Genomic DNA, 57,671 nt, shown 5'->3' with positions numbered 1-57,671 from the left:
CATACTGATTCAGCAATGGCTGCCATTTAGGGTCAGCCGCAGCAATCGCGATGTCTTCCTGACGTGAGCCCGGGAACAGCATCGCCCAGGGTACATCTGTGGTCACACGCCCCCACAGTTCGCCATTGATGAAGTTACCCAAACGACCTGCGCCAAGTCCAAACGGGATCAGCGGAGCGATAAAGTCGGAAACCTGGAAGAAGTTGCGTTTGGTACGACGGGCAAAAATCAGCATGACCACGATCACGCCAATCAGGCCGCCGTGGAAAGACATGCCGCCATCCCAGACTTTGAAAAGATAAAGCGGATTATCGAGGAATAAAGGCAGGTTATAGAAGAAAACGTACCCGATACGGCCACCGAGGAATACCCCCAGGAAACCGGCGTACAGCAAGTTTTCGACTTCATCTTTTGTCCAGCCGCTGCCTGGCTTATTGGCACGGCGTACCGCCAGCCACATCGCGAAGACAAAACCGACCAGGTACATCAGTCCGTACCAGTGCAGAGATACCGGTCCGATTGAGAAAATTACCGGATCAAACTGGGGAAACGCCAGATAGCTGTTGCTCATCTATCACCACAAATTGTTTATCATTATTGCCCGTTCAGGGGCCAGCAGGGAGCGAATAGTAGCATAGCCGGAAGGTTTTCCGGGGCTAAGCTGCTGGAAAAGTTCTGTAAAAAATCATCTCATCCAGCGCCGTGAGGCGAGCAGGATGAGGGTAACCTGGGGCAAAGCGCGGTATCCGGCGCTTATTTACCCCCGCGGATCAGGCCGCCCAAACCGCGTCTTTCCATAAAAGCAGCCGTCATATGACGCACGTCCGTCGTGAAATGCGCCTGTAACACCCGGCTGGCCAGTTCCTGGGCATCATGGAGTTCAATACGGCGAAGCAGATATTTTACACGGGCAACGCTGCGTCCGTTCATGCTGAGATTGCGAAAACCCATACCGGTAAGCAGTAATGCGCCCATCGGGTCACCCGCCATCTCGCCACATAAGCTGACATCCAGCCCGGCAGCCTCAGCGGTGGTAACAATTTGTTTGAGCACCCGCAGCATCGCCGGATGCAGGCTGTCATAAAGCCCTGCAACACGGGTATTGTTACGATCAACAGCCAGCAGATATTGCGTCAGGTCGTTGGTGCCGACGGAAATAAACTCCACTCTCCCGGCCAGTGCAGGCAGCATAAAGACCATCGACGGCACTTCTATCATCACGCCCAAACGCGCGCGCGGCAGTTCATAACCCAGTTGTTCTTCCACTTCACGTCCGGCGCGATCGATTAAGCGACGGGCCTCATCAATTTCTTCCAGGCTGGTGACCATTGGCAGAAGAATGCCAAGATTTCCGGTTGCGGCATTCGCACGCAACATCGCACGGACCTGGATCAGGAAAATTTCAGGCTGATCGAGGGTAATTCGAATCCCGCGCCAACCCAGACAAGGATTTTCCTCGCTGATCGGCATATAAGGCAATTGCTTATCAGAGCCGATATCCAGCGTTCGCAGGGTCACGGGTTTTTGCGGAAACAGCTGTAACATGCCCTGATATTGCGCGACCTGCTCTTCCTCAGAAGGAAAACCGCTTTGCAACATGAACGGAATTTCGGTGCGATAAAGCCCAACGCCGTCAACGCGACTGCCAAACAATTTTTCATGATCTGCGCTCAGACCGGCATTCAGCATCACTTTCACCCGTTCGCCGCTTTTCAGCGCTGCGGGTTGCTCAACGTCATCTTCAGCCTTCTGACTCAGCTCCATTTCTTCGCTAATCAGACGCTTGTATTCTGTGACCAGTACGGCTTCCGGATCAATGAGCAACTCACCACGGTAGCCGTCAACGATCAGTTGTCTCTGGCTGAGCAGTGCAGGCTGTATATCAGCGCCCATAATGGTCGGCACGCCCATTGCGCGAACCAAAATCGCCGCATGTGAGTTAGCTGCACCATCGCGAACCACAACGCCTGCCAGACGGTCTTGCGGCATTTCAGCCAGCAAAGTGGCTGTCAGTTCATCTGCAACCAGAATAAAACGTTCTGGCCACTGCGTGTTGCCCTGGATCGTATCATCAAGATGAAACACCAGCCGCTGCCCCAGCGCCCGTAAGTCACTGCCACGCTCACGCAGATAGGTATCCTGCAAGCTGGAAAACTGCGCCGCAAATTCTTCGACAACCTTTTTGACGGCCCACTCCGCCACTGCACCCTGATCTATCTGGGCGAACAGTTCGCGTTTGAGACGGGCATCATTAAGAAGGTGAGAATAGAGGTCAAAAATCGCTGCGCTTTCTTTCTGCGCACTCGCCGCGAAACGTTTACTGAAGCGACGGAACTCTGCACCGGCATCTTCCAGAGCGCGGGTCAGGCGCTCGCGTTCACGCACAGTATCAAGCGTAGACGCCATATAAACGTGGTCGAGCGAAGGCTGAGAGCTGTCCTGCCAGCCAACACCGATGGCCACGCCTGGAGATGCGGCAAGCGCACGAACGCGCGTCTGGCGAAAGCGTCCATAAAGCACATTAAGCTGTGCCTGAGAAAGGATCGCCGCCAGTTGGGTGGCAAGCGTGACCATAAACGACTCTTCACTTTCGTCGAACTGCCGGTGTTCACGTTGCTGGATAACCAGCACACCCAGCAACTGACGACGATGAATGATCGGCACACCCAGGAAGGATCGGAAAAGATCTTCTTTTACGGCAGGAATATATTTGAAGCTTGGATGGCTCTGCGCATCGGCAAGGTTGATGGGCTCGGCCAGACGCCCTACCAGACCGACAATACCCTGATCAAAAGCCAGCGTAATAGTCCGACCACGAGGTTTTTTCAAACCTCGCGTCGCCATCAGATAATAACAACGACGGTCATTGTCAGCGAGATAGACGGAACACACTTCCGTGTCCATCGCCAGGCAGGTTTCGTTGACCAGTACGTCCAGCGCATCATTGAGGCTGGACGCCATTGCTACCTTTTCAACAATTTCTCGCAAACGCGTGAGCATCTCTTCGTGACTTAGCCTCTTTTACGACGATAAGCGGGCGATATCCTGGGAAGGGAGACTTCCTGCATCGGCATAATAGTAGTGGAAAACTCTTTCATTACGCGACGATAAACATCGCGTTTAAATGACACCACCTGACGAACCGGATACCAGAAACTGACCCAACGCCAGCCATCAAATTCAGGCGTACTGCTGCGCTGCATATTGATATCAGCATCGTTACACATCAGTTGCAGCAAGAACCATTTTTGCTTTTGGCCGATACAAACCGGCTTTGTGTCCCAACGCACCAAACGTTTCGGCAATTTATAACGTAACCAGTTACGGGTTGAAGCCAGAATACGTACATCTTTACGGCCAAGCCCCACTTCCTCAAACAGCTCGCGGTACATGGCCTGCTCAGCGGTTTCACCAGGGTTTATCCCCCCTTGTGGAAACTGCCAGGAGTGCTGGCCGTATCGTCTGGCCCACAATACCTGACCCTGCTTGTCACAAATTACAATACCAACATTCGGGCGGTAGCCATCATCATCGATCACCGGACTACCTCAATCGCTTAAACTCATAGATGTTCTGATTGTTTCATACTACCAACAGGCGGTAAACCACTGGTTAATGCCGATCCGCATGAATAAAAATGGGATAACTCACAGTTATACGCAAAGTTATAAACAGATTTTTGGAATCACCCGCGATTTTATGCACTTTTTCTGTGGATAGGTATGTGAAGAACTTCAGAGTAAGCGGGGTAAAACTCTTCTTAACTTATTTTTAGCGGGAAAATATATCCTTATTAAATCATTTTAAAACAGCATATTACCAATAATAAATGGAGTTATCCCATGCTTAAAAATGAGAGTTATCTCACACCTGAAAGTGATTTGGTGAAAGATCCACCAATGTCGTTTTTATCCACAGCGATCGTCTAAAAGTTGACGCTATCCCGCCAAAAAATGGATAAAACCCAGGCCGTCAAGCCTGTAAATCGAACCAGTGCTCTCATTCAGACAGGGTTATCCAAGAAATCTGTGGATAAGTAGGTGGAAGATCCTGTTCATTGTCGCCTTCAACAGGTGATCAACCTCAGCGGCGATGCACTCAATACGCCAGAAACCTCAAAAAAAACTAAGGCAAATCATGCTATTATTTCATTGATCCACAGGAACAACTTTTTATTCACTGTGCATGACAAAAGCAGTACGAAATTTAATCTATCGAGTGAGCATTGTTTTTTATGTCTATTCCTTTCCCTGCCGCCCGGCCCCCGCTCAATGAACAGGAACTGTTGTTGCGCGCGCAATCGCTGGCGGGTCATACATTGGGTGAACTCGCCGCCCGGGCCGGACTGCCCATCCCTGAGAATCTTAAACGGGAGAAAGGCTGGGTTGGTATGTTGGTTGAGGTGTATCTCGGTGCGGTAGCAGGAAGCAAAGCCGAGCAGGATTTTGCTGACATTGGCATTGAGCTCAAAACAATCCCGGTTGATTCCCGGGGCAGGCCGCTGGAAACCACCTTTGTGTGCGTTGCCCCGTTAACCGGCAACAGCGGCGTGACCTGGGAAAACAGCCACGTGCGCCATAAACTGGCCCGGGTTTTGTGGATACCGGTCGAAGGTGAGCGCCAGATCCCCCTGGCCGGGCGCCACATCGGAGCACCTTTATTATGGCAACCCTCTGAGGAAGAAGATGAGCAACTGCGTCAGGACTGGGAGGAACTGATGGATTTGATCGTGCTGGGTAAAGTCGAAAGCATCACAGCACGCCATGGCGAATATCTGCAAATTCGCCCCAAAGCCGCCAACAGCAAAGCGCTGACGGAAGCGATCGGGGAATTAGGGCAACCCATTTTGACACTGCCGCGCGGCTTCTATTTGAAAAAGCGTTTTACCGCAGCGCTTCTGGCCCGTCATTTTCAGCTTTAACCGATACCATTCCACGCGGTCTGCGGGATAGTTTGCTACGCTAAATATCACTATCTTCGGTACAACAAAAAGGAACGTTAACGATGATGAAAAAAACTTTAATGGCAGCCGGTGCTGCGCTTGTGGTGCTGAGCCTCGCAGGTTGTGCCAGCGACTATGTGATCTCAACCAAAGACGGCAATATGATCCTCACTGATGGTAAACCTAAGCTGGATAAATCTACCGGACTGCTGAGTTACACCGATGAACAAGGTAACGATCGCCAGATCAATAATGACAACGTCAGCCAGGTGATGAAGCGTTAAGCAAAACGCCTCTTAACCCGTTAAAGAGCCAGTTATCAGGACTGGCTCTTTGTTATTTTATCCACCGCCCGCATCGTTCTTCCCGCACACACTGCCACTTCCCCCATCTGCCAGCCTTGTATATAGTCAGTTAAGGCGCTTTTTCTAACAGGCTGACATTCTCAGATATAAAGGAAGACCGGCAATGCAATATCACCGTATACCCCACAGTTCTTTAGAAGTGAGCTTACTGGGACTTGGCACCATGACTTTTGGTGAACAAAACAGCGAAGCCGACGCCCACCAGCAACTCGATTACGCCGTTGCGGCGGGTATCAACCTGATTGATACCGCAGAGATGTATCCCGTTCCGCCGCGTCCTGAAACTCAGGGGCTGACGGAAACCTATATCGGTAGCTGGCTGAAAGCCCGTGGCAATCGTGAAAAGATCGTTCTGGCGAGTAAAGTCTCCGGCCCTTCCCGGGGTAGTGACAACGCCATTCGCCCGGATCAGATGCTGGATCGCAAAAATATCCGCGCGGCACTGGATGCCAGTCTGAAACGTCTGAACACCGATTATCTCGATCTTTATCAAATTCACTGGCCTCAGCGCCAGACCAATTTCTTTGGCAAACTGAGCTATCAGTACACCGAAGAACAGTCTCCGGTGACTTTGCTGGAAACGCTGGAAGCGCTGAATGAACAGGTTCGCGCCGGTAAAATCCGCTATATCGGTGTTTCTAACGAAACGCCGTGGGGCGTGATGCGTTACCTGCAACTGGCTGAGAAACACGATCTGCCGCGTATTGTGTCGATTCAAAACCCGTACAGTTTGCTGAACCGCAGCTTTGAAATCGGTTTATCCGAAATCAGTCAGCACGAAGGGGTTGAACTGCTGGCCTACTCCAGCCTGGCGTTTGGCACACTGAGTGGCAAATACCTTAACGGTGCGAAACCGGCCGGGGCACGTAATACGCTGTTCAGCCGTTTCACCCGTTACTCTTCACCGCAGGCTGAAGCGGCGATTGCCGAATATGTCGCGCTGGCGAAGAAACGTAACCTGGATCCTTCGCAGATGGCGCTGGCCTTTGTGCGCCAGCAACCGTTTGTGGCCAGCACACTGCTGGGCGCAACCACGCTCGAACAGCTGAAGATCAACATCGACAGTCAGGATCTGACGCTCGATGAGGAGATCCTTGCTGATCTGGAAAATATCCACAAACGCTTCACTATTCCTGCGCCGTAAACCCTGGTCGCAGGCAGTAAAAAAGGGCGCTCAGCGCCCTTTTCTTTTTTCACCTGCCCGGTCACGCCAGGCGGCGTTTCTGCATATTCTTCCAGATCCACAACCCGGCTATCGCCAGTGCGAATACCACACCGAATCCGATGCCAATCGCCACCACTGGCGCGCCAACCATCACCACCAGCGAATACAAACCGAGCATCAGCAGCATGGCGGTGTTTTCACCCAGGTTCTGCACTGCAATCGCATTACCGGCACCAACGGAAATTTTACCGCGATGCTGCAAGAGTGCATTCAGCGGCACCACAAAGAAGCCGCCCAGAATCCCCACCACCACCAGCACAATGTAAGCACTCAGCATGCTGGTTTGCAGTGCGAAGACCACCACGGCGATACCGATAGCGACGCCTGCAGGCAGGCAGCGTTTCACGGTATCCAGACGGATTAATTTCGCCGCCGCGCCCGCACCCAACACAATCCCGACCGCCACCATCGCATTCAGCAACGTAGGGGTTTTGTTATCGGTGATGCCCAGCGCCACTGGCACCCACAGCACCAGCAGGAAACGCAGCGTCACGCCCGCGCCCCAGAACAGGCTGGTACCGACCAGCGAGAAGCGGGTTTCGCCATCCTGCCATAATGTTTTGCAGGCAGAGAAAAAAGTCCGGCTCATTTTTGCCGGATTCCATGACTGTCCCGGACGCGCAGGACTCAGCTTCGGAATAAACCAGTTTGCGACCACCGCCGCACCATACGCCAGCACGCAGATACCCAACGCCGCCAGAATGCTCCAGTCAGCCAGCGCGCCACCGGCCACAGAACCCAGCAGAATCGCTGCAATGGTAGAGGCTTCCATCAGGCCATTGGCTTTCACCAACTGTTCACCACTGGCGATCTCGCCCAGAATACCGTATTTGGCTGGCGAATACGCCGCTGCGCCAATACCGACCAATGTATAACCGAGGAACGGATTCAGTCCGGCGCAAATCACCGCCGCGCCTGCCAGTTTGAGCAGGTTGGCGACCATCATCACGCGGCCTTTGGAGAAACTGTCGGCAAACTGCCCGACAAACGGCGCGAGGATAATATAGGTCGCCACAAACGCCATTTGTAAAACAGGCTGACTCCAGTCGGGGTAAAGTTGCTGTTTGATCAGCGCCAGCGCGGCGAACAGCAGCGCATTGTCACCGAAAGCCGACAGGAACTGCGCCACGATCACCGCAATCATACTTTTTGACATCAGCGGCGATGCCGCCTTTACTGGCTGGATCATGCCTCAGTCTCCGGGTTTTCTGCCATCTGACGCAGGGTGACAAAATCGGGTTTACCGCTGCCGAGCAACGGTAACGCTTTAACGACACGAATATCACGCGGCACCGCCAGTTCCGGCAGCCCGAGTTCACGGGCGGCCTTGCTCAGTGCATCACGACGTAATTCAGGATCGGTGGTAAACAGCACCAGGGCCTCGCCTTTGCTGGCATCGCTGCGGGACGTCGCCGCATGCTGTTTATCCGGTGAAGCGCTGATCGCCAGTTGTTCGACGCTTTCCAGCGAGACCATTTCCCCCGCCAGTTTGGCAAAACGTTTCACGCGGCCCCGGATGGTGCAGAAACCTTTTTCATCCAGCGTGACGATATCGCCGGTGTCATACCAGCCCGCCTGCATTTCACCTGCGGCATTTTCAGCCTGCGGTGTTTCCAGCACACCCGGATTTTCAACGCGCAGGTAACCCTTCATGATGTTAGGCCCGCGCAGTTGCAGACGACCGCCCTCTTCAATGCCCGGCACGGTAATCAGACGTGACTCCATGCCCGGCAAAATCTTACCGACGGTATTCACTTTGGTCGCCATCGGTACGTTGATTGCCACTACCGGTGCGCTCTCGGTCACGCCGTAGCCTTCCAGAATGCGGATACCGAATTTGTTCTGCCAGATTTCTTTGGTGCCTTCCGCCAGTTTCTCCGCTCCGGCGACCACATACCGCAACCGTGCAAAATCATACGGATGCGCAAAGCGGGCGTAATTGCCGAGGAACGTTGAGGTGCCAAACAATACGGTACAGTTCTGGTCATACACCAGTTCCGGCACAATGCGGTAATGCAGCGGGCTCGGATACAGGAAAACCCGCGCGCCGGTGATCAGCGGCGTCAGCAATCCGACCGTCAGGCCAAAGGCGTGGAACAGCGGCAGCGACGACATAAACCGGTCGCGCGGCGTGAAGTCAGCAACAGTGCGGATTTGCTCGACGTTAGCCAGCAGGCTGGCGTGCGAATGCACCACACCTTTCGGGTTACCTTCAGAACCGGAGGTGAACAGTACCAGTGCTGCGTCATCGGGCTTTTGCGGCAACATCGCGCGGCGAGGAAAGATCAGATGGAACAGGATCCACAGCTTATCCTGCGTGGTCACCGTGTCTTTCAAATCTTCCAGATAAACCCAGTTCGCCTCAGGTACATTCTCCGGCAGATGCGTCAGCTTGCCTTTTTCAAGGAACTGGCGGGAGGTAATAATGGTGTTGATCTGCGCCGCTTTCATGGCGCTTTGCAACCCTTTTGCACCCGCTGTGTAGTTGAGCAGCGCCGGAATACGGTTACGCATTGACGCGCCAAACAGCGCAGCCGCCATGATCGTCGCATTGGGTAACAGCATCCCCACATGTTCACCTTCGCGGGTAAAACGTTGCAAAATGCGACTCACACCCAGGCATTTTTTCAGCAGGCCCTGATAAGTATCTTCTTTGAATGCGATATCAGCGATGCAGGGTTTGCGACGGCCATAACGGGTTTGTGCGGATAATAATGCCTGATACAAGGTTTCCGGCTTGCGGGTATCCATACGCGACTGCATCATAATTTTATGCAGTTGCTCACCGGCGAGAACACGGCGGTCGCGCGAGCGCGGCGCGTCCGGCATCGCAATGGTGGTCGGCGGTAAGAGGCTGATGGTAATTTTCGGGAACCAGCGGATTTTAAAGCTGCCGAACAAGCGGCCAAACGGCGTGTATTCCGCGCCATCAATGCGCACCGGCATGACGGTCGCCTGTGACTTCGCCGCCACAAAGGCCGCACCGTCGTAAATCTTCATTAAAGAACCGGTAACCGTAATACGCCCTTCCGGAAATACAACCACCGGACGCCCTTTTTCCACTTCGCGGATCAGATGCTTAATCGCCATCGGTTTGGTCGGATCCAGCGGCATAAAATCCACGTACGGTTTCAGCCAGCGCATAAACCAGCTGTCGGTGATGTCGGAATACACCGCAAAGACCGGTTTTATCGGCAGGAAAAGCGCCAGCAGCATGCCATCAATAAACGAGACATGATTCGGCGTGAGGATTAAACGCGGGTAATCATATTTATTGTTCGCCGGGGTCACGCTGACCCTGAACATCAGGCGGAAAAGCCACCTGAAAGTAGCGAAAAGAAAGTGATACATGTTGGCCATCTCCTTATGTGTCATCCCTGATCTTGAAGAAAAGGTTGGGGAAACAGCATACTATAAGCCGCTGAAAAATGACGACAGTCAGAGAGAGTTTAGGAGGGAACTGATCGGCGTGCCGGAGCTGAGGCAAAAAAAAAACCTACGCATCCGCGTAGGTTGGTGCAAATTTAATCGGTATCAACATGCAGAGCACGTTGATGATTCACCAATCAATACCTCTGGGACGTTCAATTTAGCTGGTTTAGGAGAATCACCGCCAGCAGGCAATCGAAACATAATCCCGCAAAATGTAACCAGTGGTGAAAATAGGCCCGATTTATCATAAATCAGGCTAACTGTTTAAAAACCACCTTAAATACTTTGAACCTCGACTAAACAACTCATGGCATTTGGCCCCTGCGTCAGGCGCGACGTACCGATATCCAGCGTCAGCACATTCGGATTCCCCGCCAGCTCCGTTTCCTGCCACTGGCCGCCAAAGCCCGGATCAAACCAGGCGCCGGTGGACATCAGCACCACGCCACGCGTAATGCCGTCGTTAAGCGAAACACCCGCCAGACAACTGCCGCGCGCGTTGTGCACTTTCACCCGGTCGCCGTCCTTAAGCTGACGGCTGAGGGCATCTTCCGGATGCATGAACAGGGTTTCCTTACCGGCGGTTTTGTTCGACTGCGCCAGCGGCGACTGATCAAGCTGGCTGTGCAGACGATCTTTGGGCTGAATGGAAATCAGGTGCAATGGCCACTGTCTGGCACTTTCCGCGCCCAGCCATTCTACCGGCGGCTGCCATTCCGGATGCGGTGCGAAATCTTCATAGCCGTAACCGGCGATGGTTTCGGAGAACAGTTCGATTTTGCCACTGTGTGTCCCCAGCGGATTAGCGCGCGGACTTTTGCGGAATTCCTCGAAGAATACGTAATCTTTTTCCGGTACCGGCAGTTCAACAAAACCGCGCTCCCAGAAGGTTTCAAAATCAGGCCATTCCACACCCGTGCCTTTTTGCGCTTCGCCGCACTGACGGTAAATATGGCGCAGCCACTGATCCTCATTACGCCCCTGAGTGAACTGCTCGCGGTAACCGAGACGGTCGGCAATATCCGCGAAAATATCAAAATCATTGCGCGCCTGATGTTGCGGCGCAACGGCCTGATGCATCGCCAGCACGAAGCGGTCACGCGATGAACCGCCGATATCGTTACGTTCCAGCGATGTTGTCGCAGGCAGCACGATATCGGCCATCTGCGCGGCCGGCGTCCAGACGTTATCCTGCACAATCACGGTATCCGGCTTCTGCCAGCCTTCGACCAGACGGTTAAGCTGCTGATGATGGTGGAACGGATTACCCCCCGCCCAGTGCACCAGATGAATATCGGGATAATGCAGCGTCTCGCCCTGAAATTCATACGGCTGGCCCGGATTGAGCAACATATCGCTGATGCGCGCCACCGGGATCGACAAACCAGACGGATTCGGCCCGGCACTGACGGCAGGCCCCGGCGTGTCATAACGCGGATTACCCACGCTGTTCATCGAGCCGTGACCGAAGGAGAAACCACCGCCCGGCAAACCGACCTGCCCGAGCATGGCAGAGAGGGCGATCATCATCCAGTAAGGCTGCTCGCCACGGTGAGCACGCTGTACGGAGTACGAACAGGTAATAAAGCTGCGCACACCGATCAGGTCATCCGCCAGACGCGCAATACGTTCAGCCGGCACGCCGGTTATAGCGCTCGCCCAGTCAGGCGTTTTGGGTGTGCCGTCCGTGTCGCCGCGCAGATACGCGGCAAGTTGCGGATAACCCACGCAATGGCTGGCAAGGAACGCCTCATCCTGCGCTTCTTTACGCTGAATTTCATACGCAACGGCCATCATCAGCGCCGCATCGGTGTTCGGGCGGATCGGGATCCACTCGGCATTAACGAATTCCGGACAATCGTCGCGCATCGGGCTGATATTGATGACGCGGGTGCCTTTTTTCGCCAGCTGTTCCAGCGCCGGTTTCAGGGTATGTTCCACTGCACCGCCGGAAGCGACCTGCGCATTTTTCAGCGCCAGGCCGCCAAACGCGACCAGAATGTCAGCATGTTCGACCACACTTGGCCATGAAGTAACGCGTCCGGTCAGCGGCGTAAAAGTACCGATAACATACGGCAGGAAAAATTGCGCCGAGCCCCAGCTGTAATTGCCCTGCTGATCAACCCCGCCGCCGCCGGTGAAATAAAAACGACGCACCAGAGAACGGGCGTGGTGTAAACGCCCTGCGGATGACCAGCCATAAGAACCGTTAAAGATACCGGCAGCACCGTAACGGTCGCGCACGCGTTTATTCTCTTCGGCCACCAGATCCAGCGCCAGATCCCAGTCCACTTCGACAAAATCCTCACGGCCACGCAGCGAGCGATCGCTGTTTTCGCGGTGTTTCAGCCACGAACGGCGCACTGCCGGTTTACGGATACGCTTGTCGGAATAAACCAGCGGCGCAATGGAATCCAGCAAAGGGGAAGGATCGGCATCCGCCTGATAAGGTTCACAACGGATCAACCGGCCATCTTCTACCACGGCAGTATACGCGCCCCAGTGGGCCAGTTGCGGATAGCGTTTTATCGACATATTTTCTATTTTTCTCAGCGCAGATAAGTGACTTTAAAAATACCATTCACTGCGCTGATAACTCAAAGCACAAATGTGGATAAACAGAAAAGGGGATGTGCTCCCCATTATTCATCGTTTGAGACGGGATGACCGTTTCAGGCCTGTGGCTGAGCGATCACAGGCGGTAGCCAGCTGTTGTAGCCGAAAGCACGGCGACCGATGACGATCAACATCAATCCTAATATCAGTGCAAAAATCAGAATGATGGCGATAATTTGCAACGGCATAAAGCTGCCTGCCAACGCTGTCACCGCCAGACCGCTAACGGGTACCGAACACATATTCATCAGGCCAATAAGCCCCATGGTTTTCCCCAGATGTTTCTGCGGAATAATCTGGCTGCGTAAGGTGCGCAGGTAGACGCTGAATGCACCATCAAAAGCCATCAGTAATGCGTAACCGGCCAGATACATCGCATAATCGAGTGAAAGCGACATCAGGGCACCTGACAATATCATGCCGCAAAATGACAGGGTCCCCAGCGTGGAAAGCCCAAAACGTTTGGCAATTCGCGGCACAAAGAAAAACGTAATGATGGTGACCAGCGCTGCCGAGGTCTGTAATACCCCGAAGTAACTCTCAGGCAGATGAAACTCTTTGAGGATCACCGCAGCACTCACCACCAGCGCCGCACCGTATACCAGATTCACTACCCAGGTCAGCGCACATAGATGCAGCAGGATTTTATTCTGCTTAAGCACCTGAATCGCCGTAATGTTGGATTGCACAATGGACCGCAGACTCATCTTTTCTGCAATTTCCACGTCATGAGTTTCGAGGAACAGATAGTTAATAGCAGAGACAGCAAACAGCACGGCTGCACAGGCTAAAATCGCCCCGACGCCACCATAAACGGAAATTGCCACTGCCAGCGCCGGGCCGAGAACCTGCGTGGTCTGGTCGACACCCTGTAACATTGAATGGGCTTTCGGCAGAGCCTCTGCGGGGATATGGCGCGGTAACAGCGCCTCAGTGGCGACAAAGTTCAGCACATAGGCCACCGACAGCAGCGCCATCATGACCGCCAGCACCGGGAATGTGGCGCCGGGATGAAAGGTCAGGGTCAGGAAAGCGACCACCATTAACACACAGCGTCCGGCTTCCACGTTAAAGAAGATAAAGCGGGGCTTGATACGGTCAGCCAGAAAACCTGACAGCGGGAAAAACAGAATGCGCGGCAACCACTCAATCACGAATGCCAGCGAGGAAAAGGTGAGAGAACCGGTCGCTTTTAAAATCGCCAGCGGCACGGCAAACAGCAAAAACTGATCGCACAGTGACCCGGCAAAGCGGGAAAAGACGAAACGTTTTAATCCAAAACGATCACTGTTCATATCATTGCTTTCCTTAAAGGAGTTCAGGAGCCACCACAAATGAGGTGGCTCGGGGGATATCAGACCTGACGAAGGGTAAACAGCGATCGGGCGTATTGATCGGCAATCGTTAAGTGCTCGTCAAAACCCTGTTCTGCGGCACGCTGTGGCCAGAAATACTCGATAGAACCTTCACGGGTTTTCCACGACACCAGCTTTTTCGACAGATCCAGCGGCTTAGCGGTAACCTGCATATTCACCACATGCGCCGGCAGGCTGGCGGGCAATGTGATTTTCTCAATCACACCCACGTCGGCTTTAATAAAAGCAACGGCGCTCAGGCCGCGAGGTTTGAGAGTATCCGGCAGCGGTTTAAGTTTGTTCAGATGGCTGAGTACGTGCAGTTCATACGGGTTGATACCGTAGGTTCTTTCCACCAAATCCATTATGGTGTCGCCCCCTGTGCGCGCGCCCACTTCGATGATTTTGATTTCACCGGCAGGCGTAATACGTGCTTCAAAGTGCGCCACCCCGTAACGGATCCCCAGTGCATGACAGGCCCGTTCAGCTATGTCACGCAGTGATTGATTGTCACTGTGCAGCGACGGCATGCTGTGGCCGACTTCAACAAAATTCGGCTCTTCACCCAGATATTTGTCCGTAACTGCTATTGCCCGGTGATAGTCGCCCTGATTGATCACCTCAACGCTGACTTCCTGCCACGCCGGAATATATTCCTCGATCTGGAACAAGTCTTCCGGCGCAAAGGATTCACCATTGAGTGAAATCACATCGGTAACGCAACGGGCGAACACTTCTTCGATTTCCTGTTCGTGAGTGATTTTCAATACACCCAGACTCCCCGCCAGTTCACGCGGTTTAATCACCACTGGCAGACCGAACTCTGCAATCAATGTTTTCAGTTCGTTGAGCGTACGGAACGCAGCGAAGCGAGGCACCGGCAGGCCGGCGGCTTGCAGGATCTGCTTCATCACAAATTTGTCACGGCAGTGGGTGATCGTTTGGCAATCATTTCCGTAAAGCTGGTAATGCTCAGTCAGAAGGCTGGCGGCGCGCACGGTAAAATCATTCATCGGGATAACCGCCGCAGGAGTTTCACCGGTTTCCTGTTGATGGGCCTGTACGGCACGTAGCACAGCCTCTGCATCGGCCACATCTCCCGGTATAAAGCCGTCGAAAAATTTGATTGTCGGCGAGGTGCGATTTTTTGCCATCGTCAGTACCCGCATTCCGCCTGAAGCACGTAAAGCCCCCGCCAGCACACGCTCACGCAAAGCAAACTCACCGCCCAGAATCAAAATATAGGTGTTGTTCATAATAAAACTCCTGCAAGTCAGTAGTGGCCGTTATGCCGGCCATCGGATTAAAGGTCTTTACCAATCGTCCAGCCGCCATCAATAACCAGCGTGGAACCGGTCACAAATCGCGCATCGGAAGAAGTGAGATACATTGCCGCTTTTGCCACATCCTGCGTTTCGCCCAGCACAGGCAGGAACTGACCACGTTGGATCTTCTCCATCTGTGCCGGGTTGTCGTAGTAAGGTTCGGTAAGCGGTGTGCGGATAACGCCGGGCGCAATGGCATTCACCCGGATTCGATGCTTGCCGTATTCCAGCGCCAGCTGTTTCGTCAGGCCGATAACGGCGTGCTTTGATGAGACATAGGCGGTGCGATCAGGCTCGCCCATCAGGCCGGAGACCGAAGCGATATTGACGGCATTGCCCGGCAGGTTATGGCGAACCAGCTGCTGACAGAATGCACGTCCGGCAACAAAACTGGCGGTCACGTTAACGGCAAAAACACGTTCCCACAGTGACAGTGATAATTCATCGATCCGGCAGATTTCACGCGTACCGGCGCAATTTATTAAGACATTGTTATCGCTGGCGTATTCTGCCGCTTCAAATACGCCATTCAGATGCACTGAATCGGTAATATCCAGCTGGTGGTGAACATACTCAGGTTCATTGGCGAAAACGGACGGGGAACAGTCGATACCCTCTACCGCATAGCCGGCGGCCAGATAGGCCGCCACCATCGATTGACCGATACCACTGGATGCGCCCGTGATAAACGCTTTATATTTCAGGCTCATGCCGCTTCCTTCATCGTGCGCTGGAACGTCACCAGAATGATGTCACGCAGTGCCGTCTCCCCCGGCTGGCGACAGCCTATGGGTGTCACCGCATGGTATTTGTCGTGATTTACCACCAGCGTGTCGAATAACGCCTCCAGACGCAGCACCCGCTCAATATTTTTAGGGGTCGGGGCAATCAAATTATCGCCACCCAGCATGTTGGCGGAGGCATGGATCAGGTGAACAAACACCACATCCTCATCATCTTTATGCAGCCAGACAGGCGAGCTGTACGCGGGCGCATCACACTGCGCCTCATAGCGGAATAAATGAATGCCGACGGACAACTCTTCCAGCGGTCCGATACGCTTATAAGCTTCGACAAAAGCGATGTCGTCCTGCAAAATCGTCTGCATCAGGCGGTTAGCAGTAATATTTTCGGGCAGCAAAGGATAATGGCGAACAATACCGCCGGTGTCCGGATTGTATTTTTTAGTTTGCTTATATTCCGTAAATTGACCAAAACTGAGCTCACCCTGCTCATTACGCCGGCATTGCGCATAACCGCGCCAGCGATTCCCAGCAGAATAAGGATCCAGCGTCAGTTTTTCATATGCCAGTTTTAATTGCTCAAGTTCAGAAAGAAAAATATCTTTATTATCGCAATTGATATCAGGCAACGTTTGATAATAACTCCCGGGGATAAATGCATATCCCCCGGCCGCAAGATGATTAACATATTCCATATAAGACTCGTTATTAATTCAGGACAAAGAGATAAGGAACCACCATGATTAATTCGCTCCGGTTATGTCCAATACACCACTTTGCTATTATTGAGTCTGCCAATAAAGCGCCCGGCCGTAAGACGGCTTCCCTGACTGACGCTGCTGACACCGTGCAGATGACAGGCGTTCATGAAGTAAATATCCCCGGCATTCAGTCGCACTGAGAGGGATTCCACGCCCTGCAACTGGTGCGGAGGATAGGGATAACCGGTGTCCGTCACGCCAAAGCGGGCGCGGCAAGGCTCATCCGGATCGAGATTCCACATTTTCAATTCGCCACCGCCCTGCGCCGCTTCCAGGCACACATTAAACGCAGTCACCGTCATGGCATCGGCAATTTCAAAATCATCCTGTTGCGCAAACTTAAGCTGGGCGCGGTCTTCATGCGGCATCAGCGACATGACACCGTTATCCAGCCAGCGACGGAACGTGGCAAAACAGGCGTAAGAATTCTTATAACGCGCCGGACCAAAATGGATCCCTTCGTCAAGGAATAAATCTTCCAGCGTACGGTTGAGGAACAGGGATTCGGTGGCATAACTGTCCGCGACGGACATCAGTTCTGCAACACTGGCGTTTACCCGGTTCACTTCCGCCATATAGTTTTCACCGTTACGTGAAAACTGCGTGGCGCCAATCTGATTGGTCAGAACAAAACCGTCATCGGCGCGGTTTCCGCCACCGTTGCGATTCACCATCTGATTAAACTTTTCTGCTACATCCTGGCAGATTTCTTTATCCGCAAAATTACGGATAATATACAGAACATTACCCTGATGATGACCGTGCAGAATAATATTTTTGATAATGCTGAAATCTACATTATCAGGCTCTGTTTCTAAATAACTAAAACCTTTTTTTACTGAACCGGACAATACCATCTTTTGCTGTTTTTCAGCCAATAACTCACTCATGACGTTCCTGCCAAAGAATATTAAAATGATAATCGTAAAAAAAATGCGTTATTAAATTAACTTGGGTAAAATAAGATGTCAGATAAATAAAGGCGAATACAGCATTCCCCCCTGAGACCATAAATTATTATCCCGACGTTCCTGATTAAGCTCTGAGTATTTACCTAAATTACGCTGGAATATTTCACCGTAATTTCCGATCTGATGAATGATCGCGCGGATAAAATCCGGACGCAGCCCCAGATTTTTACAATGCTGCTCTGACGGGTAAAGGAAAGTGCGCAGGTAACCCGTCGCCTCCTGACTCATCTCAAGAATGTTTTTGCTGGTGACCTGTAAGTTTTCCGCTTCTATCAGCGTACGCATGATCCAGGTCACTGCTTTCAGCCACTGCGTGTCATGCGAGGACACGGCCGGTGACATGGCTTCCAGCGAGATACGATCCTGCAAGATAATATGCGCTTCTTTATCTTTCAGCTGAGCACGTTCGCCGGCCAGCAAATAGGAATCGAGACAGTAGATATTGCATTCGCCTAGCTGATAAGCCTGACGGGCCTGAGTCGGCGAATCAAACAGTCGGATCTCGCAAGAGAGATTTAAATTTCCAAAGTAACGCTTCAGATTCTCTTCGGTGGTGGATCCCCGCATGGCCGCTATCCGGCGCTCGCGGGTATACTTTACCTGTTCAACGGGTTCGAGCAAATTACCCGCCGGCGTCATCAGCACTTCGCCATCAAACAGCATCGGATGAACAAAACTGACTTCTGACTCGGTTTCACGCTGGAAAGTTATGCTGGAATTAAATGACCCCAGGTCAATCACTCCGTCACGCAGCGCCCGAAACCGGTCACCGGACTGCAATGGCATATAATGAATTTTTCCGACATCACCTAACACCGCCACTGCTACCGCCCGGGCTAAATCAATGTCGAACCCTTCCCAGCAATTGTGTAATACATTGCGAAACGACAATCCTTTAAAACCCAGACTAACGCCAACATTCAGCACATCGTGCTGGCGGATCCGTTCAATAACCGTTTGGTTCAACATAGCTAACCTGTTAATTAAATTGATTATTATGACTAATTCTCACCAGAGGTTGCCTCTGTTGAACATCATACGGCTTGATGATAATTTGGATAGATATTCCAGAAACAAAAGAGCTATGCGTGAAAAGCACAAATGAGTTAGCCGAACTCCTTCCCAGTTTGTCCGTTTTTATTCAGGTGGTTGAAAAAGGAAGTTTTTCTTCAGCAGGACGGGAGACTTCGCTGGCCCCCTCTTCTGTGAGCCGGATGATTGACCGTCTGGAGAAACGCCTCAATGTGGTGTTATTTACCCGCTCGACCCGCTCTGTCGCCATAACCGAGATCGGACTGGAAATTTACCAGCAGGCGCTGACGGTACTGTCCGCTACGCAGACACTTTTCTCCCGGGCGGATAGCTTCAGCGATACCCCTCAGGGTGTTTTGCGTATCACCGCGCCAAACACACTCGGTAAGATTCTGCTCACCCCTTTTCTGCCCGCATTTTTACGCCGCTATCCGGAAATAAACGTCGAGCTTTCGCTGACCGATCGCGTCACTAATTTGACGCAGGACGCCTACGATCTGGCACTGCGCGTAACCGAAAGTCCACCGGAGAATATGGTAGCCCGTGCCCTGATGCCTATCGATTATGTATTGGTTTGTGCTGCGGATTACGACGAAGTACTGCCCGATTTCCCGGCTGCACTCACCAAACACAACATTTTTTTCCCCGATGAACGGCAATTTCGCGGTGCCTGGCGTTTTTGGCACAATGATATAGTGGAGACTGTGACGCTGGTTCCACGGTTGATGATCAATAACAGCGACGCCATGATTGATGCCATCTTGCAGGGTGTCGGCATTGCGCTGATCCCCACTTTCATCGCCAACCGATATATCGCTAATGGTAAATTGCATCGCGTGTTGCCTGAATGGCGAGTGGAGAATCCCCTGCCGCGTAACACCTACGCAATCACCCTTCCCAATAAACTGCTGCCACTTAAAACAAGAGTGTTTATCGATGATTTTATGCAGTGGATTAAGGAGGAAGGAAGGGTGTAGTCAGAATGAAACCAGATTGACGTTTACGCCGGAAATCGTTTCCCAGCAAAATCGCTCTCCCCGCCGCCGCCTGCGCAGGGGAGGCGCAAAACCTTCAGGTATTTTTCCCGTTACATCCCGCTTACATCCTAAAGTTGCGATCAGCATCCTTGCAGCCAGCGGTCTTTTCCGCAAAACTGGTCCGTGTAAACGATTACCCTCACGGAAACAGAAGTGTTATGGCAACGATTAAGGATGTAGCAAAACTGGCAGGCGTATCGGTTGCGACCGTATCACGCGTGATTAACCATTCCCCGAAAGCCAGCGACAGCTCGCGGGAAGCCGTACAGAACGCCATGCAACATCTGCAATATCATCCCAATGCCAACGCCCGTGCCCTCGCCCAGCAGGCGACCGAAACACTGGGGCTGATCGTGGCTGATGTATCCGATCCCTTTTTCGGTGCGATGGTGAAAGCGGTTGAACAAGTCGCCTATGCCACCGGTAATTTTCTGCTGATTGGTAACGGTTATCACAACGTTGAAAAAGAGCGTCAGGCCATTGAGCAATTGATCCGCCACCGCTGTGCGGCATTAGTCGTGCATGCCAAAATGCTCCCGCAAGATGAGCTGACCAGCCTGATGCAGCAAATCCCCGGAATGGTGCTGATTAACCGCACGTTACCGGGCTTCGAACAGCGCTGTATTGCACTCGATGACCGCTACGGTTCCTGGCTGGCGACGCGTCATCTGATCCAGGCCGGGCATCAGCGCATCGCGATTTTGTGTTCTAACCATGGCATTTCCGATGCCAGCGACCGCCTTCAGGGCTATATCGACGCCCTTAACGAACACAACATCCCGGTTGATGACAAGCTGATTGCATACGCCGAACCCGATGAAATCGGAGGCGAAAAAGCCATGGCGGACTTATTAGGATTGGGCAAAGGTTTTACGGCAGTGACCTGCTACAACGACCCGATGGCCGCCGGTGCATTATCAGTCTTAAGCGATAACAGTATTGATGTACCGGGCGAAATTTCGCTGATTGGCTTTGATGATGTGCTGATTTCTCGCTACCTGCGCCCGCGTCTGACCACCGTACGTTATCCGGTCGTGGCCATGGCAAGTCAGGCAGCGCAACTGGCATTAGCGCTGGCAAATGGTCAGCCGTTACCGGAAACCACTCACATGTTCAGCCCGACGCTGGTGCGGCGTCACTCGGTGAGCAGCCCGGCCAACAGCTAAAGAAGTTGATGAAAAAGATGCACCGGCTTATCCGGATAATCCAGGGCATCGCCGATGTATTTCCAGCCAAAACGTTCGTAATAACCGGTGAAGTCGGCATACAGATATAACTCCCCGAAGCCGCTGCGGCGGCTCTGTTCCAGCACAAACTGCTGTAACTGCTGCCCCAGTCCGCGCGAGCGGAAATGCTTATCCACGTATAACGCCGCCAGCCACGGGGTAAGATCCTGACGACTGATTAAATCGCAGCGCCATAACCCCACGGTGCCTGCCAGTCTACCTTCATCGAGTGCAATAAAAGTTTGCGGTAAGTCCGCGCCGGACAGGCTGCTTCGCACCACGCTGGCAAAAAATTCGCGGCTATTTTCGCTGCCAAACGCCCGCCAAAGCCAGTCTGTCACCGCGTCCTGAAATTCAGGACGTTCACTCAGATTAATAATCTTCATGGTGTTCAGACCAGCTTTCCCTGAAAAATCGGTACAGATTCAAACAGATACCCGTCAAACTCCGGCGCATCAACATCTGACAATTCCATCAGTGTATTTTTTACATTTTCCATATGCTGCCACATCGCCTGGTACGAGCCCATGACGTCGCGGCGTCGCAGGGCAGCCAAAATATTCTGATGATCAGCCAGCCATTTCAGGCGGTAACCCCGGGTAGCAATATGGCTGTGTAACTGTTTCCACAGCGGACTGGAATCCCGGTGCATCCAGATATTTTTCACCGAATCGAGCAGCATCTGGTTTTGTGTCGCACCGGCAATCAGCAGGTGGAACAACTTGTCGTTGTCACCGCTTTCATCGTTAGCCACGATAGCGGTTTGTTCCTGCTCAAGCGTGCGACGCAGATTTTCGATATCCGCTTTGGTCGCCATTTTGGCGGCAAACGCGGCAATATTACTTTCGAGCAACTGCCGCGCCTGTAAGATTTCAAAGGGCCCGATCTGCCCCTGATACATCAGCTCGTCTTCCCCTTCTTCCTGAGAAGGAATGCGGATCACATACACGCCGGAACCCTGACGGATATCGACTGTGCCCTCAAGTTCCAGCATCAGTAAGGCTTCACGCACTATCGTCCGGCTGACGCCGTAGTTTTCCGCCATATTGCGTTCGGGCGGCAGGCGGGATCCCACGGCAAAATGCCCTTGCTTGATTTGCTCACGCAGGTCGTGCCCGATTTCCTGATACTGCTTTTTGTCCTGCGAAACCACACCTTTTTCCACACAATCACCCTGATACACGAAACAAGAAAGACCGGATGTTACTGTATCAGAGATAGTGCCTGATCCAGCACTTTTGCACCGTTTAACGTGCCGTAAGCCACCATGTCGATCACTGCGATCGGAATACCGTGTTCATCGGTCAGCTTTTTATTCTCCGTCAGCTTAAAACGCACCTGCGGCCCGAGCAGCACGGCGACGATATCGCGTCCATACGCCTCAAGCTCATCGCGCAGATTGTTTTCCGGGATCGCGTAGATCTGATATTCCATACCCCGGGCAGCGGCTTCTTTTTCCATTTTGGTGACCACCAGTGACGTGGACATTCCTGCCGAACAAGCTAAAACAATTCGTTTCATGGTATTTCCTTAGGTTATTTTTCCTGGTCATCCAGCGTTAAAGACAACACACCACTTTCACTGAGCGATTTAAACCAGTGAGATGATTTCTTCTGACGGCGATCACGGTTGTTCTCCAGATCAATCTCGATCAGTCCGTAACGGTTTTTAAAGGCGTTCATTGGCGAAACATTATCGGTAAAGGCCCAGAGCATATATCCCTGACAATTGGCGCCGTCCTCCCGCGCTTTTAACGTCCAGTAAAGATGCCCGGCAATAAATTCAATACGATAGTCGTCCTGAATTTCCCCGCTGATGGCATCGCGGAACTGATCTTCATTTTCGATACCCATGCCGTTTTCCGCCACAAACCACGCAATATTTCCGTATTCGGTTTTAATGCGCATCGCCATGTCATAAATAATTTTCGGGTATATTTCCCAGCCACGCGATTTATTCATCCGGCGACCGGGTAATTCAAAGTGTTCGTAGTAATACGCCGGATGGAATGGCGTGTTTTTATTCCATTCGCGGGAAGGTGCTTTCACCCGGTGCGGGTAATAGAGATTAATACCCACTTCATCCACAGTATTGTTCCGAATAACGGCCAGTTCCTCTGCGGAATAATCAAAATGCACGCCATGCTTTTGCAGTAATTCCAACAGCTCCTGCGGATATTCGCCGTTAATCATCGGATCTAAAAATACGCGGTTATAGAATAAATCGTATAAATGTGCCGCCTGCTGATCATGTGCTGCTGTCGAGCGGGCGTAAGTCACTTCCGGATTTAAAATGACCCCCACCGTGCCCGAGGCGTTATAGCCTTTACGGTAGAACAGTTCGACAACGCTGGCGGTCGCCAGCACTTTGTGATGATTCCACTGCATCCATTTGGCGGTATTTTGTTCAAACGGCCAGCGAATTGCATCCAGATAGATACGGGTTTGTACCACCACCGGTTCGTTGAAGGTAAACCAGCGACTGACTTTTCCGGCATAGCGCTCAAAAACTTTTTCTGCGTACAACACAAATAATTCGACAACTTTTTTCGAACTCCAGCCGTCGTATTTCTCGATCAGAAACGCCGGTAATTCATAGTGTTCCAGGCACAGCATCGGTTCGATGCCGTGACGTTTCATTTCATCGAGCAGGTCGTCAATATATGCGGCATACTCTTCATCGACGGTACCCAGTTCGTAATCTGTCAGAAAGCGTGACCAGTTGACGGACGTGCGGTAGTGGCTCAGTCCGCTGGCTTTCATCAGCGCCACATCTTCCTGATAACGATTGATAAAATCGGTGGCTTTCGCCGGACCGTAGCCGTTGTGCCAGACGTGGCGATTATTTTTGTACCAGAGATCCAGATACGAATCCTGCCCGTCTTTTTTGCCGCTCCAGCCTTCGGTCTGCCATGCAGAGGCTGCTGCACCGAGAATAAATCCCTCGGGAATGGCGATTGAAACCTGACTCATAACGTTCCTCTTTGTCCGAATAGTTTTACGCCGTGGCGGCCTGTTTTTGGCTCTGCTGCGCGGCTTCCAGCTGCGCCTGATCGGCACGACGCGCGGCCACTTTCACGAACGGCAGATAGATCAGTACCGCCACCAGAATGCAGCCAATTTGGGTGATCACCGCCCCCATCGACCCGGCAGTCGACAACCAGGCATTGATCACCGGCGGTGTGGTCCACGGCACCATCACCACCGCACGTCCGGCGAATCCGAGGCTGGTGGCAAAGTAGCCGATGGTGCCGGTAATCAGCGGCGTGATGATGAACGGAATGGCGAGGATCGGGTTGAGCATGATCGGCATACCAAAAATTACCGGCTCATTGATGTTAAAGAAGCTTGGCCCAAGCGACAGTTTGGCAATTTCGCGCATTTCTTTACGGCGGGTAGCAATCATCACCGCCAGCAGCAGACCGATAGTGCACCCTGAACCACCGATACTCATATAGACATCCCAGAACGGCATGGTGATGATGTTCGGCACTTCATGGCCCTGCTCAAATGCGGTCATGTTAACCATGATGGCGCCGAGCAACAGCGGTTCACGGATCGGTTTAATCATCTGGTTGCCGTGAATACCAATCACCCAGAACAGCTGCGCGACAAACATCAGCAGCAAAATACCCGGCAGGCTTTGCATTACCGATTCCAGAGGACGCTGGATCACCTGATACACCGCGTCGTACAAATACATGCCGGTAACGCGATGGAAAACAAAGCCGAAGGTGGCAACGAGAACCACGGTAATAATGGCAGGGATCAGAGCCGAGAAGGATGCCGACACATTGGGTGGCACGCTCTCCGGCATTTTTATGCGCAGGCTGTTAACCCGCTCCAGACGGGAATAAATCTCAACCGACAAAATGGCAATAAACATGCCGAGGAACAGACTTTTCGTATCGGAGAATTGTTTTGCCAGCACATCTTTCACTTCCTGCATCTGGCCGTTAACCATCATATCGACAGTGGTTGGCGTAACGGCGATAAAACAAATCACCGCCAGCAGGCCGGGAAATAACGAACGCGAACCGTTAATTTTTCCCAGTTCAATACCAATTAAAAACACCGCGCCAATGGTCAGAAAACTCAGCGTGGCATAGTTAATACTGCTCATGATGGGTTTGAGTGTTGCCAGCCAGGAGAACATTTCAAAATGTGCTAGTCCGTTTTTCGGATCCATCACCATGTTTGAAATTAAAACTGAGAATGCCCCCACAATAATGACGGGCATTAACGTGATAAAAGACGCCTTAATAGCCATGATGTATCTGAAGCTATTAAAGGTATTGGCGAACCCCCCCAGCGAATCGATAAAGCGATCTTTCAATGACATGACAGCACCTCATTTTCTTTTTTCTATACTTCACAGGTGTTGGTTTCGTCTTCACCTTTTACATGGCATGAGGAATAAAGGTGTCGTACGAAGCAGGGTCAGAGTCCGGTTCTGTATATCATCCTGTCGGCCATATTTCGGGATTACTTACGTAATGTGGCATGCCAAAAAATAGCGTAATACGAATTAATTTCTGTGACAGCGTTCTCACATGTGAATATTGGAATTCCAATATCATGAATTCACACTCATCTGGTATACCAATTTGGAGTTTTCGATGGAATTCGATCTGGAACAAACAGTAATGGAATTATTGATCAACGCCGGCGAAGCACGATCTAACGCCATGATGGCCATTCAGCACGCACGTAAAAAAGAATGGGCGCAGGCCGATGCGATGCTGAAAGCCTCTGACGATGCGGCCCGTGTCGCGCATAAAGTGCAGACACAACTGATTAGCCTGGATGAAGGCGTAGGCAAAATTCCGGTGAATTTAATCATGGTGCATTCGCAGGATCATCTGATGACCGCCATGCTGTGCCGTGATCTGGCAGAAGAGATCGTGTTACTGAGAAAAGAGATGTTTGATAAGTAAGCTCCCTGCTTTGCGAAGAAGTAAAAGCAACGCGATTGGCTCCCTCTCCTGCGAAGGGGAGGGGTGGGGTATTAAGGTCAAAAACTAAATTCAAAGTGTGCTTTAACTCATTGCTTTGTATTTAAAACCCCCTCCCCCTTCGCAGGGGGAGGAGCAAAGACTAAAGCTCCAGAGCAATTAACTCTTCCACCGTCTGCCTGCGACGAATCAATCTCGGCACGCCATTCTCAAACAACACTTCCGGCAGCAGCGGTCGGGTGTTGTAGTTGGATGACATGGATGCGCCATAAGCCCCCGTGTCATGGAACACCAGATAATCGCCAATATTTACCGGTGGCAGCGGGAAGGTTTCAACGCCGCCGCCTGCCTGTTGGGTAAAGACATCGCCGGACTCACACAGCGGCCCCGCAATCACCGATTCAGTCAGCGGCTGCCCGCTGACATCGCGGCCATCGGCCGGTAACAGCGAAATATGGTGATAACTGCCGTACATCGCCGGACGCATCAGGTCGTTAAAGCCCGCATCACACAGCACGAAATGACGGCTGCCCATATTTTTCACCGCGCGTATTTGCGCCACCAGTACACCGGACTCTGCCACCAGGAAACGACCCGGTTCGATCTCCAGTTTAATTTCATGGCCAAGATGCGCGGCGATTTGCTCACGCGCACGGTTCCACAGGCCAAAGTAATGGCCGGTATCAATGGATTCTTCTTCAAAATGATAGGGAATCGACAGACCGCCACCGGCGGATATCGCTTCAATATCTTGTCCGGTTTCAATCACCTGACGCACCATCGCATCGCAAACCTGCTCAAGGTGACCGTAATCCACACCGGAACCGATATGCATATGAATGCCCACCAGTTTCAGACCGTAACGGGCAATCTCCGCCAGTGCCTGCGGTAAATCGGCATACCAGATCCCGTGTTTACTGTTTTCACCGCCGGTATTGGTTTTCTGGCTGTGACCGTGACCAAAGCCCGGGTTAACGCGCAGCCACACCGGATGTCCGGCCTGGTGCTGACCAATCTGGCTGAGCATGTCGATGGAACCGGCGTTCACCGGAATATTCAGCGCGGTCACACGTTCCAGCGTCGGTTGATCCAGCACGTCAGCGGTAAACACAATCTCGCTGTCTTCGCCGCCCGGAATAAAACCGGCCACCAGTGCACGTTCAATTTCACCCAGAGAAACGGAATCGACCTTCACACCCTGCTCATGCATCAGGCGCAGAATATGAATATTAGAACAAGCTTTCTGCGCAAAACGAATGACGTCAAACTGGCGCAACTGCGCTATACGCTGTTTGATAATTTCAGCGTCATATGCCCACACAGGGCAGCCAAATTGTTGCGGCAGGGCCCGTAAATTCGCGGCGTTAAGTGCGGTGGACATGTCGTTCAGGGCGCGTGGCATAAGATTTTCCGTCAGGTGAATTCAGTCATATTTCCCTCAGTATGCCGCGTGGCGCAACACTGATAAAATATCTATTTCAGGCAAGTCTATTCATTTATGATATGGGTTACTGTCATCGTCCAGCGGATAAAACCATGCCAGCAATTTCCCTGCGCCATATCGAAATTTTCCATGCCGTAATGACCACCGGAAATCTGACCGAAGCCGCTGCGTTGCTCAATACGTCACAGCCAACAGTCAGCCGCGAGCTGGCACGCTGCGAAAAGTTACTGGATTTGCAATTGTTCGAACGCCTGCGCGGGCGGTTGTATCCGACCGTGCAGGGTTTACGGTTGTTTGAGGAGGTGCAGCGGTCATATTACGGGCTGGAGAGGATCATCAGCGCGGCAGAAGGCATCCGCCAGTTTGAGCAGGCGCAGTTGTCGATCGCCTGCCTGCCGGTATTCAGCCAGTCGCTGTTGCCTGCGGTCTGCAAGCCGTTTCTCGACCGCTATCCTGAGGTCAGTTTCAATATCGTGCCACAAGAATCACCGCTGCTCGAAGAGTGGCTGTCGGCGCAGCGCCATGATTTAGGACTGACGGAAAACACTCAGACGCCCGCCGGGACCGAGCGGCAAACGCTGCTGACGCTGAATGAAGTCTGTGTGCTGCCAGCCGGACATCCACTGGCAGCCAAACCGCGCCTCACACCGCAGGATTTCAGCGGCCTGAATTTTATCAGTCTGTCAGCAACGGACAGTTACCGCCAGTTGCTGGATACGTTGTTTACGGAACAACAGGTTATGCGACGGCTGGTGATGGAAACCCACAGCGCCGCATCGGTATGCAGTATGGTAAGGGAAGGCGCGGGCGTCTCTATCGTCAACCCGCTGACTGCACTCGATTATGGTGACAACGGACTCGTCCTGCGGGAATTCAGCGTCGCCGTGCCGTTCACCGTCAGCCTGATAAGACCGTTGCACCGCCCCGCTTCCGCGCTGGTGAGCACCTTTATTGAGCACTGCCATCAGCAGGCGCAACGCTTCGCCGGGGATCTTGAGGCGGCGCTGATGCGCTGAGCCCAAACGTCAGGGCCACACCGGAGACATCCCACATGGCTCTGACGTTTTCAGCGGCAAAATTACACGGCCGCTTTTTTCACTTTCTTCGCCGCACGACGGAAAGTGATCACACACAATACGAAGCCGGTAGCGCCGAGTGCGCCCGCTGCCAGCGGCACGGTGCCCAGCCCCATTCCGCGTTCAATCACCGCGCCACCCACCCAGGCACCCAGGGCATTGCCGACATTAAAGGCTGCAATATTGAGGGTCGATACCAGGTTTGGCGCGTTTTTACCGTAAGTCACAACGTTGACCTGCAACGCCGGAACTGCCGCGAAATTCACCATCGCCCAGATAAACAGTGTGATTTCTGCCGCCACCAGATGAGCACTGGTGTAGCTGAACAACACGGAAAATATCGTGATCATCAGGAATGTCATGGTCAGCGAAATCCCCAGACGCCAGTCCGCCAGACGTCCGCCCAGCACGTTACCGATGGTAAGACCGAGGCCGATCAGCAGCAGCGTCCAGCTGACTCCATGTTCAGACACGCCGGTGATTTGTGTCAAAATCGGCGCGATATAAGTGAACAGCGCGAACATTGCCGCCGAAAAGAAAATAGTGATCGACAGCGACAGCCATAACCCCAGGCTGCCCAGCGCACGGATCTCCTTACGCAGATCAGTCGGCTCTTCTTCTTTCTTATCTGGCAGCTTCTTATAAAGCGCAAACAGCGATGCCACACCAATCACCGCCACTACCCAGAACGTTGAACGCCAGCCGAAAGCCTGTCCGAGCGCGGTACCGAGCGGAACGCCCAGCACGTTAGCCAGCGTCAGACCGGTGAACATCAGGGCCACCGCAGAGGCGCGGCGGTTAGGTGCCACCAGACTTGCCGCTACCACGGCGCCAATCCCGAAGAATGCGCCATGACACAGCGCAGTGATCACGCGTGCCAGCATCAGGAAACCGTAACTGTAGGACAGAGCGCACATCACGTTACCGACGATAAAGATGCTCATCAGCAGCAGCAGGGTTTTCTTGCGCGGCAGTTTCGCCGTCAGTACAGCCATGATCGGCGCGCCAATCGCTACGCCCAGTGCATATCCGCTGATTAACCAGCCTGCAGAAGGAATACTGACATGCAGATCCCCCGCCACGTTGGGGAGCAGCCCCATGATGACAAATTCGGTGGTACCGATGGCAAACGCGCTGAGCGCCAGTGCCAGAAGTGCGACAGGCATAAAAACTCCGGATATTTTTGTTATGGTTAAAGGCACCGGCATTGCGCCGGAAGGGCTTAAATACCACGTTGATCACACTTTTGACCAGACGCAGTCTGTGCCCTGAGCGCCTGAAACGCACCCGATATCCGCATAATTCTTTACATAACAAAAGATTATACAAAACACATTCAGACAAAAAAGGAACCGATTCCAGGGATTCAGCGGATCAATTTTTTTCTTCTTTCAGTGACAGCCAGCGCGGGTGGCTTTTAAACCACGCCACCAGAAAATCGAGCAATGCACGCAACGCGGCAGGCATTTGCCGCCGTGATGCGTAAATCGCATAAATTCCCATTCCCTGTGGCTGCCACTGACCCAGTAAGGTAACCAGTTGCCCGCTGGCAATCAGCGGGGCTGCCGAATAATAAGGTTGCATGACTATCCCCGCGCCCTCCACTGCGCCGGTCAGCAGCACCAGCGATTCGTTGGCGCTCAGATTTCCGCTCACCGGAATCGCAACCTTTTCGCCCTGGCGCTCAAACTGCCACAGGCTTTTGCCAAAATAGGTGTATGTCAGACAATTGTGAACCGCCAGATCCTGCGGATGTTGCGGTGTGCCCTGCGCGGCCAGATAAGCCGGGGACGCACAGACGATCGACGGACATTGTGCCAGGGGCCGGGCGATGAGATTGGGGTCCAGATCGTTAGTAATACGCAGCGCCATATCAATACGGTCTTCCACCAGATTGATCGCCCGGCTTTCCAGCTGAAGATCGATGCTCAACTGCGGATGTCGCCGCAAAAACTCGCTGACCGCAATCACCACGGCACCCTGTCCGAAAGACTGCGAACAACTCAGACGCAGCAATCCGCGTAACGCTTCATTTCCTGTATCCGCCACGCTGCCCATCTCGGCCGCTACCGACAGCATTTTCCGGCAGCGGGCCAGCGTATTTTCACCCGCATCCGTCAGACTAAGTTTGCGGGTGGAACGGTGCAGCAGGCGTGCGCCCGACCACTTTTCCATCTCCGACAGATAACGCGTCACCATCGCCCGCGACATATTCAGCGATTCGGCAGCACTGACCATGCTTCCGCGTTCCACAATGGCAACAAACACTTGTGCAGCGGTAATTCTGTCCATGATTCGTCCGGTTTATGCAACAAACAGTTGCACATTATCCGGTTTTTCCTGCGGATTATGCAACGTACAGTAGATGCTTACTGAATGTGATTATTTATACCTCTGAGGAAATCCCATGCATCTGAAACATCTGACGTTACTCGCCGCCCTGCTGGGCAGCAGCCTGTCTGCTCATGCCGCCAGCGCACTGAAAATGGACGTTTACAACCCCGGTGAAAAAAGCGCTTTCCCGGTTTCCTCTGAAATTATTACCGGGGACAAAGAAGCGGTGCTGATCGACGCCCAGTTCCAGCGCAATGATGCAGAGAAACTGGTGGAGATGATCAAAGCTACCGGCAAAAAACTGACTACCGTGTACATCAGCCAGTCCGATCCGGATTATTACTTCGGGCTGGACGTCATTCACGCCGCCTTCCCGGAAGCAAAAATCATCGCCACGCAGGCTACCGTCAATCAGATCAACGCCAGCAAAGACGGCAAGGTCGCTTTTTGGGGCCCGCAACTTAAAGACAACGCGCCAAAATCTGTCGTGGTTCCCGAGCCACTGAAAGGGAAAACGTTTGAACTGGAAGGTCATAAATTTGAAGTGAAGGGGGTGAACGCAGAGCGGACATTTGTGTGGATCCCGTCGCTGAAAGCGGTAGCGGGCGGCGTGCTGGTCAATGGTAATAACACGCATGTCTGGACAGCAGATACGCAGACGCCGAAATCCCGTCAACAGTGGGTAGAAACGCTTGATGAAATCACCGGTCTGCATCCGCAAGTGGTGGTGCCGGGCCATTTCCTGCCAGGTGCGCCGGATAGCGTGGAGTCGGTGAAATTTACCCGTCAGTATCTGCTGACGCTGGAAAAAGAATTACCGAAAGCGAAAGATTCCGCCGCACTTATTGCTGCAATGAAAAAACATTACCCGCAGCTTAAAGAAGAATCCTCTTTAGACCTGAGCGCAAAAGTATTGAAAGGTGAAATGAAGTGGCCGCAATGAATATAAACTGAGTCGGCGCTCTCTTCTGCTAAAGGCATACATCGATCGGCTCCTCCCCTGCGAAGGGGAGAAGCGCAAAACCAATTAGCCTGGTTTGCTCTTTCTGATATTTACTGCGTCACCCGCACAAATTCGCCTTCGGCCTGCACGTTGTGACCAAAACCGCAGTCACCGGTGGTGTGAAGTTTAACGCTCTGTGGCGCAAAGTTCATGTCAACGCTGCACTCGTCACCCGCAGCGGAGGCGTCGTCGGTTTCATGATAAACCGCGTGGTTATCTTTAATGGCCGTCACCACGGAAAACTCTCCTATGTTCGGGCCATAGTAGAGCGACATTTGCCCCATATATAAGCCGCTGAAATCAATTTTGAACTGTGCCTCTTCGGCTTTCACTTCAACGATATTCCAGCTGCCAAAGCCCGCATATTGCCAGTAAATCCCTGCCGGGCTTTCCGCTGGCGGCAAGGCATCCAGTTTTGGCTGTATCAGACTCAGGTTGTATTGTGATTTTTTGTCAGCAGGCGCCAGCAACAGCCAGGCTTTGGCTTTCAGATAATCGCCCTGCTTTATGTAGGTCAGCGCAATGTTGTTGTAGGCCGTGGCGATCTGATCCTGCGGCTTATGGCAAAACTCGCTCCAGGCGACCTGATTACGGAAAATCTCCCGGGCTTTGCCCATCTCGCCCTGCTGGTAAGCCACTTTTCCGGCAGCGGCATAAATCCCGGCTTTAACACAATCGGCGCTGATATCCGGTTCATCAATCTGAGCCAACGCCTGAACACTGGTAAAACATCCTGCCACCAGCAGTAAATTCACTGCGACTTTCATCAAACATCCTTCTACTTTTGTGGTCTACAGAGCTTCGTGCTGGAAAAACATCCTTACAAGTGGCTCATTGCCCTATCGCACTGAGCCACTCATTCTGGGATGATTGGTTTTACAACATATCGATTACACATGGCAATTATGACTAAAAAACCTGGGAAATCGGCGCAATGGGGCGCCGTCTGGCAGTTAATTAAGCCTTACTGGCGCTCAGAAGAAAAGTGGCGTGCCTGGGGCATGTTGACCACTATCATCATCCTTTCACTGGCCGGCGTGTACCTCAGCGTACAGTTTAACGAATGGAACCGTGTCTTTTATGACGCGCTGCAAAACAGAAACTATCCGGTTTTCAAAGCCCAGTTGTGGAAATTTACCTGGCTGGCGCTGCTGTTTATCGTCATTGCCATCTACCGGGTTTACCTGACGCAAGGCCTGCAAATGAGCTGGCGGCGCTGGATGACAGAAGAGTATATGGAGAAGTGGCTGACCAATCACGCCTATTATTACACGGAGCATCAGCACCAGGTGGATAACCCCGATCAGCGTATTTCCGACGACCTGAATGCCCTGACCAGCGGGACTCTTTCTCTGGTGCTCGGTCTGCTGTCGAGCGTGGTGACGCTGTTCTCCTTCGTGTTCATTTTGTGGTCCATCAGCGGGCCGCTGAATTTTATGCTGGCAGGCCATCATTTTGAAATCCCCGGCTATATGCTGTGGTTTGCCCTGCTGTATGCCGCCGTGGGTTCCTTTATCATCTGGTATATCGGTAAGCCCCTGGTAAAACTCGGGTTTAATCAGGAATGGTTTGAGGCTAACTTCCGTTTTGGCCTGATTCGTATTCGGGAAAACAGCGACGCTATCGCGTTATATCATGGCGAGAAAAACGAGCACGACCAGCTGACGGGCAAGTTTGAGTCCATCAAAACCAACTGGTGGTCAATCATGCGCGTCACCCGTCGCCTGAATGTCGCGTCCAACTTTTACGCCCAGTTTGCCAATATCTTCCCGATACTGGTGGCGTCACCGCGCTATTTCTCCGGCGCGATCCAGATGGGTGCCCTGATGCAGATTGCCTCAGCATTCGGTCAGGTACAGGGCGCGCTGTCCTGGTTCATCGATGCCTTTACCGATCTGGCAAACTGGAAAGCCACCGTTAACCGCCTTGCCGGTTTCAATGCGGCAATCGATCAGGTTAACGCTCAGCCGCGCGGGATCAGTGTAGGCACCAGTACCCGACACGCCTTACAGCTTGATCAACTGACACTAAACCTGCCGAACGGTAATCCGCTGTTTTGTAATATTTCTGCTGCCATGCAACCGGGCGAACGTGTGCTGATTGCCGGGCCGTCCGGCTGTGGTAAATCAACGCTGTTGCGCGCGATTGCCGGTATCTGGCCTTACGGTTCGGGCAATATTACACTGGCGGAAGGTAAACGTTATCTGTTCCTGCCACAGCGCAGTTATATTCCAATTGGCACATTGCGCGATGCGCTCAGTTATCCTGACGCCAGCCGTGAATATACGGATGAACAGTTGCAACAGGTACTGACACAATGTCGCCTGTCGCATCTGGCGGCGGTAGAAATTCTGGATGATTACGCCAACTGGAGCCAGCGCCTTTCGCCAGGGGAACAACAGCGGCTCTCCTTTGCCCGTGCGCTGTTGATTAAACCCGATACGCTGTTCCTCGACGAAGCCACCAGTGCACTGGATGACGAAACCGAACAACAGGTATACGCTCTGCTGCTGAGCGAATTGCCGGACACTTCGGTTATCAGTGTGGCGCACCGGAATTCGGTCGCGAAATACCATCAACACTGCTGGCGTTTCAAAAATCAGGAAAATGGCCCGTGCGGATTCACTTCCACTGCGCTGTTGCCTGAATAACACCTGATTCCGGCGAAAAGGTTTCAAAATGCACAAAGGTTGCTGATGTCAGCAACCTTTCTTTTTTGTGTGTGCTGAAACCCATTTCGGACAGAAAACCAACAGGGTGGCTGGCTGATTTGTATAGCTGACCATACAATTATTCTTAAGTTAAATTTACAATGATCGGAGGTAAGAATTAATGAAGATAGATAAAAATTCGTTCACACCACTTTATCTGCAAATTGAGCAGCAACTTACCGAAAAAATAAGCACCGGCGAAATCCGCCCCGGTGATCCGATCCCGACCGAAGCGGCTATGTGTGAAATCTATGGCGTATCGCGTATGACCGCGCGAAAAGCGGTGGATTATCTGGTGCGTCAGGGGCGTGTAGCCCGTTTTCGCGGTCGGGGCACCTTTGTGGTTGCCCCACCGCAACAACAGAAAATTATTTTGCCGCTCGACCGGCATCTCACTGCCAGCGAAGTCGCCCGGGAAAATAACCAGCGGATTGAAAATCAGGTGCAGGAATTTCGCCGTATGCCGGCCAGTGAAGACATCGCCCGCGAGCTGAATGTTCCGGCAGGTACTGAAGTTTACTTTATGATCCGCCTGCGTCTGCTCGGTGATGAGCCGTTTGTGTATGAACAATGCTGGATGCTGTGCGACCGGTTCCCGGATATCACCCGAGCTGCCATGACCTCGTCAAAATATGCTTATATCCGCTCGAAAGGTTTCCAGCCTGCGGGCAGCACCAAACTGATTTCAGCAGAACTGCCATCTAACGAGATACGTCTCGCACTGAACCTGTCACGCGACCAGCCGGTACTGCATTCCCACGCAATTGTGTCGTTCACCGACGGCACGCTGTTTGAAGTATCAGATGTCTACTACAACCAGAAAAACTATGGCTTCAGCGTCCATGCCAAAGTTAAAGCTTAAGAGCCGTCAGGCAATGCCCGACAACTCTGCTTTCACCAGATTCGCCACCTGTTCAACCTGCGGGCCATAAATCACATGCACGTCCGTGTCGGTGATGCGTTTCACCCCCATCGCGCCGGTTTTCATTAATGTTCCATCCTGTATCTGAGCCATATCTTTCACCTTCACGCGCAGACGGGTGAAACAGCAGTCGACCGCCGTAATATTGCCCTCGCCGCCCAGTCCGATGATAATATTTTTGGTTTTTTCGCCCGTGCCCTGCGCCGGTTTTGCACGTTCTTCGGCATCATTTTCATCCTCACGCCCCGGCGTTTTTATCTGCATTCGCAGAATCACCCAGCGGAAAGAGAAGTAATACAGTGGCGCGTAGATGATGCCGAGGATCAGCGGATACCACCAGTGCGTGCGGCTGCCACCGAGCACACCGAAGATCAGGAAGTCGATCGCCCCGCCCTGCACGTTACCGATCATCACATGCAGCATTTGCATTAATACGAACGACAAACCGGTCAGCACCGCGTGCAGGATATACAGAACCGGCGAGACGAAAATAAAGCAAAACTCGAGGGGTTCAGTAATCCCGGTGGTAAACGACGCCAGCCCACCTGCCAGCATCAGAGCTTTCACGCGGCCTTTATGTTCCGGACGCGCGCAGTGATACATCGCCAGCGCTGCCGCCGGCAGGCCGAACATCATTACCGGGATTTTCCCCTGCGCCAGGAAGCGCGTTGCCTGCTGCGTGACGGCATCAGGGATCAGGCCCGGATTTGCCAGTGCGGCATTAAAGATATTCAGCGCCCCGACAATGCTCTGGTTATCCACCGTAGTCACGCCGCCAATTGGCGTAAAGCGCACGGTTTCATTGATAATGTGATGCAAGCCGGTTGGGATCAGCAAACGTTCTGACGTGGCATAAATAAAGGTACCGATCTCCCCGGTACGCCCGATCAGTTCGCCGATCCACTGGATCCCCTGCGCAATCGTCGGCCAGATCAGCGACATCAGCACGCCGACGACCGGCAGCACCAGCACGGTCACAATCGGCACAAAACGCCGCCCGCCAAAAAACGCGATCGCCGTCGGCAGCACGATGGTATAGAAGCGGTTGTGCAGCCACATCGTGATCAGCCCGACCAGCACCCCGCCCAGCACACTCATGTTGTAGGTAAAGATCCCCAGTGTGTTGGTGAATTCCGCGGCGTAAATCATCGCGTCACTTTCGGTCATACCCTTCGCTGTCAGTTTGGCGACGGTAATGGTTTCCGGGGTAATATTCTGGGCAAGCAGGCTGTAATTAACCCCGACATGCAGGCCGACAAAGCCGATCACTGCGGAAAAGGCCGCCGTGGCCTTCTCTGCATTGGCCAGCCCCATGGCCGTTGCAACCGCAAAAAATAGCGGCAGGTTGGCAAACAGCGCACCCGACACCTGACGGATAAAGCCGATCACCAGTTGCAATGTTTTCATCTGAGTGAAGGTTTCACCGGTGACCGCCGGGTTCTGCAATGCAGCTGCAAGACCTAAAAAAATCCCGGCGGCGGCAATTACCGAGATAGGCGTCATCAGGGCTTTCCCCAGATCATGTATCTTGCTGCCAAGTTTTATCATCTGTCTTCCCTCAACTCGCTGGCTAAAAATAAACCGTTAAATGAGTTAAGTCACAGAATGTATAGTTGTATAGACATAGTAGTCAGGAGTATGAAAGGGATCACAGTTTTGCGGGAGGAAAGCAGGTGTGGAGGTAAAACAAAAAAAAGCCCACATCGGACTGTGGGCGCTGGGGTTGCAACTGGCCGCTGTTCAGAACGGCTGGCAACAAGCAAATGTGAGAACTGCTCGCTCTCGGCCTTTAAGATAATGGCAGTTGCCCGGATCCCGGCGTCTTTTCTTGTAAGTGGCAGGTTAAAATGTATAAATTTGTTTGATTTGCATCACACTTTTTTAACACCTAACAATTCATTCACTTTTAGAATATTCAACTGGAAATTATTCTTACAACCCATTAGTTAGTTTACTAAGTAACAAGTTTATTGCTATTTCACACTGCACGAAAAGATTAAAACCCCATAACAATAAGGGGTTATATAGCAACATCATCCTCATGTTTTGAAATATAGAAACATAGGTGATGACAATATGCTTACACAGAGAAATCAGGCGCTCTCGTATAGTAGAGGACTTGTTGAGAATGGTTGTTCTCAATTTCCCCAAAAGAGTGAATTCTATGCGCCTGAAGTTACTTTCTGTCAGTACAGTGCTACTGCTTTGTGCATGTGACGGGACCGCCAGCTCTGCTTCTCCGGCAGGGCAGGTTCCTGCGGTAAATGTCATTACTTTGCACAGCCAGCCCGTTACCCTCACGACCAGCCTGCCCGGCCGCACCACTGCCGTACGCAGCGCAGAAGTCCGGCCGCAGGTGAATGGTGTGATCCAAAAACGCCTGTTTGTGGAAGGCAGTGAAGTCAAAGCCGGTCAGCAACTTTATCAGATTGATCCGTCAACCTATCAGGCGGCGTTTGACCGCGCCATGGCGACCTGGAAAAGCGCCGATGCGACAGCCCGCCGTTACAAGCCGCTGGTTGATGCGCAGGCCGTCAGCCGTCAGCAATATGACGATGCCGTGGCTGCTGAACGCGAAGCCGCAGCGGATGTCGAAACCGCCCGCGTCAATCTGCAATACACCAAAGTATACGCGCCGATCTCCGGCCACATTGGCCGCTCGGTGTATACCGAAGGTGCACTGGTTACCAGCGGCCAGACGGCGTCTCTGACCACCATCGATCAGCTCAATCCTATTTATGTCGATGTGAACGAATCCTCGCAGGACTTACTGAAACTGCGCCGCGCGCTGGCTTCCGGTAAGTTGCAAAGCGCCGGTGAAAATGCGGCACGGGCCACCCTGACGCTGGAGGACGGCAGCAAATATCCCCTGCAGGGCAAACTGGAATTCTCTGAAGTCACCGTGTCGCAAAGCACCGGTTCCGTTATTTTGCGTGCCTCCTTCCCGAACCCGCACGATGAACTGCTGCCGGGCATGTTTGTACACGCCCAGCTGCAACAAGGTATTGATGAAAAAGGCCTTCTGGTGCCACAGGAAGCCATCATGCATGACGTAAAAGGCTCGCCGTATGTGTACGTGGTGAAAGCGGATAACAGCGTTGAGCAGCGCGCCATTACCACCGGTCAGATGATGAACGGTAACTGGTTAGTGAATCAGGGACTCAACGATGGCGACAAAGTCATTACCGATGGGTTACAGAACGTCAGACCAGGCGCCAAAGTCAACGCCACCGAGCGTAAAACCAGTGCCCCTGCCGAACAGGCTAATCTCGCGATGACCGATCCTTCCGCGCAATAGGTGAGCTGAATGTCTACTTTCTTTATTAACCGCCCCATATTCGCCTGGGTTGTCGCCATCGTCATTATGATCGCCGGTGCGCTGTCAATCATGAAACTGCCGATCAACCAGTACCCGAATATCGCGCCTCCGGCGATTTCCGTCAGTGTCACCTACCCGGGTGCGTCAGCGGAAACGGCTCAGAACACGGTGGTTCAGGTTATTGAACAGCAACTGAACGGGCTGGATAACCTGCGCTATATCGAATCGCAAAGTAACAGCGATGGCAGTGCTACCATTATTGCCACCTTTGATCAGGGCACTAACCCGGATATTGCGCAGGTTCAGGTACAAAACAAAGTGTCTCTGGCCGAATCACAACTGCCAACCGAAGTGGTTAATCAGGGGATCCGTATTGCCAAATACCAGGCCAACTTCATGCTGCTGGTCAGCCTGATTGCGACTGACGGTAAAATGAGTAACTCGGATCTGAGTAACCTGTTGGTGACCAAACTCGAAGACCCGATTGTGCGTACCAAAGGCGTCGGTGACTTCCTGATGCTCGGTTCAGAATACGCGATGCGTATCTGGCTCGATCCGGCAAAACTGTATAAATATAAGCTGATCCCAAGTGATGTCAGCGCGGCGATTGAAGCGCAAAACGTGCAGGTGTCGTCCGGCTCCCTCGGCGGCCTGCCGACGGTAAAAGACAGCAAACTCAGTGCCACTATCATCGGTAAAACCCGTTTTGACAGCATTAATCAGTTTAAAAATGTGCTGCTGAAGGTGAATGCCGACGGCTCTCAGGTACGCCTCAGCGATGTCGGGAATGTGGATTTGGGACCGGAAAGTTATTCGATTTCCTCCACCTTTAACGGCAAACCGTCAACCGCTATCGCCCTGCGTCTGGCAAGCGGCGCGAACGTGCTGGACACCGACAGAGCAGTAAGACAAACCATCGCCGGGCTGAAAGACTCTCTGCCAGCCAACGTAAAAGTCGAGTTCCCGTACCAGACCGCGCCGGTAGTCAGCGCCTCAATCGAGGAAGTGGTAAAAACGTTGCTCGAAGCCATCGTGCTGGTGTTTTGTGTCATGTTGCTGTTCCTGCAAAACCTGCGTGCGACACTGGTGACCACGCTGGTGGTGCCGGTGGTTCTGCTCGGGACATTCGGTATTCTGGCAGCTGCGGGGTATTCCATTAACACCCTGACCATGTTCGGGATGGTACTGGCGATCGGCCTGCTGGTGGATGACGCCATCGTGGTGGTGGAAAACGTCGAACGTGTGATGACGGAAGAAAAGCTCTCGCCAAAAGACGCCACGATTAAGTCGATGAAACAAATTCAGGGCGCGCTGTTTGGTATCGCACTCGTGCTGTCTGCCGTCCTGGTGCCAATGGCCTTCTTCGGTGGCTCGACCGGGATCATCTACCGTCAGTTCTCCATCACCATTGTGTCTGCCATGGCGCTTTCGGTGCTGATGGCGCTGATTTTCACCCCGGCACTGTGTGCCACTATCATCCGGCACAATGACGAAGAGAAAGCCAAAAGCGGTTTTGCGGGCTGGTTTAACCGTAACTTCGATAAAGGTGCGATGCGCTACACCGCAGCCGTCGGCACGGTGATCTCCCGCCGTCGTCTGTTTTTGGGTCTCTACCTGCTGATTGTCATCGCCACCGGTTTTATGTTCACACGCGTGCCGACCACCTTTCTGCCGGATGAAGATCAGGCTGTGATGTTTGTTCAGGCGACATTGCCCGCCAATGCCTCAGCAGAACGGACCCAGCAAGTGCTGGATAATGTCCGCGAATATCTGTTGAAACAGGAAAGCGGTATTGTCTCCTCGGTGTTTACCGCCAACGGTTTCAGCTTCGCCGGGCGGGGTCAGAACGTCGGAATTGCGTTCGTGCAGTTGAAAACCTGGGCAGACCGTCCAGGTGCCGCGCAAAAAGTCCAGGCGCTGGCCGGTCGTGCGATGGCGCATTTCGCCACTATCAAAGATGCCCGTGTGTTTGCTTTCGTTCCGCCAGCGGTTATGGAACTGGGTAATGCCACCGGGTTCGACTTCTTCCTGCAAGACACTGACGGCAAGGGGCATGAAGCGCTGATGGCCGCGCGTAATCAGTTCCTGCAACTGGCCTCGCAGGACAAACGTCTGATGGCGGTGCGTCCGAACGGGATGGAAGATGAACCGCAATATCAGCTGGAAATTGACGATGAGCGCGCGCAGGCGCTGGGTCTGAGCCTCGACGACATCAACAACACGCTGTCTGCGGCCTGGGGTTCAGCGTATGTGAATCAGTTCATGTATAACAACCGCGTGAAGCGTGTTTATATCCAGGGTAAGGCGGCTTCCCGCGTCACGCCTGAAGATTTGAATAACTGGTATTTCCGTAATTCCAGCGGCGATATGGTGCCATGGAGCGCCTTCGGCAGTGGCAAATGGGTGTACGGATCCCCGCGTTATGAGCGTTTTAACGGCGTGTCTTCCGTTGAACTGATGGGTTCGCCGGCACCGGGCTACAGCTCAGGTGATGCCAACGAGGCAGTGATGGAAATCGCGGCCAAACTGCCGCCGGGTTATAAAGTGGCCTGGCACGGTCTGAGCTATGAAGAGAAGCTTTCCGGCTCACAAACACCGGCGCTTTACAGTCTGTCAATGATCGTGGTGTTCCTGTGTCTGGCGGCGCTGTACGAGAGCTGGTCAATTCCGTTCTCCGTCATGCTGGTGGTACCGCTGGGGATTTTAGGCACCATCGGCGCCGTGCTGCTGCGCGGGCTGTCGAACGACGTTTTCTTCCAGGTCGGCCTGCTGACAACCGTCGGGCTGGCGGCGAAGAATGCCATATTGATTGTTGAGTTCGCCAAAGAGTTACATGAGAACGAAGGGATGTCGGTGACTCAGGCGGCCATCGAAGCGGCCAAGCTGCGTATCCGGCCGATCATCATGACCTCAATGGCGTTTATTCTCGGCGTATTCCCGCTGACCATTTCCAGCGGTGCGGGTGCGGGCAGCCAGCATTCCATCGGGACGGCGGTGGTCGGCGGTATGCTCACCGCCACCTTCCTGGCCATTTTCTTCGTGCCAATGTTCTACGTCACGGTGGTGAATCTGTTCACCCGCAAATCGAAAAAACACGATAAGGCGCTTCCTGCACCCGAGGCCACACACCATGAATAAACCGCATTTCGCGCTCTCGCTTGTCAGCGCGTTTTCACTCACCCTGCTGGCGGGCTGTACCCTGGAACCTGATTATCAGCGCCCTGCACTGCCGGTCGCCAGCAACTGGGACAGTGCTTCCCCTGGCGCGGCACAGGATATCGGCTGGAAAGCGTTCTTCAATCAACCGGCGATGAATCAGCTGATTGGCATGTCACTGGCTAACAACCGCGACCTGCGGGTTGCGGCGTTAAACGTGGATACCGCGCGCGCTACCTTCCGGATTGACCGCGCCGCCCTGCTGCCGACGCTCAACGCCGGTGCCAGTGAAACCAACCAGCATCTGCCGGGCGGATTGTATTCGACACAAAGCACCGGACCGGTGACGTATCAGCAATACAGTGCCAATCTGGGCGTGACGTCTTATGAGGTTGACCTGTTTGGCCGCTTACGCAGCCTGCGCGATCAGGGGCTGGAGACTTACCTGGCGACAGAAGCCACGCAGCGCGCGACGCAAATCTCGCTGGTGTCTGAAGTGGCTTCCGGCTACCTGAGTCTGGCGGCGGATAACGATTTGCTGAAACTGGCAATCAGCACCGCCGGCAGTCAGGAAAAATCTTACGAACTCACCAAACACAGTTATGATGCCGGCATCGACACCTCACAGGATCTGGTGCAGGCCGAAACCACGGTGCGTGCGGCACAGGCTGATATCGCCCAGTACACACGTCAGGTGCGTCAGGACGTCAACGCGCTGACCCTGCTGGTCGGCACCACCATCCCCCAGAGTTTGCTGGCGAACGCCACCCTGCAACAGGACTGGAAATTCCCGCAGACACCGGCCGGTTTGCCCTCTGATCTGCTGACCCGCCGTCCGGATATTATTTCCGCTGAACATACGCTGAAAGCCGCTAACGCCAATATCGGCGCGGCGCGGGCGGCGTTCTTCCCGAGCATCACGCTGACCGGCACGGCAGGCACAGAAAGCGGCAGCCTGAGTAAACTGTTCGATGGCGGTACCGGCGCGTGGTCATTTATGCCTTCGGTTAACATCCCGATCTTCGACGGCGGCGTGAATCAGGCCAATCTCGACATCGCGAAGGACACCAAAAAAATTGATATCGCCAACTATGAGAAAGCGATTCAGACGGCGTTCAAGGAAGTGTCCGACGGCTTAGCCGGTCAGGCGACTTACAAAGACGAACTGCTGGCCCGCCAGCAGGACGCCGACGCCAACCAGCGCAACTACGATCTGTCGCAGATGCGCTTCAAAGGCGGTGTCGACAATTACCTCAGCGTACTGGTCGCGCAACGCTCCCTGTATTCTGCTCAGCAAACGCTGATCACCACACAACTTGCCCAACTGAATCAGGACATCAGTTTGTATAAAGCTCTGGGGGGCGGCTGGAAGGAGTGAGTGTTTGAGTTAATGGAAACGCCGACGGAAGTCGGCGTTTTTGTTTTTAAGCCGGAGATACCTTATCCTGCAACATATTCATCGCAGAATCTTCTTCACCAGCTCACCCCGCGCATCAAAATAACGGCTCGGCCAGATCACGCTCGGATGCACATCCAGCGCCTGTGCAATCACCTTCTCCCCTTTCGGCCATGACCGCGACAGCGCATTCGACAGCGTGGATGAACTCAACCCCACGCTGCGCGATACCGCCGCCAGCGTCGTACCCCGTTTACGCAATGCCGCAATAATGTCTGCCTGATGCCAGTCGGTATGATTCTGTGCTTTGTTCATGGAGGATCCTTTCCTGAGTGATAAGTAAATAAAACGTCTACGCAGGAAGAGTAAACCGGCAGAAACATTATCCCAAAACGGGATAAAAGTTGAAGGAAGCTAATCAGGTTATTGATAGATAAGATGAAATGTAATATTGATGAGATAGCTGAGCTAACGTTGGTAAAAAATTATTTTGGTGAAAATTTTCGATTTGAAAAGGATGCAAAAATGAGTCTGAACTGGGGCCGGAGTGACCAAGTAGAGTATCTGTAAGCGCACCAGAAAGCCACATAACGACGGGCAAAAATCGTCACGACTCCTGTGGGTAACTATATCATCCACAGGAGTCGTGAAACACAGCGCTGAGGGAAGGTAGTCCGAAGTTCAGCGTAATTTATCAGCCGTCTACTCGCCGACGCTGGTCGCTCTGCTCCCCGTTTTCCGGTGCACCCACCTCGGGTGGCATTAGCTATTCTTTACCTGTGGGAAATGTGCCGCAAATAAAAACGGTGGTCATGCACAACAACGGTCATTCCATGAATCTCGGTAGATAATGTTTCCGTCAGTGTACTTCCATGTGATCGCCTCATAACGTAACTCTAGCGTTTCCAGATGCGTGCTGCTCATGCCGCCTGGAGCCAGGTAGGGTGAAATTGTCGTGATTTTGACGTTATCCAGGATGATATTGAAATACTCGGCCTCGATGCCAGATTCCAAGATGCGGTACATCTTGATTATTGCCTTCTTCATGGTTCGGCCTTCACACACTGCTCGATACAGGAGAGGCGTAGTCTGATCGAATTCTTTCACTATCGTGATAGGCCGATGAACGCGCGTACCCGTGAGTTTTCCGCATTGAGAATCAACGGGGATAGTGACACCGTGGGAGAATGATTTCAGCTCAATGGAACCTAAACGCAGTGGCATCATGCAGCTACCGACAACCGGAGAACCATTTTCATCTTCAAGCCATAAGTGAGCGGGTGTGGACATTCAATTTCCTTATCAGTGATAATTTAACAGCGGTTAATTTTTCGACCGTCACCATTTACAGTAACGTATAAAAATAACAATCATAACTATGGCGAATACGCCTATCGGCCAGACGGGACTATCAGGAAAAAAATAACCCTGAAATAGTGCGAAAATAATCGTGAGAACCACAGGCCCGTACAGTGATGATAAAAACGCTAGTTGCCACAGTAGAAATTTCTTTAGATATTTAATCATGGTTATCGAATCATTCGAGTAATGATACTTGCGATGTTGGAATCAGACCATTGCACTTCAAGTGCACCCGCGCGTTCGAACACTGGCTCAATAAGGAAATACATCATTTCCAGCTCTTGCGCATAAAGGGCTGCGTAATAGGCGGGATATCGAACGGATAGACGATGGGCACTATCCGCCGCTTTCTGAACCAAGCCATACGTTGTCACTACACCGGCAACCGTACCAGCTGCACGCCCCGTAAGAGAGCTGAGTTGCACACTTAGACTCAATCCAATGCGGACGCTGGTAGCGGCCGCTAAAGCATATCCTGCCCCTGTAAGTGAGCTGGCGGCGATATGAACATTCACAGCCATGAGCTGTTTTTTGATATACTCTAATTGGTCATTGGTTTTGTATTTAAATATTTCTTCAAAGTAGATATGAAGCATATTATAGACAACATCACCATTCTGGATAATTCGAATGACACCGTTCCTGAAGCGCAGATCTTCCGTCTTTTGTTTTTGGCAAACATCGTTATATTCATCGGTAAAACAGGACGTATAATACAACAGCCTGGTAGCACCCTTCCCTAATGTTTCAACTTGATTTGCGACCTGCTGACCGACAGCAGTTACAGCGTGATCTAGCTTTAGTGCAAGAATTTTATTCGCCTGTAAATGACTAATAATTTCATCGTTACCGTACATAATCGTTCCTTGCGTAAGGTACTCAGTCCATGCTGATCGATTTACCATTGAGTGGGCCCCACGAAAAGCCAGACAGTAGAAGTCTCTTAACTTAAGAGATAGGTTTGGGTATATGTCTAACACTAACGCTAATTTTAGTTACGACAGCAGCACGGTACAGGATGTGATGCCTGGCGTGGTAGAAAAGCGGTTCGATACTCATTTACCGGAAAATCAATCCAGTGGCTGACGGGCAACAGTTCGGCTTATGTAGCGCATGAAACCCGCTGAGTCTATTTAAAAAAGAGCCATTACGTTATGCCCATATGTTTTCACAATCTATTGGAGAACCTTTAAAAATGGAATTTTCAGAAATTTATTACTAATTAGGCGATTAAATCACCTCTCTTCAGACGGCCAAATTTAGCGCGCCACTCCAGTATTTACGCTCGTAAGTAGTCGATATCAACCGTCACTCACTAAGGAAAATTTATAGCCGTTACTAGCCTCACATAATCAGAAATTACCCTTGTATAATCCTGATGGCTGTGGTGCTATTTAAATCTTACCAAACGCCTGGAATCTTATACACCGCTGAATTAGAAATTTTTTATTATTTTATTGAACCTGCATTAGAGGATGTAATAAAGAAAGTAAGGGCTAAAATGCTGCGTAATTTAGATGAGGCTTATGAAGAGTTAAGGGACAAATATAATGTTTAAAAGCTTAATATCTTTATTATTATCAGACATTTTATTTCCTATTGTTATTATTTCATCATGGCTGCTTTGTATCTATATCTTTCCCTCGTATGGCGTGTTGATAGGCGCGGTATCGGTAATCATCTGGATTCTCATTTTTGCGAAACTTACATCAAAATTTGATAAATACAAATAAAAAAATGAGTTAAAACGCATATGAAAACTATCTTACTTCGTTATGAAGCGAGTACCTGGAAGTATTGTGCACGTAATATTATTTTTAAAGATGAACGGCAACATTCGCGCTGAAACTGAAATGAATAACGATCTCTACACCAAAGACACTTTTATGTGTCCTTCGTGCAGAGATAATTCACACTCGCTTACTTACCCACATCCCCGTTCCATCCCCCGCCCAGGGCTGCGATCAGCTTAACGCTGGTGACCATCTGGGTGCTGAGCAGTGACAGGACGCTTTGCTGCTGAGTCAGGCTGGTGTTCTCAGTGGTGGCGACGTCAAGATAGTCGATCATCCCAGCCTGATACTGGTTGTAGGTCACGCGGGCGGACTCTTTGGCGGCATCGGCAGCGTTCTGCCGGGCGACCAGCTCGCTGTCCAGCGTGTGCAGTTCGACCAGATAATCTTCTACTTCCTGCATCGCGGTTAACACGCTCTGGCGATAGCTGGCGACGTCGGCGTCATACGCGGCTTCGGCCTGTGCCACTTTGCCACGGGTGGAACCGAAATCCAGTACCGTCTGGCTGAGTTCCGGGCCTAAAGACCAGACGCGGTTTGGCAGCGAGAACAGATTGTGGAAGGCCGAGCTGGCGAAACCGCCGCTGGCGCTTAAGGTCAGATCAGGATAGTACGCGGCAGTCGCCACACCGACGGCGGCGTTGGAAGAGGCCATAGTACGTTCGGCGGCGGCGATATCAGGACGACGCTGCAACAGTTGCGACGGAATCGCATCCGGCATCGCAGGCAGGTTGAGTTTGACGTCACGTGCCGCGAGGCTGAACTGTGCGGGGGGTTTGCCGATCAGTACGGCGATAGCGTGCTCAAGCTGGGCGCGCTGCCATTGCAGATCCAGCGCCGAGGCTTTGGTGCTTTCCAGCTGAGTTTGCGCCTGCGCCAGTGTGGCACGCGAGGTGCTGCCACCGGCATACTGGTTCTCAATCACGGTCAGATAACGCTGATAGGCATCGATGCTTTGCTTATACAACGCGATTTGCTGATCCATCACCCGCAACTGGAAATAATCCTGCGCCAGTTCCGACTGCGCACTGAGCGTGGCATCGGCCAGATCGGCCTTACTGGCCTGCGCGCTGGCGTCCTGTTCTTCTGCCGTGCGGCGCAGTTTGCCCCACAAATCCAGTTCCCAGCTTGCACTCAATTGTGCGGACTGGCTGTTGCTGGTGGAGGTTGATGTGCCACTGCGCGTGCTGCCGACGGTCGCATCCACGGAAGGATACAAATTGGAACGCGCCTGTGTCACCAGCGCCTGTGCCTGACGGTATTGCGCGGCATACTGCGCGACGTTCTGGTTGGAAATCTGCACCTGCGTCAGCAGCGATGACAATTCAGGATCCTGATACACCGCCCACCAGTCGCCTTTGGCCTGGTTATCTTTCGGGATGGCGGCGGTCCAGCCTTTGGCTTCTTTAAATGCCGTCGGCATCGCCACGTCAGGCCGCTGGTAATCAGGGCCGACGGCACAGGCGCTGACAAGCATGGCCAGCACCAGCGGGGCAAGACGGAACACCATAGAACGTGTTTTTTGCAGAGTCATCAGATTCGCTTCAGGGTAATGAGTTTCAGTGTGATCAGTCATGTGTACGGGCCTCCGGCGGCGTCGTGTGAGGACGCAGACGTTGCCACAGACGATGCGTCGCGCGGCTGGTACGATCCATATACAGGTAAACCACCGGCGTGGTGAATAACGTCAGGATCTGGCTCAACGCCAGGCCGCCGGCAATCGCCATCCCCAGCGGGCTGCGCAGATCCGCGTCACCACCGCTGCCCATCGCCAGAGGCAGTGCGCCGAAGAATGCCGCCAGCGTGGTCATCAGGATCGGACGAAAACGCATCAGACATGCCTGAGTGATCGCCTGTTGCGGCGTCAGACCGAGCCGTCGTTCGGCATCGAGGGCGAAGTCGATCATCATGATCGCGTTCTTTTTCACGATGCCGATCAGCAGCAGGATGCCAATCAGTGCGATCACTGTCAGTTGCGTACCCGTCACCAGCATCAGCAGCAGCGCACCAAGTCCGGCGGAAGGCAGCGTGGAAAGAATGGTCAGCGGGTGAATATAGCTTTCATACAACATGCCGAGCACGATATATACCGCTGCCAGCGCGGCCAGGATCAACCACGGCATGGAACTGGCCAGCGCTTCAAATGCCTGCGCTGTCCCCGCATAACTGCCATGAACGGTATCCGGCAAGCCGATTTGCGCCATAGCGGTTTTCAGCGCAGCCTGGGCATCCTCCAGCGCATAGCCGTCAGCGAGATTGAATGCAATGGTGGTAGTGGCTGTCTGCCCCTGATGGGAAACCGACAGCGGTGCGTTGGCGCCACTGAAGGTGGCAAACGCGGACAGCGGCACCTGATCACCGGCTTCGGTCACCACGTATAACTGATGCAGGACATTCGGGTTGCTGGTGTAATCCGATGTCAGGTTCATCACTACATGATACTGGTTCAGCGTCTTATAGATCGTCGCGACCTGCCGCTGGCTGAAGGCGTTGTTGAGCAACGTGTCGATCATCTTCACGTTCACGCCCAGTTGCGTGGCGCGATCCCGGTCAATATTGAGCATGACCTCCTGACCGCCGGTCTGTGCATCGGAATCCACCCCGGTCAGTTGTGGCAATTTCGCCAGCGCTTTCTGCACCTTCGGTGCCCATTCACGCAGCACGGAAAGATCATCGGATTGCAGACTGTACTGATACTGCGCGTTAGCGCTGCGTCCGCCGATGTGCAGATCCTGCGCCGCCATCAGGAACAGCTGCGCGCCAGGCTCTTTGCCCGTCGCCATCATCAGACGGTTAGCCACCTGGTTGGCGGTGGCAGTACGTTTGTCGAAATCTTTCAGTCGTACAAAGAAGGTCGCGGTGTTACGTGATCCGAAACCGCCGCTGCCCGCTGAACTCATCACCGCTTCGACCGCCGGATCATCCTGAATGATCTTGCTGTATTTCAGCACCTGCGGCTGGATCGACTGGAAGGAGGTATTCTGATCCGCACGCAACATGCCCATCAGCATCCCGGTGTCCTGGTCCGGGAAGAAACCTTTTTCTACTACGGTATAAAGATAGAAATTGAGGATCACGGTGAGAAACAACCCCACCAGCGTCATTAGCTGATGACGCATCACCCAGCCGAGCGCCGCAGAATAGGCCGCCAGCAGTTTGTTAAGGCCGCGTTCGATCATGCGGTAAATGCGCGGCTGACGTTTTTCCACCGGTGGTTTGCGTTTAAGGAAACGCGCACACAGCATCGGCGTCAGGCTCAGCGATACCAGCATCGAGATGATCAGTGAGACACTCAGCGTCACCGCAAACTCACGGAACAAGCGCCCGACAATGCTGCCCATCATCAGGATTGGGATGAATACGGCGATCAGCGACAGCGTCATCGACAGTACGGTGAAACTGACTTCCTGTGCACCTTTCAGCGCCGCACGCACGGGCCCCATTCCCTCTTCGATATGCCGGGTAATATTCTCCAGCACCACAATGGCATCATCGACCACGAAACCGGTGGAGATAATCAGCGCCATCAGCGAGAGGTTATCCAGGCTATAGCCGAGCAGATACATTACCGCGCAGGTGCCGATCAGTGACACGGGCAGCGCCACGGCGGGGATCAACACCGCATTCCAGTTACGCAGGAACACAAACACCACCGCGATCACCAGCAGCGTGGCTTCCAGCAGGGTCATTTCAGTATCACGCAAAGAAGCGGAAACGTTCGGCGAACGGTCAAGGGCCAGATTAAGCTGCACATCTCCTGGCAGACTTTCTTTCATCAGCGGCAGCGCGGCCTTGATCGCCTCGATGGTTTCCAGCATGTTCGCGCCAGCCTGCCGCGTCACGCCGATCATGACCGACGGTGTGCTGTTGTAATACCCGACGTTATATTTGTCTTCGACAGAATCGTAAACATTGGCGATATCGCTCAGGCGGATTGCCGAGCCATTGATGTAGGTGACAATCAGCGGTTTGTACTGCGCGGCAGTACTTTGCTGACCATTACCTTCAATCATCCATGACTGATCCGAACCTTGCAGCAAGCCTTTCGGCAAGTTGCTGGTACTGTTGGCAATCGCAGTGCGAATGGTATCGAGAGAGATGCCATAAGACGTGACTGCCTCAGGACGCAAATCAATGCGCACGCCCGGCAGTGCAGAACCCACCAGTGAAACCTGACCGACGCCGTTGACCTGTGCGATTTTCTGTTGCAACTGGCTCGAGGCAATATCATACAGTTCACCTTTACTGCGCGTAGCCGAGGTCAGGGCCAGCATGATAATCGGCGCATCCGACGGGTTGGCTTTGCGGTAAGTTGGCAGCGACGGCATGCTGCTCGGCAATAACGCACGGGAGGCATTAATCGCCGCCTGCACGTCACGCGCCGCCCCATTGATATCGCGATCAAGATCGAATTGCAGGATAATGCTGGTCGAACTCTGCGAACTGCGCGAGGTCATTTCCGTGACACCGGCGATTTGCCCGAGCGCCCTTTCCAGCGGCGTAGCCACCGTTGCCGCCATGGTTTCAGGGCTGGCACCCGGCAGACTGGCACTGACCAGAATGGTCGGGAAATCCACCTGGGGCAGCGGCGCGACCGGCAGCAGGCGATACCCAAGCAAACCGAGCAGAAGTATCGCCATCGTCAGCAGTAATGTTGCGACCGGACGAAAGATGAAGAAACGCGAAATGTTCATTTATTCCGCCTGCTTCGCTGCACGCCGGTGACGTGGATTGAGGCGGTGAGAAAGCCGGTCAAACATCAGGTAGATCACCGGCGTGGAGAATAGCGTCAGGATCTGACTGAAGATCAGGCCGCCGACGATCACCAGCCCCAGCGGCTGACGCAGTTCCGCGCCGGATCCGCTCGCCAGCATCAGCGGCAGTGCGCCGAGCAAAGCAGCCATCGTCGTCATCATGATCGGACGAAAACGCAGTAAACACGCCTGATGAATCGCCTCACGCGGCGAAAGCCCCTGTTTATTTTCCGCATCCAGCGCAAAATCGATCATCATAATGGCATTCTTTTTCACGATACCGATCAGCAGGATCACCCCGATCAGCGCGATCAGGCTGAATTCCGTACCGGCAAAGATCAGCGACAGCAAGGCGCCCACCGCCGCTGATGGTAATGTGGACAGAATGGTCACCGGATGGATAAAACTTTCATACAGAATACCGAGCACGACATACATGGTCAGCAGCGCGGCAAGGATCAACCACAGCGTGTTGCCGGTGGCACTTTCAAACGACGCCGCCGCCCCCTGATAACGCAGGGTGATACTGTCCGGCATCGCGATATCGGCCACAGTCGTTTTAATCGCCTGTTGCGCCTGCTCCAGTGAATAACCGTCTTTGAGGTTAAACGACACCGTTACTGCCGGTAACTGGTTGAGACGCGCCTGCAACAGCGCACCGGTGCGCATGTGGATTTTGGCAACCGACGTCAGTTTGACCATGCCATTGGTGGCACCGGCATTAGTGGTTGTGGTCGAGGTGCCGCTGTCAGACGTAGAAGATGTACTGCTGGTGGTGGTCGCCACCGTGCCGGAGGTCGAAGTACTGTTGTTAGTCGCCAGGTAGACATCGTCAAAAGAGGCCGGTGACTGCTGGAATTGCGGCGCCACTTCCAGCACGACGCGGTACTGATTCGCCTGGGTAAAGATGGTGGAAACCAGCCGCTGACCGAAAGCGTTGTACAGCGCAGTATCGACGTCAGATGCAGTGATCCCGTAGCGTGCAGCAGCATCGCGATCCAGTTCTACGTAAGCAATCTGCCCCTGATTTTGCAGGTTACTGACGACTTCGCTGAACTCAGGCAATGCACTGAGTTTCTCAATCAGCTTCGGTGTCCACTCCACCAGATTTTCGCTGTCGGAATCATCAAGCGTGAACTGGTACTGGCTTGGCGTCACCTGATCGTCGACGGTCAGATCCTGCGAAGCCTGCATATAAAGTGTAATGCCCGGTACGCCTGCGGTTTCCTGTTTCAGGCGCTCAATGATTGCCGGTGCACGTTCGCTGCGTTCATCAAAGGATTTCAGGCTGATCTGCAAACGCCCGCTGTTCAGGCTGGTATTATTGCCGTCCACGCCGATGGTAGAGGAAACGCTTTCCACATCCGGATCACTGAGGATGGCAGCGGTCAGTAATTGCTGACGACGCCCCATTTCGCTGAAGGAGACATCCTGTGACGCCACGGTGATCCCCTGGATCATGCCGGTATCCTGCGACGGGAAGAACCCTTTTGGCACAATCACATACAGTAACGCGGTGAACACTAACGTCGCGGCGGCCACCAGCAGCGTGATCTTCTGATGGTTCAGCACCACGATCAGCATACGGTCGTAACCGGCGATCAGCTTGTCGAAAAACTCACCGCCTTTACGATAAAACTTGCTCTGTTTTTCTTCCGGCGTGTGACGCAGCAAATAGGCGCATAACATCGGTGTCAGGGTGAGCGACACGATCATCGACACCAGAATCGACACCGCCAGCGTAATGGCGAATTCACGGAACAGGCGCCCGACCACATCCCCCATAAATAACAACGGGATCAACACGGCAATCAGCGAGAAAGTCAGGGAAATAATGGTAAAGCCGATCTGCTGCGAGCCTTTCAGCGCGGCCTGCATCGGTGTTTCACCCTCCTCGAGTCGTCGTGAAATGTTTTCTACCACCACGATAGCGTCATCAATAACAAAACCGGTGGCGATGGTCAGCGCCATCAGCGAAAGGTTATTGAGGCTGAAACCGCACAGATACATCACGCCAAAGGTGCCGACCAGTGAGAGCGGCACGGCCACGCTTGGGATAAGCGTCGCCGCGACATTGCGCAGGAACAGGAAGGTGACCATGACCACCAGCGCAATAGACAGCAATAACTCAAACTGAACATCGCTGATCGAGGCACGGATAGTTTGTGTCCGGTCCGAAATTACGCTGATTTTGACGGACTCCGGCAGGGACTCCTGCAATTTCGGCAACTGTGCTTTGATAGCATCCACGACCTGAATCACGTTCGCGCCCGGCTGACGCTGAACGCTGATAATGATCGCCGGTTGCTTATTGGCCCATGCAGAAAGGTACTGATTTTCCGGTGCTTCGGAGAGCGTCGCAACATCGTGCAAACGCAACGCTGCCCCGTTTTCATAATTGATGATCAGATTGCCGTATTCATCTGCGGTGCGCAGCTGATCGTTGGCATCAATCGTGATGGAATGATGCGGGCCGTCAAAGCCGCCTTTGGAACCGTTGACGTTACTGTTGCCGATCAGCGTGTTGATAGTTTCCATGCTGAGGTTATGCGCCGCCAGCTTACGCGGATCTACCTGTACGCGGATCGCAGGCTGATTTCCTCCTGCCAGCGTCACCATACCGACGCCGGAAATTTGCGACAGTTTCAGCGCCACGCGGGTATTCACCAGATCCTGCACTTTGGTCAGCGGCAGCGATTCAGACGTTGCGGCCAGTGTCAGCACCGCCGCATCCGCCGGGTTGACTTTTTTGTAGGTCGGCGGATTCGGTAAATCGCTGGGCAGCAGACTGTCAGCGGCATTAATCGCCGCCTGCACTTCCTGCTCGGCCACATCAAGGGACAAGTCCAGCGAGAATTTCAGCGTAATAATCGATGAACCGCTGGCGCTGGTGGAATACATCTGACTCAGCCCCGCCATCTGCCCGAGCTGACGCTCAAGCGGTGCGGTAATACCGGAAGCCATCACGTCTGGGCTTGCCCCCGGATACAGCGTGGTGACCTGAATGGTCGGGTAATCGACCTGCGGCAGCGCCGAAGTCGAGAGCATGTTGTAGGCAAAAATTCCCGACAACAGCACGGCGACCATCAGCAGAATGGTCGCGACCGGCCGGAGTATAAAGAGGCGTGAAGGATTCATTTAGACCCGCTGTCTTTACCGGCAGTGTTTTGGTTTACCTGCGGAGCGACAGCCGTTTTATCCGCACCCGTCGTGGCCTTATCTACACCACCGCGTTGCTCACGTTCTTTCGACGAACTGCCTGCGGCGACAGCATCGTCTGAGCCTGGTGTCACAATCTCGACTTTAGTGCCGTTGTTCAGCCGGTCAATACCGGTAGTCACCACCTGCTCTCCCGGCGCTACGCCGGACAAAATCGCTACCTGGTCATCACCAAAATCCGGGCCGGATTTCACGCTGCGACGCTCAATGGTGCTGTCGGCTTTCACAATATAAACAAAGTCACCGTCACTGCTCAGTTGCAATGCCGCCGCCGGGATCACGGTGGTGTCTTTCAGCGTCGCCACCTGTAAGCGGGCATTCACAAACTGGTTCGGATAAAGTTTTTCATCAGCGTTATCGAATAATGCTTTCAGCTTGATGCTGCCGGTACTGGTATCAATTTCGTTACTGATAAATTGCAGTTTCCCTTGTCCGAGCACTTCACTGCCGTTCTGATCAAAAGCCGTGGTTGGCAACAGATTTCCCCCACGCAACGCTTTCAGCAGGGTTTGCAGATTACTTTGCGGCACACTGAAAGTGACGGCGATAGGCTGAGTCTGGGTAATGGTAACAATGCCGGTAGTGGAGGAACTGGAGACCATATTGCCCGGATCGACCAGTCGTAAACCGACATGCCCGCTGACCGGCGCGGTAATTTTCGCAAATTCAATATTCAGTTTTGCGGCGGCGATTTGTGCCTGATCGGCTTTGACGGCACCGGCATACTGACCCGCGGTCGCGATCTGGCTTTCCAGATCCTGACGTGCCAGGGAATCCTGCGCATACAATTTGCGGTAGCGTGCCAGCGTCAGTTCAGCACTTTTCAACAGCGCCTGATTTTGGGCCAGTGAGCCCTGATATTGATCCAGCGTCGCCTGATAGCTGCGCGGGTCAATCTGCGCCAGTAACTGCCCCTGCGCCACTTTCTGCCCTTCGGTGAAGTACACCTTCATTAGCTGGCCATCAACCCGGCTGGTCACCGTCACCGTGGCATTCGCCACGACCGTACCCAGCGCGCGCAAATACACCGGCACGTCCGCCTGTGTGGCCTTTCCGGCCTGTACCGGTGTTGCCATCCCCGCCATCATCTGGCCGCGCATCGCACGCATGCCGCTACGGCCCGGCTTTTTCTGGGCAGAAGGATCGGACGCACTGTGGTGAAAAGCAAAGAACCAGACCAGGATCGCGGCAACGATAATGGTGACAACAATCCACAGGAATGTGTGTTTTTTGGGACGAGACGAGGCAGTCGGCAGCATAAATTTCTTGGTTTCGCAGTAATAATGAGAAGAAAACAGCTGAAAAATGACCTTCAACCAGAGATTTTCAATATCAGTCAAAAACACATTATCTCTAAAAGCGTCAATGGCTGTTTTTAGGACAACGTAAAGATTTTGCTAACAATTAAGAATTTTTATTTCATTCAGCAGGATGAATGATACCCGCTAATTTATCCTTTCACGCCTGCTAATGTTAAGAACTAAATGAGAATGAATATTGAAGATGGCGACAGAAAAGCATCAGGAAATGTCAGGCTGCTTTAGAATTTTGTCAGGAAAACCCGGGAATAGCGCGAAATTCCCTCTGCCCACACACCTTATAGGGTTATAAAACCAGAGCTAAATCCTGAAAATATGACCTATTGATAATTTATATTGTTTGCGCCAGCCGCGGCTTGATATGGTGAAATTTCTGATTGTTTTTCATCTCCATGCAGGGACTCAGGCGAATGCAGACAAAATTTCAATCCAGGCCGGTCATTGGGGTAACACTCGACAGTGAGGAGGCCGGTGGCTATGCCGATTATCCTTGGTATGCCTTGCGTCAAAACTATATGACCAGCCTGGCGGAACTGGGCGCGGTACCGCTGGCTTTGCCGCATCACGCGACGCTGGCCGATGAATACCTGGCGCTGTGCGATGCCATTGTCGTGACCGGCGGGGCATTTGACGTGCCGCCTGAACTGTTTAATGAACCACAAACCAGTGATCAGGTTCGCCTGAAACCCGCCCGTACCGAATTTGAAAAAGCCATCGTCAAAGGTGCCATGCAGCGCAACATGCCGCTGCTCGGGATTTGCGGCGGTCAGCAGTTGCTCGCCGTGTTAACCGGCGGCACGCTGTATCAGCATATTCCCGATGCGTTACCCGATGCCCTTGAACACAGCACCACCATTGACACCGAAAACGCAGGCGGAAAAAAACGTGCGCACCATCCGGTAGAAATCGTTGAAGGTTCGCTGCTCAGCCGCTGCGTGGATCGCGATAATTACGATGTTAACAGTTCGCACCATCAGGCGGTGAAAACCGTGGGGCCCGGTTGCATCGTGAATGCATATGCACCCGACGGGGTGATCGAAGGCATTGAATGCGAGGATTATGATTTTTGCCTCGGCGTGCAATGGCATCCTGAATATCAGCAAAATACGCAGGACACACAGCTTCTTAATGCATTCGTGGCCGCCGCCTCACGTTATCAGCAGTCGATGCGCTCAGCAGGTAAAGCGATGACGGAGGCCATGAACGAGGTGATGGGTCGTTCGGGGGACGAACCGGCATGAGACAGGCGCAACTTAAGGCGCAAACGGAGCAGATACTGCGGGGTCTGCATATCGATCCGGCGGTTATTGCACACCGCACACTGCCGTATTTCGAAGACGTAAGTGAACACTTACTGGTGGAGACGGAAACCGATGCCGACACCGGTAGAATATACCGTCTGACCGCCCCCGCTTCTGCCGCCTGGCACACCATGAAACAGCATGCTGCCGCAGACGGCGTGGCCATTTATCTGGTTTCCGCCTACCGAAGCCTGAGTTATCAGGCTGATTTAATCCGCACCAAACAACATGCAGGCATAGCACCGGAAGTTTTCTTCACCTCACTGGCCCCGCCAGGATGCAGTGAACATCACACCGGCTGCGCGGTGGACATCAATACCCCCGGCTGCGATGAAGTGACAGGTGTTTTCGGCGAAACCGCGGCTTTTACATGGCTGCAAAATAACGCTGCCCGCTTCGGGTTCGTGATGTCATTTCCGCAGGGTAATCCGTGGGGATTTATTTACGAGCCGTGGCACTGGTGCTGGCATCCGCAATAAAACACAGTGACCTGCGTCTCAGTTTCCATCACTAAAATTGTTGCCTGAAGATTTATCTGACAGGCCAATTTTCTGTTCCATTTTTCGAACAAATAAAAC

General features: G+C 52.9%; 46 protein-coding genes and 1 pseudogene (1 of these 47 only partly in view). 18 read left to right on the top strand and 29 right to left on the bottom strand.

Annotation, left to right across the window (positions count from 1 at the left end):
* The 3 genes from lgt to rppH all read right to left on the bottom strand — a co-directional run.
* A protein-coding gene (gene lgt, locus ETV65_RS20625) for a prolipoprotein diacylglyceryl transferase (RefSeq protein ID WP_129954950.1) crosses the window boundary here: on the bottom strand, positions 1-571 show its 5' portion. 299 nt of this gene lie to the left of the window's left edge; the window shows 571 of its 870 coding nt (coding positions 1-571); the start codon lies at positions 569-571; the stop codon falls past the left edge of the window.
* Positions 572-753: 182 nt separating this feature from the next.
* Entirely contained in the window at positions 754-3,000 is a 2,247-nt protein-coding gene (gene ptsP, locus ETV65_RS20620; protein WP_129954949.1) for a phosphoenolpyruvate--protein phosphotransferase, read from the bottom strand.
* 11 nt (positions 3,001-3,011) lie between these two features.
* Positions 3,012-3,539: an RNA pyrophosphohydrolase gene (gene rppH, locus ETV65_RS20615; RefSeq protein WP_129954948.1), complete on the bottom strand. Its 528-nt coding sequence runs from the start codon at positions 3,537-3,539 to the stop codon at positions 3,012-3,014.
* A 695-nt stretch (positions 3,540-4,234) separates the two neighbouring features.
* On the opposite strand from rppH, the gene mutH reads away from it, so the two are divergent.
* The 3 genes from mutH (at position 4,235) to ETV65_RS20600 (ending at position 6,451) form a co-directional block, all read left to right on the top strand.
* Positions 4,235-4,921: a DNA mismatch repair endonuclease MutH gene (gene mutH, locus ETV65_RS20610; protein WP_129954947.1), complete on the top strand. Its 687-nt coding sequence runs from the start codon at positions 4,235-4,237 to the stop codon at positions 4,919-4,921.
* Between the two features lie 86 nt (positions 4,922-5,007).
* Positions 5,008-5,226, top strand: a complete 219-nt coding sequence (locus ETV65_RS20605) for a YgdI/YgdR family lipoprotein (RefSeq protein WP_015689428.1) — start codon at positions 5,008-5,010, stop codon at positions 5,224-5,226.
* A gap of 184 nt (positions 5,227-5,410) precedes the next feature.
* A complete protein-coding gene (locus ETV65_RS20600; RefSeq protein WP_129954946.1) occupies positions 5,411-6,451 on the top strand; it encodes an NADP(H)-dependent aldo-keto reductase in 1,041 nt (346 codons plus the stop codon).
* A 61-nt stretch (positions 6,452-6,512) separates the two neighbouring features.
* Here ETV65_RS20600 and lplT read toward each other — a convergent pair whose 3' ends face one another.
* Together lplT and aas are read right to left on the bottom strand one after the other, a co-directional pair.
* Entirely contained in the window at positions 6,513-7,721 is a 1,209-nt protein-coding gene (lplT, locus tag ETV65_RS20595; protein WP_129954945.1) for a lysophospholipid transporter LplT, read from the bottom strand.
* Positions 7,718-9,883, bottom strand: a complete 2,166-nt coding sequence (gene aas / locus ETV65_RS20590) for a bifunctional acyl-ACP--phospholipid O-acyltransferase/long-chain-fatty-acid--ACP ligase (RefSeq protein ID WP_129954944.1) — start codon at positions 9,881-9,883, stop codon at positions 7,718-7,720. The genes lplT and aas overlap by 4 nt, the downstream gene beginning before the upstream one ends.
* Here aas and ETV65_RS20585 point away from each other — a divergent pair.
* Positions 9,882-10,214 (top strand): hypothetical protein, encoded by a 333-nt coding sequence (locus ETV65_RS20585; protein WP_129954943.1) that lies wholly within the window; start codon positions 9,882-9,884, stop codon positions 10,212-10,214. The two genes, aas and ETV65_RS20585, sit on opposite strands and share 2 nt — an antisense overlap.
* A 26-nt stretch (positions 10,215-10,240) precedes the next feature.
* On the opposite strand, the gene ETV65_RS20580 is transcribed toward ETV65_RS20585, so the two are convergent.
* The 7 genes from ETV65_RS20580 to ETV65_RS20550 form a co-directional block, all read right to left on the bottom strand.
* Entirely contained in the window at positions 10,241-12,499 is a 2,259-nt protein-coding gene (locus ETV65_RS20580) for a molybdopterin guanine dinucleotide-containing S/N-oxide reductase (RefSeq protein WP_129954942.1), read from the bottom strand.
* Between the two features lie 137 nt (positions 12,500-12,636).
* Positions 12,637-13,875, bottom strand: a complete 1,239-nt coding sequence (locus tag ETV65_RS20575; protein ID WP_129954941.1) for an MFS transporter — start codon at positions 13,873-13,875, stop codon at positions 12,637-12,639.
* Between the two features lie 59 nt (positions 13,876-13,934).
* Positions 13,935-15,191, bottom strand: a complete 1,257-nt coding sequence (locus ETV65_RS20570; RefSeq protein WP_129954940.1) for an ATP-grasp domain-containing protein — start codon at positions 15,189-15,191, stop codon at positions 13,935-13,937.
* A 47-nt stretch (positions 15,192-15,238) separates the two neighbouring features.
* A complete protein-coding gene (locus ETV65_RS20565) occupies positions 15,239-15,970 on the bottom strand; it encodes an SDR family oxidoreductase (RefSeq protein ID WP_129954939.1) in 732 nt (243 codons plus the stop codon).
* Positions 15,967-16,698, bottom strand: coding sequence for a 3(1)-hydroxy-L-isoleucine 4-dioxygenase HilB (gene hilB, locus ETV65_RS20560; RefSeq protein WP_129954938.1), 732 nt, complete (start codon positions 16,696-16,698; stop codon positions 15,967-15,969). The genes ETV65_RS20565 and hilB overlap by 4 nt, the downstream gene beginning before the upstream one ends.
* A 62-nt stretch (positions 16,699-16,760) precedes the next feature.
* Positions 16,761-17,654 (bottom strand): L-isoleucine 3(1)-dioxygenase, encoded by an 894-nt coding sequence (hilA, locus tag ETV65_RS20555; protein WP_129954937.1) that lies wholly within the window; start codon positions 17,652-17,654, stop codon positions 16,761-16,763.
* 78 nt (positions 17,655-17,732) lie between these two features.
* Positions 17,733-18,704 carry a transporter substrate-binding domain-containing protein gene (locus ETV65_RS20550; RefSeq protein WP_129954936.1) on the bottom strand — a complete coding sequence of 324 codons (972 nt, stop codon included), beginning with the start codon at positions 18,702-18,704 and terminating at the stop codon, positions 17,733-17,735.
* 119 nt (positions 18,705-18,823) lie between these two features.
* On the opposite strand from ETV65_RS20550, the gene ETV65_RS20545 reads away from it, so the two are divergent.
* Both ETV65_RS20545 and galR read left to right on the top strand, forming a co-directional pair.
* Positions 18,824-19,744 carry a LysR family transcriptional regulator gene (locus ETV65_RS20545; protein ID WP_129954935.1) on the top strand — a complete coding sequence of 307 codons (921 nt, stop codon included), beginning with the start codon at positions 18,824-18,826 and terminating at the stop codon, positions 19,742-19,744.
* A gap of 218 nt (positions 19,745-19,962) precedes the next feature.
* On the top strand, positions 19,963-20,970 hold the full coding sequence (galR, locus tag ETV65_RS20540) for an HTH-type transcriptional regulator GalR (RefSeq protein ID WP_129954934.1): 1,008 nt from the start codon (positions 19,963-19,965) through the stop codon (positions 20,968-20,970).
* On the opposite strand, the gene ETV65_RS20535 is transcribed toward galR, so the two are convergent.
* The 5 genes from ETV65_RS20535 to ETV65_RS20515 are packed head-to-tail and all read right to left on the bottom strand — an operon-like array spanning position 20,967 to position 25,371.
* On the bottom strand, positions 20,967-21,416 hold the full coding sequence (locus ETV65_RS20535; RefSeq protein ID WP_129954933.1) for a GNAT family N-acetyltransferase: 450 nt from the start codon (positions 21,414-21,416) through the stop codon (positions 20,967-20,969). The genes galR and ETV65_RS20535 overlap by 4 nt on opposite strands.
* Before the next feature lie 5 nt (positions 21,417-21,421).
* Positions 21,422-22,195: an FCD domain-containing protein gene (locus ETV65_RS20530; protein ID WP_129954932.1), complete on the bottom strand. Its 774-nt coding sequence runs from the start codon at positions 22,193-22,195 to the stop codon at positions 21,422-21,424.
* 38 nt (positions 22,196-22,233) lie between these two features.
* Complete coding sequence (locus ETV65_RS20525) at positions 22,234-22,551, bottom strand: PTS sugar transporter subunit IIB (RefSeq protein WP_129954931.1); 318 nt, start codon at positions 22,549-22,551, stop codon at positions 22,234-22,236.
* A 14-nt stretch (positions 22,552-22,565) separates the two neighbouring features.
* Entirely contained in the window at positions 22,566-24,002 is a 1,437-nt protein-coding gene (locus ETV65_RS20520) for a glycoside hydrolase family 1 protein (RefSeq protein WP_129954930.1), read from the bottom strand.
* 25 nt (positions 24,003-24,027) lie between these two features.
* Positions 24,028-25,371, bottom strand: coding sequence for a PTS transporter subunit EIIC (locus tag ETV65_RS20515; RefSeq protein WP_129954929.1), 1,344 nt, complete (start codon positions 25,369-25,371; stop codon positions 24,028-24,030).
* A 277-nt stretch (positions 25,372-25,648) separates the two neighbouring features.
* Between ETV65_RS20515 and ETV65_RS20510 the strand changes: the two genes are divergently transcribed.
* A complete protein-coding gene (locus ETV65_RS20510; protein ID WP_129954928.1) occupies positions 25,649-25,966 on the top strand; it encodes a PTS lactose/cellobiose transporter subunit IIA in 318 nt (105 codons plus the stop codon).
* Positions 25,967-26,126: 160 nt separating this feature from the next.
* On the opposite strand, the gene lysA is transcribed toward ETV65_RS20510, so the two are convergent.
* A complete protein-coding gene (gene lysA, locus ETV65_RS20505) occupies positions 26,127-27,386 on the bottom strand; it encodes a diaminopimelate decarboxylase (protein ID WP_129954927.1) in 1,260 nt (419 codons plus the stop codon).
* Positions 27,387-27,520: 134 nt separating this feature from the next.
* On the opposite strand from lysA, the gene ETV65_RS20500 reads away from it, so the two are divergent.
* Positions 27,521-28,444, top strand: coding sequence for a LysR family transcriptional regulator (locus ETV65_RS20500; protein ID WP_129954926.1), 924 nt, complete (start codon positions 27,521-27,523; stop codon positions 28,442-28,444).
* 62 nt (positions 28,445-28,506) lie between these two features.
* On the opposite strand, the gene ETV65_RS20495 is transcribed toward ETV65_RS20500, so the two are convergent.
* Positions 28,507-29,670, bottom strand: coding sequence for an MFS transporter (locus ETV65_RS20495; protein WP_129954925.1), 1,164 nt, complete (start codon positions 29,668-29,670; stop codon positions 28,507-28,509).
* A 208-nt stretch (positions 29,671-29,878) separates the two neighbouring features.
* Positions 29,879-30,796, bottom strand: coding sequence for a LysR family transcriptional regulator (locus ETV65_RS20490; RefSeq protein ID WP_129954924.1), 918 nt, complete (start codon positions 30,794-30,796; stop codon positions 29,879-29,881).
* Between the two features lie 115 nt (positions 30,797-30,911).
* Here ETV65_RS20490 and ETV65_RS20485 point away from each other — a divergent pair, with 115 nt between their 5' ends.
* Entirely contained in the window at positions 30,912-31,781 is an 870-nt protein-coding gene (locus ETV65_RS20485) for an MBL fold metallo-hydrolase (RefSeq protein WP_129954923.1), read from the top strand.
* A gap of 110 nt (positions 31,782-31,891) precedes the next feature.
* Here ETV65_RS20485 and ETV65_RS20480 read toward each other — a convergent pair whose 3' ends face one another.
* Positions 31,892-32,608, bottom strand: a complete 717-nt coding sequence (locus tag ETV65_RS20480; protein WP_129954922.1) for a tetratricopeptide repeat protein — start codon at positions 32,606-32,608, stop codon at positions 31,892-31,894.
* A gap of 129 nt (positions 32,609-32,737) precedes the next feature.
* On the opposite strand from ETV65_RS20480, the gene ETV65_RS20475 reads away from it, so the two are divergent.
* A complete protein-coding gene (locus ETV65_RS20475) occupies positions 32,738-34,492 on the top strand; it encodes an ABC transporter ATP-binding protein/permease (RefSeq protein WP_129954921.1) in 1,755 nt (584 codons plus the stop codon).
* A 181-nt stretch (positions 34,493-34,673) separates the two neighbouring features.
* Positions 34,674-35,414, top strand: coding sequence for a GntR family transcriptional regulator (locus ETV65_RS20470; RefSeq protein WP_129954920.1), 741 nt, complete (start codon positions 34,674-34,676; stop codon positions 35,412-35,414).
* Positions 35,415-35,420: 6 nt separating this feature from the next.
* Here ETV65_RS20470 and ETV65_RS20465 read toward each other — a convergent pair whose 3' ends face one another.
* A complete protein-coding gene (locus ETV65_RS20465) occupies positions 35,421-37,022 on the bottom strand; it encodes a PTS transporter subunit EIIC (protein WP_129954919.1) in 1,602 nt (533 codons plus the stop codon).
* 616 nt (positions 37,023-37,638) lie between these two features.
* Here ETV65_RS20465 and ETV65_RS20460 point away from each other — a divergent pair.
* Genes ETV65_RS20460 through ETV65_RS20450 form a run of 3 tightly spaced genes read left to right on the top strand, consistent with a single transcriptional unit; the run spans position 37,639 to position 43,327 of the window.
* Complete coding sequence (locus tag ETV65_RS20460) at positions 37,639-38,772, top strand: efflux RND transporter periplasmic adaptor subunit (protein WP_129954918.1); 1,134 nt, start codon at positions 37,639-37,641, stop codon at positions 38,770-38,772.
* 9 nt (positions 38,773-38,781) lie between these two features.
* Complete coding sequence (locus tag ETV65_RS20455; RefSeq protein WP_129954917.1) at positions 38,782-41,931, top strand: efflux RND transporter permease subunit; 3,150 nt, start codon at positions 38,782-38,784, stop codon at positions 41,929-41,931.
* Positions 41,924-43,327 (top strand): efflux transporter outer membrane subunit, encoded by a 1,404-nt coding sequence (locus tag ETV65_RS20450; RefSeq protein ID WP_129954916.1) that lies wholly within the window; start codon positions 41,924-41,926, stop codon positions 43,325-43,327. The genes ETV65_RS20455 and ETV65_RS20450 overlap by 8 nt, the downstream gene beginning before the upstream one ends.
* Before the next feature lie 78 nt (positions 43,328-43,405).
* Here the strand turns inward: ETV65_RS20450 and ETV65_RS20445 are convergent, their stop codons facing one another.
* Positions 43,406-43,660 (bottom strand): helix-turn-helix transcriptional regulator, encoded by a 255-nt coding sequence (locus tag ETV65_RS20445; RefSeq protein WP_129954915.1) that lies wholly within the window; start codon positions 43,658-43,660, stop codon positions 43,406-43,408.
* Between the two features lie 258 nt (positions 43,661-43,918).
* Between ETV65_RS20445 and ETV65_RS25250 the strand changes: the two are divergent.
* Positions 43,919-44,046: pseudogene (locus tag ETV65_RS25250) on the top strand (IS630 family transposase); the annotation flags it as partial.
* 109 nt (positions 44,047-44,155) lie between these two features.
* Here ETV65_RS25250 and tssD read toward each other — a convergent pair.
* Both tssD and ETV65_RS20430 read right to left on the bottom strand, forming a co-directional pair.
* On the bottom strand, positions 44,156-44,635 hold the full coding sequence (gene tssD, locus ETV65_RS20440) for a type VI secretion system tube protein TssD (protein WP_015696031.1): 480 nt from the start codon (positions 44,633-44,635) through the stop codon (positions 44,156-44,158).
* A gap of 239 nt (positions 44,636-44,874) precedes the next feature.
* A complete protein-coding gene (locus ETV65_RS20430) occupies positions 44,875-45,564 on the bottom strand; it encodes a hypothetical protein (protein ID WP_129954914.1) in 690 nt (229 codons plus the stop codon).
* A gap of 521 nt (positions 45,565-46,085) precedes the next feature.
* On the opposite strand from ETV65_RS20430, the gene ETV65_RS20425 reads away from it, so the two are divergent.
* Complete coding sequence (locus ETV65_RS20425; protein ID WP_015696029.1) at positions 46,086-46,265, top strand: hypothetical protein; 180 nt, start codon at positions 46,086-46,088, stop codon at positions 46,263-46,265.
* Positions 46,266-46,627: 362 nt separating this feature from the next.
* On the opposite strand, the gene ETV65_RS20420 is transcribed toward ETV65_RS20425, so the two are convergent.
* The 4 genes from ETV65_RS20420 to ETV65_RS20405 are packed head-to-tail and all read right to left on the bottom strand — an operon-like array spanning position 46,628 to position 55,732.
* The gene (locus ETV65_RS20420) at positions 46,628-48,076 is read right to left on the bottom strand and encodes an efflux transporter outer membrane subunit (protein ID WP_129954913.1); all 1,449 of its coding nucleotides are present in this window, start codon (positions 48,074-48,076) and stop codon (positions 46,628-46,630) included.
* Positions 48,069-51,194 carry an efflux RND transporter permease subunit gene (locus ETV65_RS20415; RefSeq protein ID WP_129954912.1) on the bottom strand — a complete coding sequence of 1,042 codons (3,126 nt, stop codon included), beginning with the start codon at positions 51,192-51,194 and terminating at the stop codon, positions 48,069-48,071. The genes ETV65_RS20420 and ETV65_RS20415 overlap by 8 nt, the downstream gene beginning before the upstream one ends.
* Positions 51,195-54,392 (bottom strand): efflux RND transporter permease subunit, encoded by a 3,198-nt coding sequence (locus tag ETV65_RS20410; protein ID WP_129954911.1) that lies wholly within the window; start codon positions 54,390-54,392, stop codon positions 51,195-51,197. It abuts the gene before it with no gap.
* On the bottom strand, positions 54,389-55,732 hold the full coding sequence (locus tag ETV65_RS20405; RefSeq protein ID WP_129954910.1) for an MdtA/MuxA family multidrug efflux RND transporter periplasmic adaptor subunit: 1,344 nt from the start codon (positions 55,730-55,732) through the stop codon (positions 54,389-54,391). Before ETV65_RS20405 ends, ETV65_RS20410 begins: the two co-directional genes overlap by 4 nt.
* Before the next feature lie 470 nt (positions 55,733-56,202).
* Here ETV65_RS20405 and ETV65_RS20400 point away from each other — a divergent pair, with 470 nt between their 5' ends.
* Together ETV65_RS20400 and ETV65_RS20395 are read left to right on the top strand one after the other, a co-directional pair.
* A complete protein-coding gene (locus tag ETV65_RS20400; protein WP_129954909.1) occupies positions 56,203-57,033 on the top strand; it encodes a gamma-glutamyl-gamma-aminobutyrate hydrolase family protein in 831 nt (276 codons plus the stop codon).
* Positions 57,030-57,572: a M15 family metallopeptidase gene (locus ETV65_RS20395; RefSeq protein WP_129954908.1), complete on the top strand. Its 543-nt coding sequence runs from the start codon at positions 57,030-57,032 to the stop codon at positions 57,570-57,572. Before ETV65_RS20400 ends, ETV65_RS20395 begins: the two co-directional genes overlap by 4 nt.
* The last annotated feature ends 99 nt before the right edge of the window (positions 57,573-57,671 follow it).

The organism is Rahnella sp. RFA10(1/100) (genome assembly GCF_004195115.1).
GTDB lineage: Bacteria > Pseudomonadota > Gammaproteobacteria > Enterobacterales > Enterobacteriaceae > Rahnella > Rahnella perminowiae.
Note: the sequence above shows the minus strand (reverse complement) of the source record. Positions and strands in the feature narration are given on the sequence as shown.

What these genes read in the sequence shown, in the direction of transcription:
- ptsP (WP_129954949.1), bottom strand. Translation starts at nt 3,000, where the DNA reads ATGCTCACGCGTTTGCGAGAAATTGTTGAAAAGGTAGCAATGGCGTCC.
- mutH (WP_129954947.1), top strand. Translation starts at nt 4,235, where the DNA reads ATGTCTATTCCTTTCCCTGCCGCCCGGCCCCCGCTCAATGAACAGGAA.
- ETV65_RS20605 (WP_015689428.1), top strand. Translation starts at nt 5,008, where the DNA reads ATGAAAAAAACTTTAATGGCAGCCGGTGCTGCGCTTGTGGTGCTGAGC.
- ETV65_RS20600 (WP_129954946.1), top strand. Translation starts at nt 5,411, where the DNA reads ATGCAATATCACCGTATACCCCACAGTTCTTTAGAAGTGAGCTTACTG.
- lplT (WP_129954945.1), bottom strand. Translation starts at nt 7,721, where the DNA reads ATGATCCAGCCAGTAAAGGCGGCATCGCCGCTGATGTCAAAAAGTATG.
- ETV65_RS20585 (WP_129954943.1), top strand. Translation starts at nt 9,882, where the DNA reads ATGTTGGCCATCTCCTTATGTGTCATCCCTGATCTTGAAGAAAAGGTT.
- aas (WP_129954944.1), bottom strand. Translation starts at nt 9,883, where the DNA reads ATGTATCACTTTCTTTTCGCTACTTTCAGGTGGCTTTTCCGCCTGATG.
- ETV65_RS20580 (WP_129954942.1), bottom strand. Translation starts at nt 12,499, where the DNA reads ATGTCGATAAAACGCTATCCGCAACTGGCCCACTGGGGCGCGTATACT.
- ETV65_RS20575 (WP_129954941.1), bottom strand. Translation starts at nt 13,875, where the DNA reads ATGAACAGTGATCGTTTTGGATTAAAACGTTTCGTCTTTTCCCGCTTT.
- ETV65_RS20570 (WP_129954940.1), bottom strand. Translation starts at nt 15,191, where the DNA reads ATGAACAACACCTATATTTTGATTCTGGGCGGTGAGTTTGCTTTGCGT.
- ETV65_RS20565 (WP_129954939.1), bottom strand. Translation starts at nt 15,970, where the DNA reads ATGAGCCTGAAATATAAAGCGTTTATCACGGGCGCATCCAGTGGTATC.
- hilB (WP_129954938.1), bottom strand. Translation starts at nt 16,698, where the DNA reads ATGGAATATGTTAATCATCTTGCGGCCGGGGGATATGCATTTATCCCC.
- hilA (WP_129954937.1), bottom strand. Translation starts at nt 17,654, where the DNA reads ATGAGTGAGTTATTGGCTGAAAAACAGCAAAAGATGGTATTGTCCGGT.
- ETV65_RS20550 (WP_129954936.1), bottom strand. Translation starts at nt 18,704, where the DNA reads ATGTTGAACCAAACGGTTATTGAACGGATCCGCCAGCACGATGTGCTG.
- galR (WP_129954934.1), top strand. Translation starts at nt 19,963, where the DNA reads ATGGCAACGATTAAGGATGTAGCAAAACTGGCAGGCGTATCGGTTGCG.
- ETV65_RS20535 (WP_129954933.1), bottom strand. Translation starts at nt 21,416, where the DNA reads ATGAAGATTATTAATCTGAGTGAACGTCCTGAATTTCAGGACGCGGTG.
- ETV65_RS20525 (WP_129954931.1), bottom strand. Translation starts at nt 22,551, where the DNA reads ATGAAACGAATTGTTTTAGCTTGTTCGGCAGGAATGTCCACGTCACTG.
- ETV65_RS20520 (WP_129954930.1), bottom strand. Translation starts at nt 24,002, where the DNA reads ATGAGTCAGGTTTCAATCGCCATTCCCGAGGGATTTATTCTCGGTGCA.
- ETV65_RS20515 (WP_129954929.1), bottom strand. Translation starts at nt 25,371, where the DNA reads ATGTCATTGAAAGATCGCTTTATCGATTCGCTGGGGGGGTTCGCCAAT.
- ETV65_RS20510 (WP_129954928.1), top strand. Translation starts at nt 25,649, where the DNA reads ATGGAATTCGATCTGGAACAAACAGTAATGGAATTATTGATCAACGCC.
- lysA (WP_129954927.1), bottom strand. Translation starts at nt 27,386, where the DNA reads ATGCCACGCGCCCTGAACGACATGTCCACCGCACTTAACGCCGCGAAT.
- ETV65_RS20500 (WP_129954926.1), top strand. Translation starts at nt 27,521, where the DNA reads ATGCCAGCAATTTCCCTGCGCCATATCGAAATTTTCCATGCCGTAATG.
- ETV65_RS20495 (WP_129954925.1), bottom strand. Translation starts at nt 29,670, where the DNA reads ATGCCTGTCGCACTTCTGGCACTGGCGCTCAGCGCGTTTGCCATCGGT.
- ETV65_RS20490 (WP_129954924.1), bottom strand. Translation starts at nt 30,796, where the DNA reads ATGGACAGAATTACCGCTGCACAAGTGTTTGTTGCCATTGTGGAACGC.
- ETV65_RS20485 (WP_129954923.1), top strand. Translation starts at nt 30,912, where the DNA reads ATGCATCTGAAACATCTGACGTTACTCGCCGCCCTGCTGGGCAGCAGC.
- ETV65_RS20480 (WP_129954922.1), bottom strand. Translation starts at nt 32,608, where the DNA reads ATGAAAGTCGCAGTGAATTTACTGCTGGTGGCAGGATGTTTTACCAGT.
- ETV65_RS20475 (WP_129954921.1), top strand. Translation starts at nt 32,738, where the DNA reads ATGGCAATTATGACTAAAAAACCTGGGAAATCGGCGCAATGGGGCGCC.
- ETV65_RS20470 (WP_129954920.1), top strand. Translation starts at nt 34,674, where the DNA reads ATGAAGATAGATAAAAATTCGTTCACACCACTTTATCTGCAAATTGAG.
- ETV65_RS20465 (WP_129954919.1), bottom strand. Translation starts at nt 37,022, where the DNA reads ATGATAAAACTTGGCAGCAAGATACATGATCTGGGGAAAGCCCTGATG.
- ETV65_RS20460 (WP_129954918.1), top strand. Translation starts at nt 37,639, where the DNA reads ATGCGCCTGAAGTTACTTTCTGTCAGTACAGTGCTACTGCTTTGTGCA.
- ETV65_RS20455 (WP_129954917.1), top strand. Translation starts at nt 38,782, where the DNA reads ATGTCTACTTTCTTTATTAACCGCCCCATATTCGCCTGGGTTGTCGCC.
- ETV65_RS20450 (WP_129954916.1), top strand. Translation starts at nt 41,924, where the DNA reads ATGAATAAACCGCATTTCGCGCTCTCGCTTGTCAGCGCGTTTTCACTC.
- ETV65_RS20445 (WP_129954915.1), bottom strand. Translation starts at nt 43,660, where the DNA reads ATGAACAAAGCACAGAATCATACCGACTGGCATCAGGCAGACATTATT.
- tssD (WP_015696031.1), bottom strand. Translation starts at nt 44,635, where the DNA reads ATGTCCACACCCGCTCACTTATGGCTTGAAGATGAAAATGGTTCTCCG.
- ETV65_RS20430 (WP_129954914.1), bottom strand. Translation starts at nt 45,564, where the DNA reads ATGTACGGTAACGATGAAATTATTAGTCATTTACAGGCGAATAAAATT.
- ETV65_RS20425 (WP_015696029.1), top strand. Translation starts at nt 46,086, where the DNA reads ATGGCTGTGGTGCTATTTAAATCTTACCAAACGCCTGGAATCTTATAC.
- ETV65_RS20420 (WP_129954913.1), bottom strand. Translation starts at nt 48,076, where the DNA reads ATGACTGATCACACTGAAACTCATTACCCTGAAGCGAATCTGATGACT.
- ETV65_RS20415 (WP_129954912.1), bottom strand. Translation starts at nt 51,194, where the DNA reads ATGAACATTTCGCGTTTCTTCATCTTTCGTCCGGTCGCAACATTACTG.
- ETV65_RS20410 (WP_129954911.1), bottom strand. Translation starts at nt 54,392, where the DNA reads ATGAATCCTTCACGCCTCTTTATACTCCGGCCGGTCGCGACCATTCTG.
- ETV65_RS20405 (WP_129954910.1), bottom strand. Translation starts at nt 55,732, where the DNA reads ATGCTGCCGACTGCCTCGTCTCGTCCCAAAAAACACACATTCCTGTGG.
- ETV65_RS20400 (WP_129954909.1), top strand. Translation starts at nt 56,203, where the DNA reads ATGCAGACAAAATTTCAATCCAGGCCGGTCATTGGGGTAACACTCGAC.
- ETV65_RS20395 (WP_129954908.1), top strand. Translation starts at nt 57,030, where the DNA reads ATGAGACAGGCGCAACTTAAGGCGCAAACGGAGCAGATACTGCGGGGT.